This is a genomic window from Caldimonas taiwanensis NBRC 104434, assembly GCF_001592165.1.
In the GTDB taxonomy this organism is placed as follows: Bacteria; Pseudomonadota; Gammaproteobacteria; order Burkholderiales; family Burkholderiaceae_C; genus Caldimonas; species Caldimonas manganoxidans.
Genome location: NZ_BCWK01000001.1, coordinates 54,907 through 108,303 on the forward strand (window position 1 = coordinate 54,907; position 53,397 = coordinate 108,303).

A 53,397-nucleotide genomic window follows, 5' to 3' on the forward strand; every position below is an offset into this window, starting at 1 on the left:
GTCCAAGCAGCCGGTGATGCATCTGCTGCCGCAAGTGGGGGCGGCGCTGGCGCTGGGGCTGGCCATTCCGTTTGCCCTGTATCCCGTGCTGCGGGTGCTGCGGCTGAGCATGGCCGATGCGGCCTCGGTGGCGGCGCACTACGGGTCGGTCAGTGTGGTGACGTTTGCCGTGGCCAGCGCGGCATTGACCCGCCAGGGCATTCCTTACGAAAGCCATGCCTCGCTGTGGGTGGCGGTGATGGAGGCGCCGGGCATCGTCTCGGGCATTTTGTTGGCGCGCTTGTCGCGGCTGCGTGAGGTGCGTTGGGGCACGCTGGCCCATGAGGTGGCCTTTGGCAAGAGCGTGTTGTTGCTGGTGGGCGGTTTGCTCATCGGCGCCATCGCCGGGGAGGCGGGTACGGCGCCGATTCATGCGGTGTTCGTCGAGCCCTTCAAGGGTGTGCTTGCGCTGTTCCTGTTGGAGTTGGGCTTGGTGGCCGGTGGCCGGCTGGCCGAGGTGCGTCGCTATGGCCTGGCGGTCATTGGTGTGGGCTTGATCGCCCCGCCGCTGCTGTCCTTGGCCGGGGCGGCCGTGGGCCTGATGCTCGGTCTGTCCACGGGCGGGGTGGCCTTGTTGGCCACGTTGGCGGCCAGTGCGAGCTACATTGCCGCGCCCACGGCCATGCGCATCGCCGTGCCCGAGGCCAATGCCGGTTTGTCGATCACCGCGGCGCTGGGCGTGACGTTCCCCTTCAATGTCTTGGTGGGCATTCCTTTGTACATTGCATTGGCAAAAGCCCTCACCGGAGCTTGAGCATGGCCCTGACCAAACACCCCCGTACCTTGTTGGTGATCATCGCCGAGGCGGCCTTGGAAAAGCAGCTCGTGGCCGACGTCAAGCGCCTGGGCGCGCATGGCTATACCGTCTATGACGTGCGCGGCGAAGGCAGCATGGGCGTGCGCGAAGGTGCCTGGGAAGCGGACCGCACGATCGAGATGAAGGTGATTTGCGAGACGGCCGTGGCCGATCAGATCGCTGAGCACGTGCTGACGCGGTATGCACCGCATTTCGGGCTGACGATGTTCTTCGCCGACGTGCAGGTCTTGCGCCCCCACAAGTTCTGAGCCCGGCGGCCGCACCAAACAAAACGGCGAAGCCGAAGCTTCGCCGTTGGGGGGAACAGACGGATACCTGGGGCTCAGTACTGACCGCGACCGCCACCGCTGCCGTAGCCGCCCCGACCCCCGCCGCCACCGTAACCGCCGCGGCTGCCGCCTGCACCGCCGCCAAAGCCCCGGTGACCGCCCCCGAAGCCGCCGGGCCGCGGTTCGCGGGGCCGGGCTTCATTGACGACGATGGCGCGGCCGGACAGGGACTGGCCGTTCAAGCCATTGATGGCCGATTGGGCCTCGGCATCCGACCCCATTTCCACGAAGCCGAAGCCCTTGGAGCGGCCGGTATCGCGGTCCATCATGACCTTGGCCGAGGTGACCGCGCCGAATTGGCTGAAGGCCTGGTTCAGGTCTTCGTCGCGGATGGAATAGGCGAGATTGCCCACGTACAGCTTGTTGCCCATCGAGAGAGCTCCTTTCTATCGCTCATCGTTCAGTTGGAGCTTCTACCCGTCGAGAACCACTCAAGCCTAGGCGCCGCATCCACACAGAGACCCATCCATTATGGGCGAGTCGCCTGACAATGGGAAATCCAGGTGTGAAAAACTGTTGTTTTCCCGGGGAGGGTTTTTCCGGGTCGCCCTGCTTTGGTGCGCCGCGCCCCGGGGCTTGGATTGGAGGCAAGATCGGCGCATGCGCGCACCGCCCCTCGACCCCCCTCGCATCGCCAGCTTGGTGCCCTCGATCACCGAGCTGCTCTTCGCCTTGGGTCTGGCGCCGTGGATCGTGGCGCGCACGGGTTTTTGCATTCATCCGCGCCACGCCGTGGCGGCCGTGCCCAAGGTGGGCGGCACCAAGGACGTGAAGCTCGATGCTCTGCGCAAGCTGGCGCCCACGCATGTGATCGTCAATGTCGACGAAAACGAGTGGCCCACGGTGCAGGCCTTGCGGGAGTTCGTGCCCGAGGTCATCGTGACCCACCCGTGCGCGCCGCAGGACAACCTCGCGTTGTACGGGCAGATGGTGCAGGCCTTTGGTCGGTTGCCGGGGGTGCGCGCGCGGGCCGAAGCCTTGTCCGAGCGGCTGCGCCAGGGTTTGGGGGCGCTGCAGCGCGCCGGGCCGTGGCCGCCGCGCCGGGTGTTGTACGTCATCTGGCGCGAGCCCTGGATGACCGTGGCGCGCGACACCTATATTTCCCGGCTGTTGGCCACGGTGAATTGGCAGACCTGGCCCGACGTGCATGGCGGCCCCAGCGGGGCGGCCCGCTATCCGGTGTTCGACTGGGCGCAGGTGCGGCACGCAGGGCTGGATGCGGTGTTGCTGGCCAGCGAGCCCTACCGCTTCGGCGCGCGGCATGTGGAGGAAGTCCGGCGGCATCTGCCCGACGTGCCGGTGCAGTTAGTCGATGGCGAGTTGCTCAGTTGGTATGGCAGCCGGGCGATCGACGGCTTGAGCTATGTGCTGGCATTGGCGCGGCCGACGGCGCCGGGGGGCGGGCCATGCAAGGCGTGCAACTCCAGGCCTTGAGCATCCTGTTCACCTTGTGGGCGAATGTGACGCTCACGGGGCTGGCCTTGTTTGCCGTGGTGGGCCGCAGTGCCCATGCGGGCTTGCGCTGCTGGATTCGTGCGCTGTTGTTGCAATCGCTGGGTTGGGCGGCCTTGATCGTGGCGCCGCTGGCCGGCGTCGGCCGGCCTTGGGTCTCCAGTGCCGGGGTGTGGGCCTTGAGCCTGTCATTTGCACTGGGGTGGCGGGCCTTGGGCCTGTATCTGGACCGCCCCGTGGGCTGGCGTTGGATCGTGCTGTGGCCCCTGGGCCTGGCGATGCTCAATGGGCTGATCTATGAGCATGTGCAGTGGCGGGTGAGCCTGGTCAATGTGCTGCTGGCCGTGCAGCTGGCGGCGGTGGTGCATCTGGCGCTGCGGCCGGCACCGCAAGGGCGCGCTTGGCGTTGGTTGCTGGCAGGGGCGGCTTTGGCGTCTGCGGCGATGTTGCTGGCGCGCGCGGCCCTGATGGCCGGCTGGCCCGAGGACTATCCCTCGTTTGGCGCCAATCATCCGCTGAGCATTGCCGGACTGATCATCGACAATGCCACGGTGAGCCTGGCCACCCTGGCGTTCCTGCTGGCGCATCGCGACGAAGCCGAGCGGCGCTTGCGTCAATTGGCCACCTATGACGACCTCAGCGGTGTGCTCAACCGCCGCGCGGTGCTGGAGCAGGCCCAGCGGCTGGTGCGGCTGGCGCGCCGCCATGAGGTGCCGGTCACGGTGATGATGATCGACATCGACCACTTCAAACGCATCAATGACGAACGCGGGCACCCCGCCGGCGACCAGGTGATCGCCGGCTTTGCCGCCGTGCTGCAAGAAAGTTTGCGTGAGGGCGATGTGGTCGGCCGCTACGGGGGCGAAGAGTTCATGGCCGTGCTGTACGATGCCGACGCCGCCGCCGCCCAACGGGTCGATGCGCGCTTGCGTCAGCGGCTGCGGCTGCGGCCCTGGCCGACACCGGACGGCAGCGTGGACTTCAGTGCCGGGGCCTTCACGATGAACCGGGCCGACGGTGATCTCGACGCCGCCATTGCGCGGGCCGACGCGGCCTTGTACCAGGCCAAGGCAAGCGGCCGGGGCCGCTTGGTGTGGGTGGCTGGGGCCTGAGCGCCGGCTGCGCAAGCCCATGCCGGCGCCATGTGGAACCTGCCCTGCCTACAATGTCGGCATGATCTCGCGCGAACCCACCCTCGAACGCTTGGCCGTGGCCCGCTCGCTGTTGCTGGAGCCTTTCGGCCTGGACGAAACCGTGCTGGCGCGGGCCTTGCGCACCATCGGCGAGCATCGCATCGATGACGCCGATCTGTATTTCCAGTACACCCGCAGCGAGGGGTGGAGCCTGGAGGAGGGCATCGTCAAATCCGGCAGCTTCAGCATCGACCAAGGCGTGGGCGTGCGGGCAGTGTCGGGCGAAAAGACGGCGTTTGCCTATTCCGACGACATTTCCGAGGCGGCGCTGCTCGATGCGGCGCGCACGGTGCGCACCATTGCGGCGGCCGGTCAGAGCCGGCGGGTCAAAGTGGGCCCGCCGCAAGTGGCCAGCAGCCGCACGCTGTATGCGCCGACCGATCCGATCGCCACCTTGGACAGTGCGCGCAAGGTCGAATTGCTCGAGAAGGTCGAGCGCCTGGCGCGCGCGCGCGATCCGCGCATCGTGCAGGTGATGGCCGGCCTGGCCGCCGAATACGACGTGGTGCTGGTGGCGCGCGCCGATGGCACGGTGGCCGCCGATGTGCGCCCGCTCGTGCGCCTGAGCGTGACCGTGATCGCCGAACAGAACGGCCGGCGCGAAATCGGCACCGGCGGCGGTGGTGGGCGGTTCGGACTGGGGTATTTCCACGACGGCGTGATCGCCGGCTATGTGGACGATGCGGTCAAGGCGGCATTGACCAATCTGGAGTCACGCCCGGCGCCGGCCGGCGAGATGACCGTGGTGCTGGGCCCGGGCTGGCCCGGGGTGCTGCTGCACGAGGCCGTCGGTCACGGCCTGGAGGGGGATTTCAACCGCAAGGGCTCGAGCGCGTTTTCGGGGCGCATCGGCCAGCGCGTGGCCGCCAAAGGCGTGACCGTGCTCGACGACGGCACCTTGCCGGATCGGCGCGGCTCGCTCAACATCGATGACGAAGGCCACGTCACCCAGTGCAATGTGCTGATCGAAGACGGCATCCTGCGCGGCTACATCCAAGACAGCCTGAACGCGCGGCTGATGAAGGTCAAGCCCACGGGCAACGGCCGGCGTGAAAGCTATGCCCATGTGCCCATGCCGCGCATGACCAACACCTACATGCTCGGCGGGGACAAATCGCCCGAGGAAATCGTCGCCTCCATCAAGAAAGGGCTGTATGCCGTGAACTTCGGTGGCGGCCAGGTGGACATCACCAGCGGCAAATTCGTGTTTTCCGCCAGCGAGGCCTACTGGGTCGAAAACGGTCGCATCCAGTACCCGGTCAAGGGCGCCACGCTGATCGGCAACGGCCCCGACGCGCTCACCCGGGTGAGTCTGATCGGCAATGACATGCGTCTGGACTCCGGCGTGGGCACCTGCGGCAAAGAGGGCCAGAGCGTGCCGGTGGGCGTGGGTCAGCCGACCTTGCGCATCGATGGTCTGACCGTCGGCGGGACGGCCTGACCGGCTGTGACCCGACCGGCCTGCGGTCGCGGGTGTGAAGATTTGCCGAGAGCTTTTGCACGCGGAGGCCGATGGCGTGCCCGGCAGGCTTGATGGAGCGCGGCGCAGGCACTACGCTCAAGGGTCCCGGTCCCTCCTGCATGGGGCCGGGTTGCCATGTCCGACCCCGACGCCCCTGCGCCCGAGCCCCCACGCTCGCAGCCCGACCCCGAGCTGATCGAGCGGGTCGAGCGCGTCAACACCGACCTGATGAAGTTCGTGCGGCAGGTGCGCACGGCCAGTCCGCCGGTGCGCACACGGCTGCAGCTGGACTTGCGCGAGCGCCTGGAGCGCCAGCGACGCGACCTGTTGGGGCGTCACAGCGTCTTGCCCGTGGAGCTGCGGCACTATGCCGTGACCTTCACCGAGGTGCAATGGATGCTCGATGTGTGGATCGACGCCTGCGCCCGGGAGGTGGACGAGCCCTTGCTGCGCCGCGAGTTCATGGACGTGGCCTCGCGCCTGCTGGGCGAACTGGAGGTGCTGCGTGCCCCGGACCCCGCGCTGGACCCGCCGGCGCGTCGGCCGCTGTGGTGGTCGGCCCTCACGCGGGGTCTGCACACCGAGGGCGACGAGCCGCCGCGCTCGGGCGAGCCCGACATCCTGCTTTGACGTGGCGCCGTTGCCACACCCGATCTTGACGCAGCGCCGCAAAGCCGTGCTACATTAGGCGCCTATGGCTCGCGCAACGACCTTCTTTTTTGCCTACTTTTGGTTCTCGCACCGCACCGGCGGAGGAGAGGTCAGCGCGTAACCGTACAAACCCGCAACCGAATCCCAGAAAACCGCCGGAAGACCTCCGGCGGTTTTTTTTCGTCCCTCTGGGAGGCGGTGGCGGCAGACAGTCCGTCACCCCCTGATGATCGAGCAAGGAGAACGCACCCCATGAACGCCAAGTCCGCCAGCGCCATCGAGGGTTGGTATGCGCCCGTCGACCGTACCTCTCAAACCGATGATGAAAGGATCAAGGACGTGACGCCGCTGCCGCCACCGGAGCATCTGATCCGCTTCTTTCCGATCCGCGGCACGGCAGTGGAGACCTTGGTGTCCGAGACCCGTCAGCGCATCCGACGCATCATGCAGGGCAAGGACGACCGCTTGCTGCTGGTCATCGGTCCGTGCTCGATCCACGACCCGGCGGCCGCCGTCGATTACGCCCGCCGCCTGCTGGCGCAGCGCCAGAAGTACGCCGACACGCTGGAGATCGTGATGCGTGTGTACTTCGAGAAGCCCCGCACCACCGTGGGCTGGAAGGGCCTGATCAACGACCCGTACCTGGACGAGAGCTTCCGCATCGACGAGGGGTTGCGCATCGCGCGCCAGTTGCTGCTGGAAATCAACCGCCTGGGCATGCCCGCCGGCAGCGAGTTCCTCGACGTGATCTCGCCGCAATACATCGGCGACCTCATCAGCTGGGGCGCCATTGGCGCACGCACCACCGAAAGCCAGGTGCACCGGGAGTTGGCCTCCGGCCTGTCGGCGCCCATTGGCTTCAAGAACGGCACCGATGGCAACATCCGCATCGCCACCGATGCGATCTTGGCCGCCAGCCGGGCGCATCACTTCCTGTCGGTGCACAAAAATGGCCAGGTCGCCATCGTCGAAACCAAGGGCAACAAGGACTGCCACGTGATCCTGCGCGGTGGCAAAACCCCCAACTATGACGCGGCCCATGTCGAAGCCGCCTGCAAGGACCTGGAGGCGGCCAAGCTGACCCCATCGCTGATGGTGGACTGCTCACATGCCAATTCCAACAAGCAGCACGAGCGCCAGCTCGAGGTGGCGCGCGACATCGCGGCGCAGGTGGGCGGCGGCTCCCGCCGCATCTTCGGCGTGATGGTGGAAAGCCATCTGCAAGCCGGCAATCAGAAGTTCAACCCGGGCAAGGACGATCCGTCCAAGCTCGAATACGGCAAGAGCATCACCGACGCCTGCCTGGGCTGGGACGACTCGCTGGAAGTGCTGCACGTGCTGTCGGAGGCCGTCAAGCGCCGGCGGGGTTGAGAGGGGGGAACTTCTGGGGCGCCGTGCGGGCCCAAGCGGCATGGTCTCGTTGGAGCCAGCGATGTCCTCGTCGAACCGTCGCGCCTGGCCGCCGCGCCGGCGCCAGCTGATTGCCGGTCTGGGCTGGGCCGCGGCCTGCCTGGCGTGGCCGGCGTTGGCCTCGTCGCGCCGTGCGCTGCCCGCCATGACCGAAGGCCCGTTTTACCCCCTGCATCGGCCGCTCGATGACGATGCCGACCTCACACGGGTGCGTGGCCAGGCGCAGGCCGCCCGCGGCGAGTGGCTCGACATCGCTGGCGTGGTGGTCGATACCCAGGGGCGTGTGGTCGACGGCGCGGCGATCGAGATTTGGCAGTGCGATGTCTACGGCAGCTATCGCCACCCGCATGGCACTGGGCCGCGGGTGGATGCGGGCTTTCAAGGCTTTGGCGCCACGGTCAGCGACGCGCAGGGCGCCTTCCGCTTCCGTAGCATCCGCCCCGTGGTCTATCCTGGGCGCGCGCCCCATATTCACGTGAAGGTCTTGCATCCGAGCTTTGGGCAACGGGTGTCGCAATGGTTCGTCGCCGGCGAGGCTGCCAATGAGCAAGACGTGCTGTTCCGGCGCCTTGGCCCGGCCGATCGGGCCGAGGTGGAGATGCGCCTGCAAGCAGCGCCTGCTGGCGCTGCGGTGCGCTGGATCACCCGCCGTGACCTCGTGGTGCCGGCCTGAGGCCGGCATCGCCGCCGGCGCGTCCAGTTGTAAGCAAGGTAAGGGCTGGCAAGAACGCTGGCGCACGCCCGGGTTTGGGGGTGAAATGTCGGCAAGCTGCTCCTCAGCGGCTGCGTTTTCCCTCAGCAGACCACCTTCGGGTGGATCCGCCCGCCATGCCCGTTCGGCTTGGCGGGCTTCTTTTTGATGATGGGGCTGAGGCAGCCCAGGAGAGCGCGATGCGTGCAGAAGTGGTGGTGAAGTTCGGCGATGGTCAGGAAGTCCGAGTGCCGCTGGAGGGCGGCGCACCGATGGGGCATGAGGAAGCCCGCCAGTGGCTGGATGCCGAATTCGTGGCCCATGAATGTGAGCCCTTGCGCGCCAGCGGCAAGGTGCTGATCGTGGACAAGTTGTTGTCCATTGCCCAGGCCGTGGGGCCGGCGCAGTTCCGGCAGGCAGACTGGGCCCAGGCCTACGCCCGCGCCGCCTTGGGCGCCACCGGCCGCCCGCATCTCAGGGTGGACGTGGCGGCGCTGCAGGTGAGTTAAGCGCCGTCGTCCTCGCGCTGGAGGCGTTCGCTGCGCCAGTAGACGTCATCGCCGCCCAGGCCGTCGAGCCGCGCGCGGTTGAGCACGCGTGCGAGCACGAACATCAGGTCGGACAGACGGTTGAGGTATTGCCGCGCTGCGGCGCGGATGGGCTCGCGCGCGCCCAGTGCCACCACGGAGCGTTCGGCGCGTCGCGCCACCGTGCGGCACACATGGGCCAGGCTGGCCGCGCGCGTGCCGGCCGGCAGGATGAATTCCTTCAGGCGGGGCAGGGCGGCGTTGTGCTCGGCCAGCGCGGCATCCAGCGCCAACACGGCCTCGTCTTTGATCAGGGCGTGGCCCGGCATCGACAGCTCGCCGCCAAGGTTGAACAGTTCGTGCTGGATGCTCACCAGCAGCTCGCGCACCGCCGGCGGCAGCGGCTCGGCCAGCAGCACGCCGATGTGCGAATTGAGTTCGTCCACGTCGCCCATGGCCTGCACCCGCAGGTGGTCCTTGGCCACGCGGCTGCCATCGCCCAGCCCGGTGGTGCCATCGTCGCCGGTACGCGTGGCGATTTGTGTGAGTCGGTTGCCCATGGGCGCATCGTACTGCACGGAGCCGCTTCAGGGCAGGCGTTGGCCGGCAAGGCGGCATTCGGGGCAGACCATGTGGATTTCCTGGCCGTCGTCCATCCGCAACCAACCTTTGCGGCTCAGGTTGACGGACCAGTGGCCTGTTCGCCCATCGACGAAGCCGACACGACCGGAGGCGCGGCAGGGCGTCCAGTTCAGCACATGCATGGCATCCTGGGCTGAAACTGCCTGGGCGCGGCGCAGAAATGTGGCGATCTCGCGCTGCGTCACCGCAAATCGGTCGCAGCGCAGGTCCGTATCGACATCGGGCGCGATGCGTTGGGCGTTTTCTGTGATGACCACCCAGCGGACATCCGGCAAGTTCAATGCAAACGTGGTCGGCTCGATGCCCTCATCGGCCGGAGCCTTCTGAGAATTGGAGGCCGTTGCACCTGCCGCGACGAGAAACGCAGCAGCCATGAGGGCCTTGCCAGTTGCGGTTACTCCCATACGGCGGTTTGCGCTTCTGTTGGGTTCTTTCTGGACACCACAGGGTGGCGGAACACCTCGGTCAGGGCCACTCCGAGAGAGACCGAGAGCCCGGAGATGAGCCATTTCAAAGAGGCGTTCTGAGCGGCCGTGACGGGTTCATAGACGCGTTCTTCCGGCGGGACGTCCTTGGGCAGAGCCTGCCCGACGATTTCGATCCCGATGGCATCCTGATTGGATGGGTAGCGGTCCGGGTGGGCCTTTTCCCGCTCCCGCTCATGTTCCCCTTTGGGGTCGAAGCGGCGCAGGGCTTGAAGCTCCGTGGGGGCACAACGATGTTCGGCCAGGCATCGGGCTCGCAGGGGGCCGACGTGCCACGTCATCTTCAGGATGGAAGCCGTCTGATAGATCGTCCCATCGCGGTCTATCAGGAAGTGCGCTCCTTTGGCGTCGGGCGAGCGATAGCTGTTGAGTGTGGAGGTGGCCGTGGGGCTGTCGGTCTGGTGGACCACGATGCCACGCACCAGCGTCATGGGGCCGCGTTCGATGTTCGGGCTGATGGCCAGGCGCACGCGTGGGTCCTGAACCCGGCCTTGGCTGTCGATGTTCATGTCTTCTCCCTATGAGGCTTCAAGGAGCCGACGAGCAGTTTGCCGTGTGGAGGACCCGGATGCACCCCGGATTGAGGCGGCTTAAAGTAAACGCTTGTAATGTGTGCAAGCCCCGGTTCCATAGCCGCAGAGGAGACAAACCATGAACGCCCCCTTGCCCGGCCACGTGCTGCCCGCGTATGAACCCCGCCCGGTGCCGGCGGCGATGATCGAGGCGCTGAAGGGGCGGTTTGGCGCTCGGTGCTCGACCGCCCAGGCGGTGCGTGAGCAGCACGGCCGTGATGAATCGCCTTTCGACGTGCCGCCGCCCGAGGTGGTGGTGTTTGCGGAAAGCACCGAGGAGGTGGCCGAGGTGGTGAAGCTGGCCGCCGCGCATGCGGTGCCGGTGATCCCCTATGGCGTGGGCTCGTCGCTGGAAGGCCACCTGCTGGCGGTGCAAGGGGGGGTGAGCCTCGACCTGTCGCGCATGAACCGTGTGCTGGCGGTCCATGCCGAGGACCTGACCGTGACCGTGCAGGCCGGGGTGACACGCACGCAGCTCAACAACGAGATCCGCCACACGGGGCTGTTCTTCCCGATCGACCCGGGTGCCGATGCGTCGATTGGCGGCATGTGCGCCACGCGGGCTTCGGGCACGAATGCGGTGCGTTACGGCACGATGCGCGAAAACGTGCTGGGGCTGACGGTGGTGACCGCCGCAGGCGAGGTGGTGCGCACCGGCACGCGCGCGCGCAAGTCCAGCGCAGGCTACGACCTGACTCGGTTGTTCGTGGGCAGCGAGGGCACCTTGGGGGTGATGACGGAGATCACGCTGCGCCTGTATCCGCAACCCGAGGCGGTGTCGGCGGCCGTGTGTTCTTTCCCCTCGCTGGAGGCCGCGGTGAACACGACCATCCAGATCATCCAAATGGGCGTGCCGATTGCGCGCTGTGAGCTGCTCGATACCAACGCGGTGCGCGCGGTGAACCGTCATGACAAGCTCACGCTGCGCGAGGGGCCGATGCTGTTGATGGAGTTCCATGGCAGCCCGGCGGGCGTGCAGGAGCAGGCGCAGACCGTGCAGGAGATCGCCAGCGAACACGGTGGCGAAGATTTTCAATGGGCCACCACGCCGGAGGCGCGCAGCAAGCTGTGGACCGCGCGCCATCATGCGTATTTCGCGGCGCTGCAAATGAAGCCGGGCTGCCGGGCCGTGACCACCGATGCTTGTGTGCCGATCTCGCGGCTGGCCGAATGCCTGCTGCAGACCGCGGCCGAGGCCGACGAGGCAGGCTTGCCCTATTTCATCGTGGGTCATGTGGGCGACGGCAATTTCCACGTGGGCTATCTGATCGACCCCCACAAGCCCGCGGAACGCGAGCTGGCCGAGCGACTGAACCATCAGCTGGTGGCGCGAGCGCTGCGTCTGGAGGGCACCTGCACCGGGGAGCATGGCATCGGTTTGCACAAGATGGGCTTCTTGCGCGAGGAAGCCGGCGAGGGCGCGCTTGCCTTGATGCGTGCGATCAAGCACGCGCTGGATCCCCAGAACATTTTGAACCCAGGCAAGATCTTTCCATGGTAAGCCTTGGTTTCCAGCCCTTGCGGATGGCCGCGGCTGGCCCTACAGTGGTCGGGTTGCGATGACGCGGTTCGGTCGATCCTTATGCGAGCAGTCACCGCCTTCATGATGCTGGCTTTTACCCGGCCGACCATGGTGGGGGCGATTTGGCCGTCCTCGTGTTACTTGGCGCAGGCGATGGCGCGTGGAGCCGACGGCGCGCAGCAGATCATCGAATTGGGCGCTGGCACCGGAGCGATCACCGAAGCCTTGTATGAGCGCCATCCTCGGGTGCCCACCACCGTGGTGGAATTGCAGCCCGAGTGGGCCGGGCGGCTGCGGCAGCGGTTTCCCGGCATGACCGTGCTGCAAGCGCCTGCGCACGAGGTGTTGGAGGCCTGGTGCGGCGGCGACGAGCCCGTGGTGCTGGTGTCCTCGCTGCCGTTCCGTTCGTTGCCGGCGCGCTGGCGTGACGGCACGAGCCGTGCGATCGAGCGTTTCTTGTGGGCCCACCCCCAGCGCCGCCTGATTCAATACACCTACCAGCCGCGTGCGCCGTTCGATTTGCAATTGGGCCGTGGCTTGGTGTGGCGCCGGCGTGCCGTGGTGTGGCGCAATGTGCCGCCGGCTTGGGTGTGGGAGCTGGGCTGGGCCTGAACCGGGCCTCGAGCGCGTCCGTCAGTGTCGGGGCGCCACCGCCGTCCACTGCTTGGTGATGCGCCCCTGATCGTCCACGCTGTCCAGATGCACGTCGAAGCCCCAGAGCCGGGCCACATGCTTGAGCACTTCCTGGGCGCTGTCGTGCAGCGGGCGGTTGTGGTGTTGGATGTGGCGCAGGGTGAGCGAGCGATCACCGCGCAGGTTGACGTTCCACACTTGGATGTTGGGCTCGCGGTGGTTCAGGTCGTACTGGCGTGACAGCGATTCGCGCAAGGCGCGGTAGCCGCTGTCATCGTGAATGGCCGAGACCTCCAGCTCGGGCTCGTCCTCGTCGTCGCGGATGGCGAACAGCCGGAAGTCGCGCATCACCTTGGGGCTGAGGAACTGGCCGATGAAGCTTTCGTCCTTGAAGTTGCGCATCGCGTAGTCCAGCGTCTGTTGCCACGGACTGCCGGCGATGTCGGGGAACCAGCGACGGTCTTCCTCGGTGGGCTGTTCGCAGATGCGCTTGATGTCGCTGAACATCGCAAAGCCCAGCGCGTAGGGATTGATGCCGCTGTAGGCCGGGTGTCCTACCGGCGGCTGGAAGATCACGTTGGTGTGCGATTGCAGCCACTCCATCATGAAGCCGTCGCTCAGCAGGCCTTCGTCGTACAGGGTGTTGAGCAAGGTGTAGTGCCAGAAGGTGGCCCAGCCCTCGTTCATCACCTGGGTTTGGCGCTGCGGATAGAAGTACTGCGCGATCTTGCGCACGATGCGCACGATCTCGCGTTGCCACGGCTCCAGCAGGGGAGCGTTCTTTTCGATGAAGTACAGCAGGTTTTCCTGCGGCTCGCTGGGGAAGCGGCGCGACTGGGCGTCTTCGTCATCGCTGCGTTCGTTGCGCCTCGGCAGGGTGCGCCACAGATCGTTGACTTGCTGCTGCAAATAGCGTTCGCGCTCTTGCCGCCGCGCTTGTTCTTGGGCCAAAGACAGTTTCTGTGGGCGGCGGTAGCGATCCACGCCGTGGTTCATCAAGGCATGGCAGGAGTCGAGCAGGTCTTCCACGGCGTCCAGGCCGTAGCGCTCTTCGCATTCGGCCACGTAGTTCTTCGCGTAGACCAGGTAGTCGATGATGGACGAGGCATCGGTCCACATGCGAAAGAGGTAGTTGCCTTTGAAGAAGCTGTTGTGCCCGTAAGCCGCATGGGCAATCACCAGGGCCTGCATGGCCATGGTGTTTTCTTCCATCAGGTAGGCGATGCAGGGGTCGGAATTGATGACGATTTCATAGGCCAGCCCCATGTGGCCGCGCCGGTAGCTCTTTTCCGTGGCGATGAACTGCTTGCCATAGGACCAGTGGCGGTAGATGACCGGCATGCCCACCGAGGCGTAGGCATCCATCATCTGCTCGGCGGTGATGATTTCGAGCTGGTTGGGGTAGGTGTCGAGTCGGTACTTCTGTTGCGCCACGCGCGCGATCTCGGCGTGATATTGCTCGATCAGCTCGAAGGTCCAGTCCGGCGGGCTGGGCAGGCGTTCGCGGGGGTGATCGACGGCATTCATGCGGGGGCGCCCTCCTTGCGGAACAGCTCACGGAACACCGGGTAGATGTCAGCCGCGTCGGCCACCTTGCGCATGGCAAAGTGAGGATGGGTCTCGAGCAGTTGGGAGTATTCTTCCCAGAGGTTTTGCTCGGCCTCGGCCACTTGCACGTAGGCGTAATAGCGCACCAACGGCAGGATGTGTTCGTCCAGGATCTGGCGGCAGCGGCCGCTGTCATGGTGCCAGTTGTCGCCATCACTGGCCTGGGCGCCGTAGATGTTCCATTCGCTGCTGGGGTAGCGCGCGCGGATGATCTCGTGCATCAAATTCAGCGCGCTGGAGACGACGGTGCCGCCGGTCTCGGTGGCGTGGAAGAACTCGTCTTCGGTGACTTCGGCGGCCTGGGTGTGGTGGCGGATGAAGACCAGGTCGATTTTCTCGTAGTGCCGCGTCAGGAAAAGGTAGAGCAGCATGAAGAAGCGCTTGGACATGTCTTTGCGCTGCTCGTCCATCGAGCCCGAGACGTCCATCAAGCAGAACATCACGGCCTTGGCGCTGGGTACGGGCACCCGGACCCGGTTGCGGTAGCGCAGGTCGATCGGGTCGAGGTAGGGGATGCGGCGGACCTTGGCGCGCAGCTCCTCCAGCTGGGCCTCGGTGTCGCGGATTTCTTTCTGAATCAGCGGTTCGCCCGCATGCGGATGCGACCGCAGGTGCAGCAGCCGGGCTTCGAGCTGGCGGATTTCGCGGCGGGTCTGTCCGCCCAGGGCGATGCGCCGGGCCAGCGCCCCGCGCATGGAGCGCACCACGTGCAGGTTGGCCGGCGTGCCATCGGTGGTGAAGCCGGCACGGTGGCTTTTCCACTCCGGCACCTCGGCCAGCTGGGTGCGGATCAGATGGGGCAGGGCCAGGTCTTCGAAGAAGACCTGCATGAACTCCTCTTTGGTGAGGTGGAAGACGAAGTCGTCTTCGCCCTCGCCGGAGTCGCTGGCTTGTGAGCCGCCCCCGCTGCCACCGCCGCCGCGTGGCCGCTCGATGCGGTCGCCTTTGACGTACTCGCGGTTGCCCGGGTGCACGTATTCACGTTGGCCCCCTGGGGCGTGGCCGAAGACCGGCTCGGAGACGTCGCGCCGCGGCAAGATGATGTCTTCGCCTTGTTCGAGGTTGCGGATGCCCCGGCCTGAGACGGCTTTGCGCACCGCCTCGCGGATTTGCGCACGGTAGCGGCGCAGAAAACGCTCGCGGTTGCCGATGGACTTGTTCTTGCCCGACAGGCGTCGATCGATGATCTGCTGCAGGGTGGGCATGAAACTGTCCTCGTGTGATGCTGAGGGTTGGACCCTGGTTCAGGCGATCCGGTTCACGAACTCTTGCGCACGCGCAGGTACCACTCGCACAGCAGACGCACTTGCTTGGGCGTGTAGCCCTTTTGGACCATGCGGTTGACGAAGTCTTCGTGTTTTTTCTGCTCGTCGGCGCTGGACTTGGCGTTGAAGCTGATGACCGGCAGCAGCTCCTCGGTGTTGGAGAACATCTTTTTCTCGATCACCGTGCGCAGCTTCTCGTAGCTGGTCCAGTTCGGGTTCTTGCCGTTGTTGTTGGCGCGTGCGCGCAGCACGAAGTTGACGATTTCGTTGCGGAAGTCCTTGGGGTTGCTGATGCCTGCGGGCTTCTCGATTTTTTCCAGCTCGGCATTGAGCGAGGCGCGGTCGAAAATCTCGCCGGTGTCGGGGTCGCGATACTCCTGGTCCTGAATCCAGTAGTCGGCGTAGGTGACGTAGCGGTCGAAGATGTTCTGGCCGTACTCGGAGTAGCTCTCCAGATAGGCGGTCTGGATTTCCTTGCCGATGAACTCGGCATAGCGTGGCGCCAGCAGTTCTTTGATGAAGGCGATGTACTTTTCCTCGACTTCCTTGGGGAATTGCTCGCGTTCGATTTGTTGTTCGAGCACGTACATCAGGTGCACCGGGTTGGCGGCCACTTCGGCAGGGTCGAAGTTGAACACCTTGGACAAGATCTTGAAGGCAAAGCGGGTGGAGATGCCGCTCATGCCTTCGTCCACCCCGGCGTAGTCGCGGTATTCCTGGATGGACTTGGCCTTGGGATCGGTGTCCTTGAGGCTTTCGCCGTCATAGACCTGCATCTTGCTGAAGATGCTGGAGTTTTCCGGCTCTTTCAAGCGGGTGAGCACCGAGAACTGCGCCATCATCTTCAGCGTGCCCGGCGCGCACGGGGCGTTGGCCAGCGAGGAGTTGCGGATCAGCTTCTCGTAGATCTTCATCTCCTCGCTGACACGCAGGCAGTACGGCACCTTGACGATGTAGATGCGGTCGAGGAAGGCTTCGTTGTTTTTGTTGTTGCGGAACGCCTTCCACTCGCTTTCATTGCTGTGCGCCAGGATGATGCCGTCGAAGGGGATGGCGCCGAAGCCTTCGGTGCCTTTGAAATTGCCCTCTTGGGTGGCGGTCAGCAGCGGGTGCAGCACCTTGATGGGTGCCTTGAACATCTCGACGAATTCCAGCAAGCCTTGGTTGGCCAGGCACAGGCCGCCGGAGAAGGCGTAGGCGTCGGGGTCGTCCTGCGCGAAGGTTTCGAGCTTGCGGATATCGACCTTGCCCACCAGGGAGGAGATGTCCTGGTTGTTTTCATCGCCCGGCTCGGTCTTGGCGATGGCGATCTGTTTGAGCACGCTGGGGTAGCGTTTGACGACCTTGAACTGGCGGATGTCGCCGCCGAACTCCTCCAGGCGCTTGACCGCCCACGGCGACAGGATGCGCTGCAGGTAGCGCCGCGGGATGCCGTATTCCTTCTCGAGGATGGGGCCGTCCTCGTCGGGGTCGAACAAGCCCAGGGGCGACTCGTTCACCGGCGAGCCCTTGATCGCGTAGAAGGGCACGCGCTCCATCAGCTGCTTGAGCCGCTCGGCGATCGAGCTCTTGCCGCCACCGACGGGACCGAGCAAGTAGAGGATTTGCTTCTTTTCCTCCAAGCCTTGCGCGGCATGGCGGAAGTAGCTCACCACCTGCTCGATGGCGTCTTCCATGCCATAGAACTCTTGGAAGGCGGGGTAGATCTTGATGACTTTGTTGGCGAAGATGCGCGACAAGCGTGGATCGTTGCGCGTGTCCACCAGTTGCGGCTCGCCGATGGCCGCAAGCATGCGCTCGGCGGCCGTGGCATAGGCCATGGGATCACGCCGGCAGATGTCCAGGTATTCCTGGAGGGTGTATTCCTCTTCCCGGGTGCGCTCGTAGCGCGCGGCGAAGTTGCTGATGACGTCCATCGACACCTCCTTGGGTTCAACGCTTGGCGCCTGCGGCGCTGCAGCGGGGCTTGCGTTTGGCGTCTAGGTGTTGAGCATGAAACCACGAGCGGCAAATGCAAGCCTCGAACAGGGGGGCAAAGCGGGCGTAGTTCGATCGCTTGCAAACAGTGTGCCCTCATTTCGCGTGTCCTGCCACCGGTGAGGGTCGCAAGACCCGATTGCAGTGTGGGCAGAACCGCACAAACCCTGGGAAGTTCCTTCGGGTCTGTACCAGGCGATCGAAGCCATCACGGCCGGATGTGGAAAGCTTGGCGGTTTGGCCGCGGCGGGGTGTCGGTGCTGGGGCGGGCGGCCTGCAGGGGCGCCGTGGTCTGGACGCTGGTGAAGCCGGCGGCTTCGAGGTCCGCGGGGCCGCGTGCGGCCGTGTTGGATCACGCCGAGGGCAGCCCCAGCTTCTCCAGCAAGCCGTTGAGCTCGTCCAGCGAGCCGAAGGCAATGGCGATTTCGCCTTGTTCGCCGCGCTTGGTGCGCTTTTTCACGCGGATCTCCACCGCCGCGGTGAGGTGGTCGGACAGCTGCTCTTCGATGCGCAGCAGGTCGCGCGGCTTGTCGCCAGAGGGCCCGCGCGCGGCCGGTTTGCGGGCTTGCATCGCCCGTGCCACGAGTTTTTCGGCTTCGCGCACGCTGAGCTTCTTGGCGGCGATCTCGTGAGCGCTGAGGATTTGTTGCGCTGGCGCCAAGGGCAGCAGCGCGCGGGCGTGGCCCATGTCGATGTCGCCGGCCATCAGCATGTGCTGCACGGGTTCGGCCAGCTGGAGCAGGCGCAGCAGGTTGGAGGCCGCGCTGCGCGAGCGGCCCACGGCCTGGGCGGCTTGCTCGTGGGTGAGGCCGAATTCGGTGATCAGGCGTTGCAGGCCTTGGGCTTCTTCCAGCGGATTGAGGTCTTCGCGCTGGATGTTTTCGATCAGCGCCATTGCGGCGGCGGCTTCGTCGGGCACTTCTTTGACCAGCACCGGCACGGTGTCGAGTCCGGCCAGTTGGGCCGCGCGGAAGCGTCGTTCACCGGCGATGATCTCGTAGCGTTGGGGGCCGATGGGCCGAACCAGAATGGGCTGCATGATGCCCTGGGCCTTGATGCTTTCGGCCAGCTCGTACAAGGAGCCTTCGTCCATGCGGGTGCGCGGCTGGTATTTGCCGGGCTGGAGCTGGGCCAAGGGAAGGCTGGAGGGGGTGTCGGCGCCGGGGGCCGCCGCGGGGGCGTCGCTGACCTTGGGGCCCAGCAGGGCTTCCAGGCCGAGGCCCAGACCTTTGGGTTTTTTCGTGACCATGGGGGTGGGTTCAGGAATCGGAAGTCGGCGCCGGGCGCAAGGCATCGAGCCAGGCGCGGCCCTCGGGCCAGTCGCCCAGGCCGCTGGCGTGATTGAGGTGGCCTTTGGGGCCCAGGCTGACGAGCCGGGCGCCCCATTGGTGGGCCATCTCGGCGGCGCGTTCGGCGCGGCAATAGGGGTCGTCGGTGCTGATGAGTGCGATGGCTGGAAAGGGCAGGCGCTGGCGCACGATGGGCCGCCAGTGGTGCAGTTGCGGAGGGGTGTCGTCGCGCTCGGTGTCGGGCGGGGCCACCAGCAGCGCGCCCAGCACGCGATGCGCGTGGCGCGTGTGGGCGGCCCAGGCGGCCACGAGCTGGCAGCCCAGACTGTGCGCCACCAGCAGCGCGGGGGTCGGCTCGGCGCGCACCACGTCTTCGAGGCGGGCCATCCAGTCGCCGCGACGGGGCCATTCCCAATCGGCCTGCTCCACGCGTGTGTCGCCATAGAGGGCTTGCCAGCGGCTTTGCCAGTGGTCCGGGCCGGAATCGAGCCAACCGGGCAGCAACAAGATGCGTGGGTTCATGGACGGCATGGGGGTGGGGCCTTACATCGTGGCCACGCGCGAGACCATTTCGCGCGCGAATTCGACATAGGCCTGCGCGCCGCGCGAGCTCGGGTCGAACACCACGCCGGGCTGTCCGTAGCTGGGCGCTTCGGCCAAGCGCACGTTGCGCGGGATGACCGTGTTGAAGACTTTGTCGGCGAAGTGCTGCTTGAGCTGTTCGCTGACCTGGCTTTGCAAGGTGATGCGCGGATCGTACATCACGCGCAGCAGGCCGATGATCTTCAGGTCGGCGTTGAGGTTGGCATGCACTTGCTTGATGGTGTTGACCAGGTCGGTCAAGCCTTCGAGCGCGAAGTATTCGCACTGCATCGGCACGATCACGCCATGGGCGCTGACCAGGCCGTTGAGGGTCAGCATGGACAGCGAGGGCGGGCAGTCGATCAGGACGAAGTCGTACTCGGCCTCGGCGGCGGCCAGCGCGCTTTTGAGCCGGCGGTCGCGGCGCTCCAGGTCGACGAGTTCGACCTCGGCGCCGGCCAGTTCACGGTTGGCCCCCAGCACGTCGTAGCCGCCCAGTTCGGACCGCGCACGGGCTTCGGCCACCGTGGCGGATTCGAGCAGCACATCGTAGACGGACAAGGGCAGGGTGCGCTTGTCCACGCCCGAGCCCATCGTGGCATTGCCCTGGGGGTCGAGGTCGACCAGCAGCACACGTTGGCCGACTTTGGCCAGGCCGGCCGCAAGGTTGACGGCGGTGGTCGTCTTGCCGACGCCACCTTTTTGGTTGGCAATGCAGAAGATCTTGGCCATGGGCTGCTTCGGTGGGGGGCTCAGAGTTCGATCAGTTCGACGCCCACGGCGCGGGCGGCGCGTTGCAGGGCGGTGTCTCGCGTGGCCAGGGGCAGGCGGCGGCGCATGGCCAGGTCGAGGTAGCAGGCGTCGTAGACCGAGAGGCGGTGTTCGCGGGCGAGGCGCAAGGTGTCGGCGCGGGCCCGTTCGGGCGGGGCGGCATCGGTGTCGATGCGCAGCTGCCTGAGCAGGTCGAGGTAGCTCTCGACCTCGGTTTGCGTCAGGCGTCGGCGGCGTTCGGCGCTGAGCACGATGTGGGCGATCTCCAGGTGCCACAGCGGGGGCACGACCGCGCCGCGGTCCTGCACACGGCAGAACAGACGGTCACCGGCCTCGCTGGCTTCGTCCTCGAAGCACCAGGTGAGGGCGCTGGAGGCGTCGAGCACCACGGGACTCATCCCTTGCGGCCCTCGTCTCGTAGCACGCGCCAATCCATGCCCAGGCGGCGTCCGGCACGTTGTTCGCGCATGCGCTCCAGCAGATCCTGGCCGCCCGAGGCCGCATGGGGCGCGGGCCGGACGGGCAGCAGGCGCGCCACGGGGCGGCCGTGTTTGGTGATGACGACCTCTTCGCCGTGCTCGACCCGGTCCAGCAGGGCCGACAGGTGCGTCTTGGCTTCGAAGGCGCCGATGGTGACGGACATCAATTCAACTGGTTGAATAATCTGGTTGAATTATCCTTGGGCTGCCTGTGCGTGTCAAGCTCAGTTCGTGCTGAGGCGGATGCCAAAGCCGATCAGGAAGACGCCGGCCAAGCGCTCCAGCCATTTCGCGGCCCGCCGGTGGGCGCGTATTTTGGCGGCGATGGCATGGGCGAAGGTGCACAGGGTCAGGCAGTAAAGGGCGGTGAGTGCGGCAATCGTGATGGCCATCGCGGCGAAGGTGAGCATGCCCTGGTGACGGGCCGGGTCGATGAACAGCGGGAAGAAGGCCATGTAGAAGACGACCGCCTTGGGGTTGAGCACGGTGATGATGGTGGCCTGGCGGAAGTAGCGGCCGGCTTCCATCGACACGACCGGTGTCGCGCCGTCCCGGGCGCGCAAGAGCCTGAGGCCGATCCAGCCCAGGTAGGCCGCGCCGGCGTACTGCACCGCCTGGAAGAGGGCGGGATGGGTGGCCAGCAGGGCGGCCACGCCGGCCACCGCCAGCCAGAGCAGGATCTGGTCGCCCACGATCAGCCCGGCGGTCGCGGCCGCGCCGGCGCGCAAGCCGCCCTTGCCGGTGGCCGTGAGCAAGGCCAAGGTGCCGGGGCCGGGCAAGGCCAAGAAAACCAGGATCGCGGCGCAGTAGGCGCCGAAGTCGGTGATGCCGAACATCAGGGGGCTCCGGGGGAAGAAGAAGTATCGCTGAAGCGGGGGCGCATCCAGACCAGGCAGCGTTCGGCATCCAGGCCCGGCACGGTCAATGGTTCCACGTGAAACAGGGCCACGTCGGGCGGCAGCTCAGCGGCTTCGGCGTCGGGGCGTTTGCCTTTCATGGCCATCCAGACCCCTTGGGGCCCCAAGTGGGCGCGGGTGAGGGTGACGAAGTCGGACAGGGACGCGAAGGCGCGCGAGGTGACGATGTCGGCCTGCTGGGGCGGCAACGCTTCGACCCGCGCGTGCTGAGCGTGCAGCCGGCTCAGGCCGAGCTCGGCGGCCACCTGCTGGATGAAGCTGGCCTTCTTGGCGACCGTGTCCACGCAAATGACTTCGGTCGAAGGGCGGGCGATGGCGATGACCACGCCAGGCAGGCCGGCGCCCGCGCCGACATCCAGCACTCGAAGCGCTTGCTCGCCATGGCGGGCCTGCAACGGGGGGATGATGCTGAGGCAGTCGAGGAGGTGGTGGGTGACCATCTGAGCCGGATCGCGCACCGCCGTGAGGTTGTAGACCCGGTTCCACTTGCCCAGGAGCGTGAGATAGGCGAGGAGCTGGTCGATTTGCTCAGGACGCAAACGCAGCCCAAGGTGGTTCAGGCCGGATTCGAGGAGATGCTTCATGGGTGAGGAGAGTGTGCCCGATCTGCAAGGGTCTGCCATCCTGGTGGGGGCTTGGCGGTGGGGCTTGGCGGTGGGGCCGCCCGCGTGGGCTGGGGTGCCTGGGGGGGGGCGGGCGCCGGCCGCAGGGCGGCCGGCAGGGCCGGGTGGCCGCGCTCGTCGGGCGGCTCAGGCCGCGCGCTCTGGCGCGGGGGTGTCGCCGCCGAATCCCTTGAACCGCCCCTTCTTCAAGTGGATGAGCAGCAGGGAGATGGCCGCTGGCGTCACGCCGGAGATGCGCGAGGCCTGGCCCAGGGTTTCCGGGCGGTATTTGTTCAGCTTTTGGCGCACCTCGTGGCTCAAGGCCGTGACTTGGGAATAGTCCAGATCGGCGGGCAGCTTGAGGTGCTCGTAGGCCAGGGCGCGCTGCACTTCTTCGTTCTGCTTGTCGATGTAGCCGGCGTACTTGATGCTGATCTCGACCTGCTCGATCACGGCATCGGCCAGCGTGGCGCCCAGTTCGGCGCGCAGCGTTTCACGTGAAACACCGGCCTCGGGCTTGGCGAGGGCGGCCACCGCGGCCACGGTGTCGAAGTTCACGCCAGGGCGGCGCAGCAGGTCGGCCAGGCTGTACTCATGCTCCAGGGCCTTGCCGATGAGCCGCTCGGCCTCGGCTGCGGGCAGGATGTGAGGATGCACCCAGGTGGACTTCAGGCGCTCTGTTTCACGTGAAACCGCGTCGCGCTTGCGGTTGAAGGCGTCCCAACGGGCATCGTCCACCAAGCCCAACTGGCGGCCGATCTCGGTCAAGCGCAGGTCAGCATTGTCCTCGCGCAGCTGCAGGCGAAACTCGGCCCGGCTGGTGAACATGCGGTAGGGTTCGGAGACGCCTTTGGTGATGAGGTCGTCCACCAGCACGCCGAGGTAGGCCTGGTCTCGCCGGGGCACCCAGGGCTCGCGGTCTTGGGCTTGCAATGCGGCATTGACCCCAGCGAACAGGCCCTGAGCGGCGGCTTCTTCGTAGCCGGTGGTGCCGTTGATTTGGCCGGCGAAGAACAGCCCGCGGATGGCCCGGGTTTCGAAGTTGGGTTTCAACTCCCGCGGGTCGAAGTAGTCGTACTCGATGGCATAGCCCGGCCGCAGGATGTGGGCCTGCTCCAGGCCCGGCATCGAGCGCACCGCGGCGAGCTGGATGTCGAACGGCAGCGAGGTGGAAATGCCGTTGGGGTAAAACTCGTTGGTCGTGAGCCCTTCGGGTTCCAGGAAGATCTGGTGCGAGCTTTTGTCGGCGAAGCGGTTGATCTTGTCCTCGATGCTGGGGCAATAGCGTGGCCCCACGCCTTCGATGCGGCCGGTGAACATCGGACTGCGGTCGAAGCCCGAACGGATGATCTCGTGGGTGCGCTCGTTGGTGTGGGTGATCCAGCAAGACACCTGGCGCGGATGCTGCGACGCGTCACCCATGAAGCTGAACACCGGCACGGGGTCGAGGTCCCCGGGCTGCTCGGTGAGCTTGGAAAAATCGATGCTGCGGCCGTCGATGCGCGGCGGGGTGCCGGTCTTCAGGCGTCCCTGCGGCAGCTTCAACTCCTTGAGGCGGGCCGACAGCGACACCGCGGGCGGATCCCCCGCACGACCGGCGGCATAGTGTTGCAAACCCACGTGAATGCGGCCGTCCAGGAAGGTGCCGGCCGTCAGCACGACCGTGCGCCCGCGAAAGCGAATGCCCACTTGCGTGACCGCGCCGACCACGCGGTCACCTTCGAGCATGAGGTCATCGACCGCTTGTTGGAAGAGCCACAAACGGGGCTGGTTCTCCAAACGGCGGCGAATGGCGGCTTTGTACAGCACACGGTCGGCCTGGGCGCGCGTGGCGCGCACGGCCGGCCCCTTGGAGCTGTTGAGGATGCGGAACTGGATGCCCGCCTCATCGGTGGCTGCGGCCATCGCGCCGCCCAGGGCGTCGATTTCCTTGACCAGATGGCCTTTGCCAATGCCCCCGATGGACGGGTTGCAGCTCATCTGGCCCAGCGTCTCGATGTTGTGGGTGAGCAGCAGCGTGGCGCAGCCCATGCGGGCGGCCGCCAATGCCGCTTCGGTGCCGGCGTGGCCGCCACCGACGACGATGACGTCGAATTCCTGGGGGTAGAGCATGGGAGGTCTCCGCGGCATGGCCTGCGTCGGGCCTGCATCACAGAGCGCAATGCCGATCGCGCAGGCAAACCCTTCATTGTAGGCGGCGCGATACATCCTTGCCCCGCGCAGGGTCGAATTCCTGGGGGGCTCCCGGGGAGGCCGCAGGCGGCCTTTCCCCCTGAAGGGGGATTCCCGGGAAAACCCGGGTGACCGTGGAGCGGGGACGCCGAGAATGTAGCGCTTTACGGTGCTGCGGGCCCGCAGGCCCGAAGAATCATGACATCGCCACCGTCGAGTGCGACACCGTCGCTGAACCGGCACACCCTGGCGCAATGGCCGGTGGAGGCGGCCGAGTTGGCACGGGCTTGGCGTCTGTTGTACGACACGCAGGCGCCGCGTTTGCCCTGGAGCCAGCGTTGGCTGGCGTTGTCGTCCTTGTTCCCGGCGCGGCCGTCGGCCTGGCTGCTGGCCTTGGACGCGCGGCTGAGCGCCCTGGACCAGCAAGTACGCCGCCTGGGCCTGGTGCTGAACGAAGCCGCGTTTGCGGCCGCGGCGCGGGCCCCGTTGCTGCTGCAAGAAGACGCCTATTCGTTCCCGGCCGACACCCGATGGTGAAACCGCCGCGCGGCCGACCATGAGCCGCCCGCGGAGCGGCGGCTCGCTTCAGCGCTGGGCCGTGCCGAGCACGCGCGCTTGCACCGGGAAGGCCGGGGCGCTGCCGTCCTTGGCCTGCCCGGCGTAGATCGTCAGGTGCGGGTAGGGGATTTCGATGCCGGCCTCATCGAAGGCCTTCTTCAGCCGACGCAGATACTCCCGGCGCACCGACCACTGCTCGATCGGCACGCAACGCAGGCGGCAGCGGATCACCACGGCCGAATCGGCCCATTGATCCACCCCGGCCATTTCCAAGTCACCCAGGATGCGCGGGCCATAGGTGTCGTCGCGCCGCATTTGTTGGGCCACTTCGTGCATCAGGGCCATCACTTGATCGACGTCTTCCCGATAGGCCACGCCGATGTCCATCACGGCATTGGCGTAGCCGAAGGTCATGTTGGTGACGACCGAGATGCTGCCATTGGGGATGAAATGCACATTGCCCGCATAGTCGCGCAGTTGCACGAAGCGCAGCGTCACCTGTTCGACCACGCCGGAGTGGTCGCCGAGTTGGACCACGTCCCCTTGGCGGATCTGGTTCTCCAAGAGAATGAAAAAGCCGGAGAAATAGTCCTTGACCAGCGTTTGTGCGCCAAAGCCGACGGCCAGACCGACCACGCCGGCAGCACCGAGGATGGGGGCCACGGAAATGCCCAACTCGGACAGGATGACCATGCTGGCCACCAGGGTGACCACCACGCTGACGATGTAGCGGAAGACGCGCCCCAGGGTTTCGGCGCGTTTGACCGCTTCGCGATCGTCGGTGCGCGCGGTCAGCCGCTGCCGAAACAGCCGGATGGTGCGGTGAAGCACTTTGACGACGATCCAAGCGACGAGGGCGATCAGGGTGACACGCACGGCGGTCATGGCAAAACCGCCAAGGCCATGCCAGAGGGCGAGGGCCTCGCTGATCCAATCGTCTTTCATGCGGGAGGACTCCTTTGTCGAAGCGTCGAAGCTCAGTCCCCGGCTTGCGCCAGGGTGTCGAGAAAGCGCCGCCGCCACCAGTGCACGTCGTGCTCGCGGATGCGCGCCAGCAGCGCCCGATGGCGGCGCTGGCGCTCTTCCAATGGCATGCGCAGGGCCTGTTGAATGGTTTCGGCCGTGCCATGCACGTCATAGGGGTTGACCAGCAGCGCTTCCTTCAATTGCTCGGCCGCGCCGGCAAAGCGTGAGAGCACGAGCACGCCGGGGTCGTCGGGGTTTTGCGCGGCGACGTATTCCTTGGCCACCAGGTTCATGCCGTCGCGCAGCGGCGTGACCAGGCCGACGTCGGCCGCGCGGCACAGGCCGGGTATGCGCTTGCGCGCCACGGTGCGGTGGATGTAGCGCACCGGCATCCAATCGAGGTCGCCGAAGTCGCCATTGATCGCTCCGCACAGGGCTTCGAGTTCGCGGCGGATGTCGGCGTAGGCATCGACGCTTTCGCGCGTGGGCGAGGCGATCTGGATCAGCGTGGCACTGTGCCGATTTTCGGGGTAATGCTGGAGAAGTTCGCGAAACGCGCGCACCCGATGAGGAATGCCTTTGGAGTAGTCGAGCCGGTCCACGCCGATGAGCAGGCGGCGGCGCGAATACTGCTCACGCATGGTCTGGTAGGTCTCGACCGCTTCGCGGCACTGGGCCAGTTGGGCGAACTCGTCCACATCGATGCCGATCGGAAAGGCCTGCGCGATCGTCGTGCGGCCGAAGGCGCGGTAACGATCGGCACCCAGCGCCTGGGCGTCGGCTTCGTTGCGCACGTAGCGCGCGAAGTGCTGCAGATCGATGTTGGACTGAAAGCCCACCACATCGTAGGCAAACAGTGCGCGAATCAGCCACTCATGCTGCGGGATGGCCGCCAGAATTTGCGGCGGCGGCAGCGGGATGTGCAGAAAAAAGCCGATCCGTTGGCTGCAGCCCATCGCGCGCAGCTCGGCCGCCAGCGGGATGAGATGGTAGTCGTGCACCCAGATCAGATCGTCGGGGCGCAGCAAGGTCATCAGCTTTTGAGCAAACAGCCGGTTGACGCGGCGGTAGCCGGCGATATGGCCGGCCTCGAAGTCGGCCAGATCGAGCCGGTAGTGGAAGACCGGCCAGAGCACACCGTTGCTATAGCCGAGGTAATAGCTGTCGTGATCGTCGGCAGACAGGTCGATCGTGGCCAAGGTGACGTTGCCGCTGCGCACCACGCGCACGGCGCCCAGCTCGGATTCGCCCGGCTCGACGACCTTGCCGCTCCAGCCGAACCACAGCCCGCCGGTGTCGTTGAGCGCTTCGCCCAAAGCCACCGCCAAGCCCCCGGCGGCGGGTTTGCGCGGGTCGGCCACGCGGTTGGACACCACGACCAGCCGGCTCATACCACGCTGTCCCAGGGCGCCGACAGCCGCACCGCGCCGTTGATGATGCCCACCATCGAATACGTCTGCGGGAAATTGCCCCACAACTCGCCGGTGCGCGCATCGGTGTCTTCCGACAGCAGCCCCAAGGGGTTGCGCGTGGCCAGCATCGCTTCGAAGATCTCGCGTGCCTGCGCGGTGCGGCCGATGCGCGCCAGCGCATCGATGCGCCAGAAGCTGCAAATGTTGAAGGCGGTTTCGGGCTTGCCGAAGTCGTCGGCGGCCTCGTAGCGGCGCATGTAGGGGCCATCGCACAGATGGCGCTCCAGGGCATCGACGGTGGCGATGAAGCGCGGGTCCCTGGGGTCGATGAAGTTGACCTCGGCCATCAGCAGCACGCTGGCGTCCAGATCGCGTCCGCCGAAGCTCTCGACGAAGGCTTGGCGCTGGTCGCTCCAGCTTTCGGCCAGGATGCGCTCGCGCAAGCGCTGGGCCTGTTGGGCCCAGTGGGCGGCGCGGTCGCCGAGCTGCAGTCGCCGCGCGATCTTGGCCAAGCGGTCGCAGGCCGCCCAGCACATCAGCGCCGAGGAGGTGTGGACGCGTGCACGGGTGCGCAGCTCCCACATGCCGGCATCGGGCTGGTCGAACACACGCACGGCTTGCTCGCCCACGGCTTGCAGATGATCGAATTCGGCCAGGCCGGGGCGATGCAGCAGGCGCTCGTCATGAAAGGCTTGTGCGGCCGCCAGCACCACGTTGCCATAGACATCGTGCTGGACATGCTCGGCCGCTTGGTTGCCCACGCGCACCGGACCCATGCCGCGATAGCCCGGCAGATGCTCCATCACGAACTCGGGCAGCTCGCGTTCCAGGCCCACGCCGAACAAGGGCTGGATGTGCCCGCCGCGCGCCTGCGCCACGACGTTGGACAGCCAGCGCAGGTAGTCTTCCAGCGTGCCCATCTCCGACAGGCTGTTGAGTGCGCGCACCACGAAAAAGGCATCGCGCAGCCAGCAATAGCGGTAGTCCCAGTTGCGGCCGCTGTGCGCAGCCTCGGGAATGCTGGTGGTCATCGCCGCGACGATGGCGCCGGTGTCTTCGAACAGCGACAGCTTCAGCGTGATGGCCGCGCGAATGACCGCATCCTGCCATTGCAGCGGGATGTGCAGCCGTTGGCTCCAGTGGCGCCAGTAGGCGGCCGTCTCTTGCTCGAAATGGCGCGCGGTGTCGCCGATGCCTTCGGCCAGGGTCTCGTCTGGGCCGAGCAGGAAGTTGTATTCACGGCTGACGACGAAGGGCTGCTGCGACAGCACGTAAGACAGGGGCGCGTCGGTGTTCAGCCGCAGCGTCAACGCATCGCCCACGAAGCGCAGATGATTGCTGCCCTGGGTGAGCGTGGGCGCGCGTCGGCCCCAATCGAAGCGCGGGTTCAGGCGGACGCGCAGGCGCGGCGCGCCGCTCAAGGGGCGCACGCGGCGCACCATGGTCATCGGCCGGAAAAAGCGGGAGCGCGAATGGAAGCGCGGCGCAAAGTCGATGATTTCCAGGCGCTGGCCCCGGGTGTCGGTGAGCACGGTGCGCAAAATCGCCGTGTTGGGCACATAGGCTTGTTCGGCCGAGGCGAAGTCCTCGAGCTCGAAGGCCCAGTCGCTGCCGCGCTCGGAGGGGTCGAGCAAGGCGTTGAACACCGGATCGCCATCGAAGCGCGGCAGGCAGCACCACACCACGCGGGCGCGTTCGTCGATCAGCGCGCTGTAGGTGCAGTTGCCGATGACGCCCAGGCGCAGCGACGGCGGGGCTGGTGGGGCAAAGCCTGTCATGCGGCGCTCCTTTCAACGCAGGAGGACAGCTGCTGCGACCACGCTGCCAGGGCACGATGGAGCTCGGCCGGGCTGGCCAGACGCTGGGGCGCGCAGCTCGGGCCCGCGCCGACCTTGCAGGCCTGGCCCCCCAGGCGCAGCACGGTGGCAAAGCCCGCCTCGTCGGTGACATCGTCACCCGCAAAGGCCGGCTCGCGCCCAGCAAAAGGCTTGTCGGACAAGAAGCGCTCGATCGCCAGCCCCTTGTGCACCCCAGCGGGCTTGACCTCGATCACGCACTTGCCGTGCAGCAACTCCAGCCCCGTGTCGGAGGCGATCGCCTCGGCCAGGCGCTGCCGGCAGGCCTCGGCCGCCTCGGGCGCATGGCGGTAGTGCACGGCCAGTGCCGCGGCCTTGTGTTCGAGCTGCAGGCCGGGGTGCTCGGCTTGCAAGGCGCGTGCGACCGCCTCGACCGCGCTCAAGTCGGGCGCCGCCAGCCGCCAACCGCGGCCGTCGGCTCCCCGGCCTTCGGCGCCATGCAGGCCGGCCACCGGCAGCAGCAAGGGGTGCAAGAAGGCATCGATGTCCTGCACGGGCCGGCCGGTGACGATGGCCAAGGCCCCCTCGAGCTGTCTGCGCAAGCGGTCCAGCAGCTCGATGAGCGCCGGCTCGACATGCACATCCTGCGGGCGCGAGGCCAGTTCGGCCAAGGTGCCGTCGAAATCCAGAAACAGGGCGAGCGGCCGCCCATTACATTGAGGCCAATGCATATCGGCCTCACGATAGCAGACTTTGCGGACGCGGTCCGTCAGTCGGGCGCCGACAAGGCGGCCGAGGGCGGCGGCTCAGGCGGTGCCGCGCAGCCGGGGGCGAACCGCCAGCATCGGGCCGTCGGGGCGCCGTGGCCGCTGGGCCTGCAGGTGGCAGTGCACGCATCCGAGCCAGTGACGGGCAGGGGCATTGGCCGATGAAGACGGCTGGGTCGGGGGCTCCAAGGGGTCCAAGCCAAAGTGAGCCCTGACTTTATTGGCCAGGCGGCGCCACAGAGGATGTCCCCAGTAGCGGTCGAAGAAATAAAAGGCCACGGTATTGGCCAAGGGCTCCAGCAAGCTGATCGCGCCGGCGATGGCCACGTCACCGGTGAGTGCATAGCCAATGCCAAAGGCGATGGACAAATGCATCAGTCCGAAACAGACGGTCTTGACCATGAGGAACTCCGTTGCGAATGCGTCTTATGAATAGTCTGGCGCTTTCGGAGTTCAAATTCCAATTGATCGAATCAATTTTGAGCATAGGGCGCGGCCCGCAGCTCCAAGGTGAAGGTGCTGCCTTGGCCGGGCTGGCTGTCCACGTGGATCTGCCCGCCCATCAGCCGGGCCAGCCCTTGGGACAGGGCCAGGCCCACGCCGGCGCCGTCGATGCGGCCGTGTTCGCGGCCCAGGCGATTGAAGGGCGTGAAGAGTTCGTCACGCCGCTCGGGCGGGATGCCCGGGCCGCTGTCGCGCACCGAGATGGCCACTCGCTCCCCTTGGTGGCCGGTGTGCACCCAGACCTCGCTGCCGGACGGGCTGTACTTGATGGCATTGCCCACCAGGTTGAGCAAGATCTGGCGCAAGCGTTGGCGGTCGCCTTGGACGCTCAGGCCGCTGGGGGCCGGCGCATGCAGGCCGATCTGAGCGGCGTCGGCCTGGGGGCGCAGCATGCTCAGGCATTCTTCGAGTACTTCGTCCAGCGGGATGGTGTCCTGGCGCACCAGCAGCGCGCCGGCCTCGATGCGGGTGAGGTCGAGCAAGTCGGTGATCATGCCCAGCAGATGCTGGCCGGCCGCATGGATGTGCTCCACCCATTGGCGCCGCGACGGCGGCAGGCTCAGGCTGGGGTCGTCACGCAGCAGCTGTGCAAAGCCCAGCACCGCATTGAGCGGGGTGCGCAGCTCATGGCTCATGTGCGACAAAAAGACCGTCTTGGCCCGGTTGGCCGCTTCGGCGGCGGCGCGGGCGCGGCGCATTTCTTCCATGCGCGCCAGTTCGTCCTGCAGGTGCTTGCGCTCGGTGATGTCGGTCAGAAAGCCGTGAAAGAGCACGCAGCCGTCGTCTTCCCGCTCGGGGCTGGAATGCCCCATGATCCAACGCACCGCGCCATCGGGACGCACGAAGCGGAACTCGTGCATCCACGGGGTGACGTTGCGGCTGGCTTCGAAGATCGAGGCCAGCAGGCCGGCTCGGTCGGCATCGTGCACGCGCGCGATGAGCCGCATGACATCGTCTTGGACCTCGGCCAGCGGCACGCCGAACAAGGATTCGAAGTTCTCGCTGGCGTAAGGAAAGCTCATGCGAGCATCGGGATGGAAGCGGAACTGGTAGAGCACCCCCGGGGCTTGGCGCGCCAGCTTGCGCAGCGTGGCCATGGCTTCTTCGGCGGCGGCTTGTTGTGCCAGCGTTGCGCTCATGTCGGTGACCACCCCCACGGCCCGGCGGGCGCGGCCGTCGGGATGGCGGTCGATCACTTTGCCGCGCATGAGCACCCAGCGGTAGCGACCATCGGCCGCGCGCAAGCGGTGCTGGCTGCGCATCATGGGGGTCCGTCCTTGCAGGTGGGCCACGATGGCCTGGTGGCAGGCGGCGCGGTCGTCGGGATGCACCAATGCCACCCAGTCACTCATGCGGGGCCCAACCTGGCCTTCGGCATACCCCAAGGCGGCCAAGCCCAGCGGGGAATAGGCCAGCCGATCGGCATCGAGGTCCCAATCCCACACGCCGTCGCCAGCGCTTTCCAAGGCGAATTGCCAGCGTGCCTCGCTCAGGCGCAAGGCCGCTTCGGCCTGCCGGCGGCCGGCTTCGGCGCGGGCGGCCGTCGTCAGTGCCGCGCAGGTGGTCAGCAGCGGCTGCAGGGCCTGGATCAGGCTCGGATCGTAGCCGCCAGGCCGGTTGGCCACGCCGACCATGCCCAGCAGCTCATCGCCGCGGAAGAAGGGCAGCCCCAGGAAGTTGTCCATCACGCGGTGCCCCGGCGGCAGCCCACCCGAGCGCGGATCGTGCCGCGGGTCGTTGGACAGCACCGGCTGGCCGCTTTGGATCACGCGCCCGAACAAGGAGTCGAGCGAGCGAAACACCAAGCGGCCCTGGCGATGCAGGGCCATCATCTGGCGCGAGGCTTCGTCCCAGGCGATGTCGGAGATGGCCAACATGCGCAAAGCCGGCGCGGTGCGGCCCGGCTCCTGCCAGACCTCGCCGATGAAGCCATATTCGCTGCCGGTGACGCGCAGCAACACACTCAGCAAGCCATCGAAGGCCCTGGGCAGATTGGCTTCTTCAATGAACTGCCGCTGCACCTGTCCAATGGCCGCCAGCAAGGCTTCGGCCGGCATCGGAGGGGTGGGGCAAGCGGGGGTGGAGCTCAAGGTGCGATGCGACGACAGCCAGCAGATCCAAAATGTAAAGCCGGCGCGCCGTCCTGGGGGCAGGGGCCGCCCTAGTCCCCCGCGGGGCGGGGGCGCTCGAGGTCCGGCGCATCGTGGGGTTGAGGCAGATCAAGCCCGGCGGCGGTGCTGCGCGCACACTGTGGCCCTGTGTGCATGCCACACCGCCAGCGGTGGGGCAAGGAGTTGCGAACATGAAAGCCAATGTGGGCGGGATCGACCGCATCGCGCGCATCGTTCTGGGGCTGGTGTTGGTCGCGCTGGCGGCCACCGGCACCGTGGGCCTTTGGGGCTACATCGGCGTGGTGCCGCTGCTGACCGGGCTGTTCCGGATGTGCCCGTTGTACAGCTTGCTGGGCCTGAGCACTTGCCCCTTGGACCGGCGCTGAAGCGCGCAGCCTGCGTGCCGGAGGCGGCCGCAGACAGGGTGACGTTGGCGCGGTGCTTGCTTGAGGGCGGGGGCAGTCTCTCGTTGCAGGAGTTTTCGCGTGAGCGCAAGCCCATCGGAAAGTGATCGTCTGGCCATCGCGGCGCACCTGCATGTGCTGTTGCGCCGCAAAGTGGGGCGGGTGACCGACCCCGAATGGATGGCGGCGAATTGGGACTATGCCCAGGAGATCATCCGTGTGTGCCGCCGGCAGCCCGATGAGGAGCTGCAGTCCTGGGCCGACAAGCTCGAGCGGGCGATGCAGCCACAGCGGCCGCGCGCCCTTGCCATGCCACCGCGGCCGGCCTGGGAGCGCCAGCCCGATGAGCCCTTGGCGCGATCGGCCCCCGAGGTCGTGCAGCAGCGCTACGTGGGCCGTCTGCGCTGAGGCGCTGCGGCCGGAGGCGATCGGCTTACACTGCGGCCCAGCACAGCCCTGCTGAGCGCCGTCCAGGCGGGGCTGCGTCAGAAGCGCGACCCTGTGCATGGCCGATTCCTTCGATCCCCGCCCCCGCGTGGGCCCTGTGATGCCGCGATGGCCCTGGCTGCATCGTCGGGCCGGCCTGTCCTTGGGGCAGGGGCTGGCGATGCTGTGGGTGTCGATCGCGGTGGTGGCCTTGACGTTGGCCTGGACCGTGTGGTCCTTGAGCCGTCAAGGGGCCGAGGCCTTGGTGCGCACCGCAGTGGTGCGTGTCGGCGCGGCCTGCGCGGAGATGGTGGCCGCGCAGGCGCGAGCTGCCCAGCTGTCGGTGGCCGACGCTCCTGCCGCCATGGAGGCGGCCATCGATCTGGCGCTGCGCGACATGCCCGGGGTGGAAGGGGGGCTGTGGCAGCGAGGGCGCGGGGTGGTGGCCTATGCGTTCCCCACGTATGACGGCTCGGGCATCAAGCGAGACGTGCCCGAGGCCGAGCGCGAGCGCATCGAGGCGTTGGCCGCACGGGCGCATGCCGCGGCGCAGGCCTTGACGGAGGTGCGTCCGGGCCTGCGCGAGACGGTGGTGTTGCATGCATGCCCAGATCAAGCGCCGCAGCCGACCATGGTGGGCTGGACGCTCAAGCGGGTGCCCACGGTGGCTGCCGAGGCCTTGGAGCATTTGACGTTCGCGCTGGGGTTGTTGCTCGGCTTCGTGGTGCTCAGCGGCGGCTGGCTGGGTTGGACGCTGACACGCTGGGGGCGCGGTTTGCAGACTTTGGAGCGCGCCTTGTCCACGCCGCCGCCGGCCGCGCCGCAGCCGTGGGTGCCGCCCACCGGGGTGCCGGAGCTGGATCGACTGGGGGCGGCGCTCAACGACCATGCCGTGCGTGCGCAGCGGGCCCGCGAGCAGGCCGAGCGGCTCAGCGCCGAGCTGGCCCAAGCCGCCCGGCTGGCGGCTTTGGGGCGCTTGTCGGCCGGGCTGGCCCATGAGATCCGCAACCCGCTGGCCACCATACGGCTGAAGGCGGAGAACGCGCTGTCGGCCCCCGCGCCGCTGGAGCGTGAACGCGCGCGCGGGGCCTTGCAGGCGGTCTTGGAGCAATCGGCCCGCATCGCATCCTTGGTGGACAGTTTGTTGACCCTGACGCAGCCGTTTCGGGTGCAACCGGAGCCGGTGGTCTTGCACGACTGGTTGCCCGCCCAGCTGCATCGTCATGCCGAGGCCGCGCAGCAGCGTGGCGTGAGTTTGACCTGCCGGCTAGAGCCGCCCTGGGATGGCGCCTCGGCGCCGCCCGTGTGCATCGATCCGGCGGCGCTGTCGCGCGCGCTGGACAATCTGTTGCTCAATGCCTTGGCGCACACGCCGGCCGGCGGGCATGTCGTGCTGCAGGCCCGCGGCGAGTCGGCCTGGCTGCATCTGTGCGTCCGCGATGACGGCCCGGGGGTGCCGGCGGACTTGCTGCCGCATTTGTTCGAGCCGTTTGCCACCGGGCGCGCCGGCGGCACCGGGCTGGGATTGGCCTTGGTGCGGGAGATCGCGCAGGCGCATGGCGGACGGGTCACTCACCAGCCGGTGCAGCCGCATGGGGCTTGTTTTTGCATCGAATTGCCATGGCGCGCATCCTGATCCTGGACGATGACGCGGGGTTTCGTGCTGGCTTGGCCGAGGCCTTGGGCGACTTGGGGCACGAGGCCGTGCCGGCGGCCACCGTGGCGCAGGCGCTGGCGCATCTGGCCGCGCAGGACGAGCTGGCCTTGGCTTTCGTGGATTTGCGCTTGCCCGATGAGGACGGCTTGAGCTTCTTGCGCCGCGCCGGTGAACTGGCTCCGCAGCTGCCTTGCGTGGTCTTGACCGCCCATGCCAGCGGTGCCAACACCATCGAGGCCATGCGATTGGGCGCTTTCGATCACCTGACCAAGCCTTTGGGGCGCCAAGATTTGCAGGAGGTGGTGCGTCGTGCCCTGGCGCAGCGCGCGGCCTTGGCGCAGACGCCGGCGACGGCCTTGCCGCCGGATGCCACGGCGCACGAGCTGGTGGGCAGCAGCGAGGCGATGCGTCGCGTGCTCAAGCGCATCGGCCAAGCCGCCGCCAGCGATGTCACCGTGCTGGTGCTGGGCGAGACCGGCACCGGCAAGGAGCTGGTGGCCCGCGCGCTGCATCGTCACAGCGAGCGCCGTGACGGGCCCTTCGTGGCCATCAATTGCGCGGCGGTGCCGGCCGAGCTGCTCGAAAGCGAGCTGTTCGGTCATGTCAAAGGGGCCTTCACCGGCGCCACGCAAGACCGCCTGGGGTGCTTCCGGCAGGCCGACGGCGGCACCTTGTTCCTCGACGAGATCGGCGACATGACGCTGGCCATGCAGGCCAAGATGCTGCGGGTGCTGCAGCAGCGGGAGGTCACGCCCGTGGGCGCGCACCACAGCCACCCGGTGGACGTGCGCGTGGTGGCCGCCACCCACCGTCCGTTGCACGAGATGGTCGCGCAGGGCCGGTTTCGCAGCGATTTGTGGTACCGGCTCAATGTGCTGAGCATCGAGTTGCCTCCGCTGCGCGAGCGCTTGGCCGATGTGGTGCTGCTGGCCGAGCATTTCTTGCGCGCCAGCGGCTCGGGCAAGCGGCTGTCGCCTGCGGCGGCGCGTGCCTTGCTGGGCCACCGTTGGCCAGGCAACGTGCGCGAGCTGCGCAATGCCATCGAGCGGGCCGTGGCGTTGACCAGTGGGCCGGTGATCGAACCGGCGGCCCTGGGGCTGGAGGCCGCGGCCGCCGCCGCGGGCGGCCCCAGCCTCGACATCGATTGGGACGGCCCGTTGGAGCCGGCGCTGGCCACCGTCGAGCGCATGATGCTGCAACGGGCCTTGGCCGCCGCCGGCGGCAACCGGGCCGAAGCCGCGCGTCGCCTGGGCCTGCACCGCCAACAGCTCTACCGCAAGCTGCAAGCCCACGGCTTGGACTGAGCCGCGCAGCGCGCCACTGTCACCACAGCGGACGCCGCAGGCGTCACATGGTGTGACGCTTGGCCCCGGAGGGTTGTAGCAAGTCTTTGATTTTCAAGAGAAAAATTTCTGGCACGGGGCTTGCCCAGGGTTTGACACCTCAGTTTCGCAACCCACTCATCGGAGGTGTCTTCCATGAAGTCTGCTCGACGAGTTCCTGCTTGGTTCTGTGGCCTGCTTGCGGTTGTGGGCGGCAGCTTGGCGGCCGGAGCGGCGGTGGCACGGCCGCCGCACCATGGGCCGGCGCCGCATCAGGCGGCCTGGCCGCCTGCCGGCGCGCCAGTGGCCGAGGCGGCAGTGCAGCGTTTGCTGGTCAACCCCTATGGCGATGTGGACGGCTTGCTGCTGACCGACGGTCGGGTGGTGCGCTTCCCGCCGCATTTGGGCCCACAGCTGGCCGAGGTGGCCGCGCCAGGACGCACGGTGCGCGTGTTCGGCCGGCCCCAGGCGCTGGGGCAGATCAAAGCCTATGCGGTCATCGATGCGGCCAGCGGGGCCAGCGTCATCGACCAGCCGCCGGCGTGGAACGAACGCCCCTTGCCGCGCCACCTGCGCGCCGCGCAGCTGCAGCCCTTGCAGACGGCCGGGCAAGTGACCACCGTGCTGACCGGAGCGCGTGGCGAAATCAACGGGGCCATCCTCGACAACGGCGACATCGTGCGTTTTCCGCCGCATGGACTGCTGCAGCCGCTGGCCGTGGGGCAGCGCTTGGCGGCTTCGGGTCTGGGCACGCGCAGCGCGCATGGCACGGCCTTGGAGGCGGTCCAGCTCGGCCCCAGCCTCGACGCGTTGCAACCTCTGTACGGGGGGCGCTGATGGTCGCCGCAACGCTGAGGCGTGGGCTGGGGTTGGCGCCGCTGCTGGCGCTGAGCGCGTGCGCCGGCCCCGCCGGCCTGTTCCCACCGCATGTGTGGGATTTGCTGGGCGGCTTGGTCGTGATCCTGGGCCTGCTGGCCGTGGGCTTGTGGTGGATGTCCAGCGATCAGCCGCTGAGCAGGCGTGGTGATCGACGCCGCCGGTTGGCGCTGGAGGAGCTGGATCGCCGCTATGCCGCCGGCGACATCGGGCGCGAGGAGTACCTGCAGCGCAAGCTGGACCTGCTCGACACCGACCTGCGCTGAGGCGCCAGGGCGGTCGCCCCAGGGTGTCGCTCGGGCATCGCCGCTGCGCGGACCGAATGCGTCGCGGGTGTGGTCAGACGCGACCAAGGCCCGGGCGTGCCCGGGCGCACGCGGCGCTGGGCTGCTCCACCGAAGCGCAAGCGGCCCTGGAGGCCGCTGCCCCGCGCCGCGCCGGTTGAAGTAAGCTGTGGCCACCATGCTCACTCCCGAACAATTCTTCGGCTTTCTGCTGGCCGCCGTCCTCATCACCGTGTCGCCGGGTCCGGACAATCTCATGGTGCTTGGCATGGGCATCAGCAAGGGGCGGCGCCACGGGGTGGCGTTTGGGCTGGGGTGTGCGCTGGGCTGCCTGAGTCACACGGCGCTGGCCGTCGTTGGCGTCAGCGCGGTGATCGCGGCCTCGCCCATGGCGTTTTCGGTGTTGAAGATCGTCGGCGGGCTGTATCTGATCTGGCTGGGCGTGCAGGCCTTGCGCAGTCGCGGCAGCGCGCAGGTCGTGCGCGATGGCCTGGGGGAGGCGTCGCTGCGGCGCTTGTTTTTCAAGGGCGTGTTCGCCAACGCCATCAATCCCAAGGTGGTGCTGTTCTTCCTGTCTTTCCTGCCGCAGTTCGTGCTGCCCGCGCGTGGCCACGTGGGCTGGCAAATGGCGCAGCTGGGGGTGGTCTTCACACTGCAGGCCGCGATTCTGTTTTCGCTGCTGGGACTGTTTTCGGGCGTCATCGGCCAGTGGCTGCACAAGACGCCGCGCATCGGTCTGTGGCTGGACCGCGTGGCCGGCGCCGTCTTCGTGGGCCTGGGGTTGCGGCTGATCGTCTCCCGCTGAGGGGGGGAGCCGTCGTCACCGAACGGACACATGGGCCGTTTATAATTCGATAATCATAGAAATATCGATGGGTTGCAGACCATGAGCATGTTTGCCCAGCGTGTGGGGATGCCCATCGAAGCGGTGGACGAAACGGTGGCGCTGCGCGCCCTGGGCGCCCTGGCCCAAGGTGCGCGGCTGCGCATCTTCCGCACCTTGGTGGGGGCCGGCCCCTCGGGCATGACCCCGGGTGATTTGGGCGCCGTGCTGGGCGTGACCGCCTCGACGCTGTCTTTTCACCTGAAGGAGCTGATGCACGCCGGCCTGGTCAGCCAGGAGCGCGACGGCCGCCATCTCATCTATCGCCCGCAGATCGCGCGCATGAACGGGCTGCTGGCTTACCTCACCCAGCATTGCTGTCAGGGCGCGGACTGCGGACTTGCGTCCGTGATGGCGCCGTCGGGCCGCGGCGGCGCTTCTTGTTGAGGCTTACCCGCACACATTCACACCATGAACGCATCCAGTCACAAGGTCTATCACGTGCTGTTCCTGTGCACCCACAATTCGGCCCGCTCGATCATGGCCGAGGGCTTGCTCAATCACCTGGGGGGCGGGCGCTTTCGCGCCTACTCGGCGGGCAGCCATCCGGCGGGCGCCATCCAACCCCTGGCGCTGCAGACGCTGGCCAAGATGCAGGTGGCTGTCGAGGGGTTTCGCAGCAAGGACTGGTCGGAATTCGCCCAGCCCGGCGCGCCGGTCATGGACTTCGTGATCACCGTGTGTGACCAGGCCGCCGGCGAGGTGTGTCCGGTGTGGCCGGGCCAGCCGATGACGGCTCACTGGGGCGTGCCCGATCCGTCGCGGGTGCAAGGCAGCGACGAGGACAAGGCGCGTGCCTATTGGGACGTCGCCACCGTCTTGAAGCGCCGTATCGAGTTGATGCTGGCCCTGCCGCTGGCCTCGCTCGACCGACTCGCCCTGCAGCGCGAGATCACCGACATCGGCCAGCGTTGAGTCTCACCATGGGAGTGTTCGAGCGTTACCTCACCGTGTGGGTCGGACTGGGCATCTTGGCCGGCGTGGGCCTGGGCTCGTTGGTGCCCGGCGTCTTCCAGCTCATCGCCGCGATGGAGTTCGCGCATGTCAATGGGGTGGTGGCCCTGTTCATCTGGATGATGATCTACCCGATGATGATCCAGATCGATTGGTCGGCGGTGCGTCAGGTCGGGCAGCGGCCCGGGGGCTTGGCGCTCACGCTGGTGGTGAACTGGCTCATCAAGCCGTTCACGATGGCAGGGCTGGCGGTGCTGTTCTTCGAGCATGTCTTCGCCCCCTGGGTCGATCCGTCATCGGCGCACCAGTACATCGCCGGAATGATCTTGCTGGGCGTAGCACCCTGCACGGCCATGGTGTTCGTCTGGAGCCAGCTGGTCAAAGGCGATGCCGCCTACACGCTGGTGCAGGTGTCGGTGAACGACCTCATCATGGTGGTGGCCTATGCCCCCATCGCGGCGTTCTTGCTCGGTGTGACCGAGCTGGCCGTGCCGTGGGAAACGCTGCTGCTGTCCACCGTGCTGTACGTGGTGCTGCCTTTGTTGGCCGGCATGGCCACGCGGCGTGTGTTGCAGCGCCGCTCGCCGCGGGCCGTCAGCGACTTCATGGAGCGGCTCAAGCCGGCCTCGATGGCCGGGCTGGTGGCCACCGTGGTGTTGTTGTTCGGCTTGCAGGCCGACACGCTGGTGTCGCAGCCCTTGGTGATCGCGATGATCGCGTTGCCGCTGGTGCTGCAGACCTATGGCATCTTCGCCGTGGCCTGGGTTGGCGCTCGACTGTTGCGCCTGCCGCATGCGATCGCCGGCCCGGCCTGCCTGATCGGCACCAGCAACTTCTTCGAGCTGGCCGTGGCCGTGGCCGTCTCGCTGTTCGGCCTGCATTCCGGCGCGGCCTTGGCCACGGTGGTGGGCGTGCTGGTCGAGGTGCCGGTGATGCTGTCGCTGGTCTGGTGGGTCAATCGCCGTCGCCGCGCATCGTTCGCGCCGGCGCATTGATCGGTCGGCTCTGCGGCGGGCGGTGAGCCCGGCGGCATGGCGCGCGCCGGCGGCATGCGGCGCGCCGGTGGCCTCGCGGCCGTTGCGCGTGTTCGGCAGACAATGCGGCCATGACAGCCTCGTCCTCACCTCCTGCGCAGGTGCCCTTCGGCGAAGCCTTGCGCTTTTGGCTCAAGCTGGGCTTCATCAGCTTTGGCGGACCGGCAGGGCAGATTGCCATCATGCACGGCGAGCTGGTCGAGCGCCGTCGCTGGATCAGCGAGAAGCGCTTCTTGCATGCATTGAACTATTGCATGCTGCTGCCCGGCCCCGAAGCTCAGCAGCTGGCTACCTACATCGGCTGGCTGATGCACCGCACCTGGGGCGGCCTCGTGGCGGGCACGCTGTTCGTGCTGCCCTCGCTGTTCATGTTGATCGCACTCGGCTGGGTCTCCCTGCGCTGGGGCCACCTGCCGGTGGTGGCGGGCCTGTTCTACGGCATCAAGCCGGCGGTGACGGCCATCGTGCTGCATGCGGCCTACCGCATCGGCAGCCGGGTGTTGAAGAACGGTTGGATGTGGGGGCTTGCGGCAGCGGCCTTCTTGGCCAGCTTCGCCGTTGGGGTGCCGTTTCCGGCCATCGTGATGGCCGCCGCCTTGGTCGGCTGGCTAGGCGCGCGGCGCTGGCCGGCGGTGTTCGTCCTGGGGGGCGGGCACGGCTTGGCCTCGCAGGACGAGCGGCCGGCCATGATCGATGACCACACGCCGGCGCCGCCGCATGTGCGCTTCTCGCGTGCCCGGTTGCTGAAGGTGCTGGCCGTCGGCGTGGGCCTGTGGGCGGCCGTGCTGGCCGTGCTCGTGGCCGCGCAGGGCTGGGACGGCATGCTCGTGCAGATGGGCTGGTTCTTCACCAAGGCCGCGCTGCTGACTTTCGGCGGCGCCTATGCCGTGCTGCCTTATGTGTACCAGGGGGCGGTGGAGCACTACCAATGGCTCAGCGGGCCGCAGATGATCGATGGGCTGGCCCTGGGCGAAAGCACGCCGGGTCCGCTCATCATGGTGGTGGCTTTCGTCGGTTTCGTGGGGGGCTGGCTGCAGCCGGCATGGGCGGGGCAGTCGCCTTTCTGGGGCGGGGTGGTGGCGGCCTCGGTGGCCACCTTCTTCACCTTCTTGCCGTCCTTTTTGTTCATTCTGGCCGGCGGGCCCATGGTGGAGGCCACGCATGGCAAGCTGGGGTTCACCGCGCCGTTGTCGGCCGTCACCGCCGCGGTGGTCGGCGTGATCCTGCAGCTGGCGCTGTTTTTCGCTTATCACGTGTTGTGGCCCCAGGGGTTCGAGGGCCGCTTCGATGTCGTCTCGGCGGTGATGACCGCGGGCGCGGCCGTGGCGCTGTTTCGCTTCGGGCTGGGGGTGATGCCGCTGCTGGGGGGCTGCGCCCTGGTCGGCCTTGCCGTCACGCTGGGGTGAGCGGGCCCGGCGACCCGAGCCTCAGGACCCAGAGGGCCGCGGATGTTCGAGCCCTTGCACGAGCGGCGCAGGCGGCGCCGTCGAGGGCACTGCGCGCGTGACCATCAGGTCGCGCAACGAGGCCAAGGCCAGGGCCAGGAAGGCCGCCGCGCAAAGCCGGTACGTGAGGCGCGCCCAGGCCGGCCCGGCGCGACGGAACAGACGGTCCACGATGGCTGCGCAGACGAAGCACCACAGCACCGACGAGGCCATGAAGCCGGCCAGGAACAGGCCATAGTCGGCCGCGGTCGGGTGTTCCACGCCGACGGCGCCCAGCGCGCTGCCCAGTGCGGCCCAGAAGGCGATGTTGTGGGGGTTGGTCAGTGAGAGAGTCATGCCCGAGCGCAGCGCGCGCGACGAGGGCGTGGGGGCGGCCGCTGCGGCGTCGAGCTGGAACTCCTGGCTGGCCGCGCGCCAGGCGTCCCAAGACAGCCAGACCAGATAGGCCACGCCGGCCACGCCGACGGGCCAGCGCAGGGCATCCACTTGCAGCAGCACACCGATGCCGGCCAGGCCCAGCACGGCCCAGGTGGCATCGCCCACCAGCGAGCCCACCTGCACGGCCAAGGCCGGGCGGAAGCCCCCGCGCACGCCTTGGCGCACGGTTTCGGCAAAAACGGCGCCGGGCGCGGCATTGAAGATCAGGCCCAGCACGAAGGCGGCAGTGAACAGGGCAAGCATCGTGCGATCTTAGCGGTGCGCCTCGGCGATCCACTGCGCGGCCCGCTCGGCGATCATCAACGTGGGCGCATTGGTGTTGCCGCTGGTGATGGTGGGCATCACGCTGGCATCCACCACGCGCAGGCCGTCCACGCCGCGCACGCGCAGCCGCGTATCGACCACGGCGCCGGGGTCGTCGGCCGCGCCCATGCGGCACGTGCCCACCGGGTGAAAGATGGTGGTGGCGATGTCGCCGGCCAGACGGGCGAGTTCCTCGTCGCTTTGGTACTGCATGCCAGGCTTGACTTCTTGGGGCTGGTACTTCGCCAGGGCCGGCTGCGCGACGATGCGCCGTGTCAGGCGCAGCGAGTCGGCGGCCACTTGGCGGTCTTCAGGCGTGGAGAGGTAATTCGGCATGATGCGGGGGGCGTCCTCGAAGCGCGGGGAGCGGATGCGCACCTGCCCGCGGCTGGTGGGGTTGAGGTTGCAGACACTGGCCGTGAAGGCATCGAAGCGGTGCAGCGGCTCGCCGAAGGCCTCCAGCGACAGCGGCTGCACGTGGTATTCCACATTGGGCCAGGTGTGCGCTGGCGACGAGCGGGTAAAGGCGCCCAGCTGCGAAGGCGCCATGCTCATCGGCCCGCTGCGCTTGAGGGCGTATTCCAGGCCGATGCGCAGGCGCCCCCTCAGTGAGTGGGCAAGCGTGTTCAACGTGGGCACGCCCCGCACCGCGTACACCGCGCGGATCTGCAAATGGTCTTGCAGGTTCTCGCCCACCCCTGGCAGCTCATGGCGCAACTCGATGCCGTGCTCGTGCAGCCAAGGCCCCGGGCCGATGCCCGACAGCTGCAGCAGTTGCGGCGAGCCGATGGCCCCGGCCGCCAGCAGCACCTCGCGCAAGGCCCGCACATGGTGCACGCCGTGGCGGGTGTGCACCTCCACGCCGCTGGCGCGCCACCGGCCGTCGTCGGCACGCGTGAGCAGCAGCCGGCTGGCCTGGGCATGCGTCCACACCGTCAGATTGGGACGGTCGAGCACCGGTCGCAGAAAAGCTTTGGTCGCGTTCCAGCGCCAGCCGCGGCGTTGGTTCACCTCGAAGTAGCCCACGCCTTCGTTGGTGCCGCGATTGAAATCGTCCGTGGCCGGAATGCCCGCCTGTTGCGCAGCCTGCGCGAAGGCGTCGAGCACCTCCCAGCGCAGGCGTTGCTTTTCCACCCGCCATTCGCCGCCGTGGCCGTGCAGCTGGCGAAAACCCGGGTTGCTGGGGTCGGGCTCGTCCAGGCGCCAATGGTCTTCATGCAGTTTGAAGAAGGGCAGGCAGACCTCCCAGCGCCAGGCCGGGTCGCCCGTGAGGCGGGCCCATCCGTCATAGTCGCGCGATTGACCGCGCATGTAGATCATGCCGTTGATGCTGGAGCAGCCGCCCAGCACCTTGCCGCGCGGGTAGCGCAGCCGGCGGCCATTGAGCCCGGCGTCGGGCTCGGTGTGGTACAGCCAATCGGTGCGCGGGTTGCCGATGCAATAGAGATAACCCACCGGAATGTGGATCCAGGGGTAGGTGTCGCGCCCGCCGGCTTCCAGGAGCAGGACCCGCTTGGAGGCATCGGCACTGAGCCGGTTGGCCAACAAGCAGCCGGCCGTGCCCGCGCCGACGATGACGTAGTCGAACGGCTGACTGTGCATCGCTTGCGACATCTCTTGCGCCCTCCACCTTCAAGTGCCAGTCTAGTGCCAGCCCCCGCCCGGGGAGCATCGGCCCGGCGGCGGAATCCTGACCTCATTGTTCACCATGCAGAACAATGAGCGCCCTCCTGGCGGAACGCCGCGGTGCGCGAGACAATGCGCCCTGCCATGTCCATGATTCCAGAGCTTCGCGTCTTGTGGCGCCCCCTCCTTGCGATGGCCGGCGTGATCGTGCTGTCCAACGTGCTGGTCCAGTTCGTCATCAACGACTGGCTCACCTGGGGCGCATTCACCTATCCGCTCATCTTCCTGGTCACCGATCTCACCAACCGGGCCGTGGGCCCCTCGGCGGCGCGCCGCGTGGTGGCCGTGGGCTTCGTGGTGGCCGTGGTCGTCTCGCTGTGGTTGGCCCCGTGGCGCATCGCGGTGGCCTCCGGGGCGGCCTTTTTGGTCTCGCAGGGCCTGGACATCGCCGTCTTCAACCGCTTGCGTCAGGCGAGCTGGTGGAAGGCACCGCTCATCGGCTCGCTGCTGGCCTCGGTGATCGACACGGCGATCTTCTTCTACATCGCCTTTGCCGGCAGCGAGTTCGATTGGTTGGCGCTTGGCGCGGGCGACCTCGCGATCAAGTGGCTCATGGCCGTGGTGCTGCTGGCCCCGTACCGCGCCATGCTGCCCCGCTTGCAGGCTTGGGTGCCGACGGCGCGTTGATCAGGCGGCGCCGAGCGTGTTCGAAGGCCTCGTGCGTGCTCAGGAAAATCTGGCCTTCCAGGGCGTGCCCCAGGGGCGTGTGTCGCAGACGGTCCATCACCGGGCCCTTCACTTCGGACAAGGCCAGCGTGATCCCACGCCGCGCCAGGCTGCGCTGCAATTCGGTGAGCATGCCCAGGCCGGTGGTGTCGATCTGATTGACCGCCGGGCACACCAGCAATACCTGGCGGATCTCGGGCTGGGCCGCCAGATGGGCCTCGATGCGGTCCTCGATCACTGCGGCATTGGCGAAGTACAGGCTTTCATCCACCCGCAGCGCCAGCAGGCCCGGCACCGTCTCCACCTGGTGGCGCTCGACATTGCGGAAGTGCTGCGTGCCAGGCACGCGGCCCACGACCGCGATGTGCGGATGGCTGCTGCGCCACACCAGCACCCCCAGCGAGCAGGCCACGCCGATGGCGATGCCGGCCTCCACACCGAGCGCGATCACGCCGAAGGCCGTGGCCAGCAGGGACAGTGCGTCGCCGCGGTCGTAACGCCAGGCATCGCGCAGCGTGCGCGTGTCGATCAAGGCGGTCACGGCCACGATGATGGTGGCGGCCAGAACGGCCTTGGGCAAGTGATAGAACACGTCGGTGAAGGCGGCCACCACCACGGCCATCAGCACGGCGGAAATCACGCCGGCCAAGGGCGTGCGGGCGCCGGCGGCAAAGTTCACGACCGAACGTGCAAAGCCGCCCGTGACCGGATAGCCGCCGGACAAGGCGCTGGCCACATTGGCCGCGCCCAGGCCCAGCAGCTCGCGATTGGGGTGGATGCGCTCTTGCCGCTTCAGCGCCAGCGACTGCGCGACCGAGACGCTTTCGACGAATCCGACCAAGGCAATCAACAAGGCCGGCAGCAGCAGCGCACCCACCGTGTCCAGGTTGGGCAGCGGCAGCGTCAGCGACGGCAGCCCCTGGGGCACGGCCCCCACGATGCGCACCCCGGCCGTGCGGGACAGATCCAGCAGGGCGACCAAGGCCGTGGAGATCAATACCGCCGCCATCGGGGCGAGTTTGCTCAGCAGCTCGGCCACCGCCGGCGGCACGCCCAGCCGCGTCAAGGCGGGCGCGAGATGGCGGCGCGCCAGCCAGAGACACAGCACACTGCCGGCGCCCAGCGCCAGGGTGACCGGTTGGGTCTGGGGCAGGGCCGTGAGCAGGCCATGCAAGGTGTCCCACACGCCATGGGCCGGGACATTCAAACCCAGCAGAGACGGCAGCTGACCGACGCTGATCACGATGGCCGAACCGCTGATGAAGCCGCTGATGACCGGGTGGCTGAGCAGATGCGCGACGAAGCCCAGGCGCAGCGCGCCAAAGACCAGCAGCATCACCCCGGACAGCAGGGCCAGCTGCATGGCCAGCGACACATACTCGGGCGAGCCGGCAGTGGCCAGCGGTTGCAAGGCACTGGCCGTCATCAGCGAGGCCACGGCCACCGGGCCGACGGCCAGCGTCATGCTCGAGCCGATCAGGGCGTAGGCCACCAGCGGCAACAAGCTGGCGTACAGACCCACTTGCGGCGGCAGGCCGGCGAGCATGGCATAGGCCAGGCTCTGCGGAATCAGCATCACCGTGACGATCAGGCCGGCCGTCAGATCGCCAGCCAGCCATGGGCGGCGATAGTGTCGCAGCCACTGCGGCAGCACGTGCATTGCCATCTCGCTTGTCTCAGCGGGAGCCGGCCTGCTTGTCCTGCGCGGCCTCGAGGTATTCGTAGATCGCCATGCCGGCCAACATCGCCAACACGAACACCAACGCCTTCGGTTGCAGCGCGCCCAGCGACACCAGCGCCGGGCCCGGGCAGAAGCCGGCCAAGCCCCAGCCCACGCCGAAGGTCAGGCTGCCCCACACCAGCCGGCGGTCGATGTCACGCCGCTGCGGCAGGTGCATGGCGCCGCCCAGGAAACTGGTGGTGCGGCGCCGGGCCACGGCGAAAGCGCCCACGCCCACCGCGATGGCCCCCCCCATCACGAAGGCCAGCGAAGGGTCCCAGGCGCCGAACACATCCAGAAAACCGAGCACCTTGCCCGGATCGGTCATGCCCGAGAGGATGAGGCCCAACCCGAAGATCAGGCCCACGGCGAATTCCGTCAAACGTTGCATGGTGGCGCTCCTACTCCGATGTCCGTATGTCGAGACAGGCGAACTTCAGGCGAACCCATGGCGCACCAGGTACACCGTGAGGAAGCCCGCGCCCATGAAGGCCAACGTGGCCACCAGCGAGCGTGGCGACAGGCGCGACAGCCCGCACACGCCGTGACCGCTGGTGCAGCCTGCGCCGTAGCGCGTGCCCAGGCCCACGAGCAGGCCGGCGATCACCAGCACCCCCCAATCGGCGTCGATGCGCGCCTGCGGCAGCGGCGCCAGCACGGCATACACCGCCGGTGCGGCCAGCAAGCCCAGCACGAAGGCCAGCCGCCAGCCGGCATCTCCGCGGCGCGGACGCAGCAAGCCGGCCACGATGCCGCTGATGCCCAGCACCCGGCCGTTGAGCAAGATGAACAAGGCGGCGGCCACGCCCAGCAGCAGCCCGCCGGCCAAGGACAGTCCAGGAGTGAAATGGGTCCAATCGATCGTGATCATGTGCAGCCTCACTGACAAAACTGTTCGTACAACACCCGCATCACTGCCAAGGCTTGGGGGCTGTCGATGCGGTAATAGATGTGCTTGCCCTCACGCCGGGTGGCCACCAAGCCTTCCTCGCGCAGCACGCCCAGCTGCTGCGACAGCGTGGGCTGGGCGATGCCGCACAGGCTTTCGAGCTCGCCCACGCGGCGCTCGCCTTGTGTGAGCTCGCACAACAGCAACAAGCGGTCTGGGTTGGACAGCACCTTCAACAGCCGACAGGCGGCGTCGGCGGCCGAGCGCACTCGGCTGGGCTCCAGGTCGAAATCGGTCTGCATCTTCTGGGGGCCGGAGGAGATCAATGATTAAGATGAAGATAGTATATTGACAAACAAACTATCAGTCAATATATTGTTCTCATCCTGACCTTTGCCGATTGACGACCATGAACCCCAATGTGCAAGCCTTCTTCGACCCGGCCACCTGGACGGTCAGCTATGTGGTCTATGACCGCCCCGGTGGGGATGCGGCGGTGATCGACTCGGTGTTGGACTTCGACCCCAAATCGGGCCGCACCCGCACCACCTCGGCCGACAAAATCATCGACTTCGTGCAAGCCCAGGGCTTGACGGTGCAGTGGATCCTCGAAACCCACGCCCATGCCGATCACCTCTCGGCCGCGCATTACTTGCGGGGCCGCCTGGGCGGGCGCATCGCCATTGGGGCGGCCATCACACGGGTGCAAGACGTCTTCAAGCGCATCTTCCATTTGGAGCCGGAGTTCCGCACCGACGGGGCGCAGTTCGACCACTTGCTGCACGATGAGGAAGTCTTCTCCATCGGTCAGCTGCAGGCGCGGGCCATGTCGGTGCCGGGGCACACCCCGGCCTGCATGGCCTATCAGGTGGGCGATGCGGTTTTCGTGGGCGATACCTTGTTCATGCCCGACGTGGGAACGGCCCGATGCGACTTTCCCGGCGGCGACGCGCACGCGCTGTACCGCTCGGTGCGCAAGCTGCTGAGCTTGCCGCCGCAGACGCGGCTGTTCATGTGCCACGACTACCCGCCCGCGGGGCGGGCGCCGGCCTGGGAATCGACCGTGGCCGAGCAGCGTGCGCACAACATCCACATCCGTGATGGCATCAGCGAAGAGGAATTCGTGCGCATGCGCACCCAACGCGATGCCACGCTGGAGATGCCCACGCTGATCCTGCCTTCGGTGCAGGTGAACATTCGCGCTGGTGAGATGCCGCCACCCGATGCCAACGGTGTGTCCTACCTGAAGATCCCCGTCAACGCCTTGTGAGGCCCCCCATGAGCGATTCCCAGGTCACCGTGCGCCTGCAACAGCAGCAGGACTACCGATTCGAGATCGTCTTCGGCGGTACCGTGCCTGCGCTCATCGGCGACGAACCCCCGCCGCTGGGTGGCGGCACCGGGCCGTCGCCGGTGCAGCTCCTGGCCGCCGCCGTGGGCAACTGTTTGAGCGATTCCCTGCTGTTCGCCTTGCGCAAGTACCGCCAGACCCCTGAGCCACTGAACGCTCAGGTGACGGCGGCGGTAGGCCGCAACGCCGAAGGCCGGCTGCGTGTGCTGAAGATAGAGGCGGTGCTGCGCCTGGGCGTGCCTGCGGCGCAGCTCGAGCACCTGGACCGCGTGCTGTCGCAGTTCGAGGCCTTCTGCACCGTTACGCAAAGCGTGGGCGCTGGCATCCCCATGGAGGTGCAGGTCTTCGACGCCGAGGGCGCGCGCCTCAAGTAGCCCCGCCCAGTGCCGGAAAGAGCTTGAGCAGCCCCTCGGCCATGATTTCCACGGCCAGGGCCGCCAGAATCAAGCCCATCAGCCGGGTCATCACATTGATGCCCGTGCGCCCCAGCAGCCGCGCAATGCGCCCGGCGGCCGACAGCGCCAGGAAAGCGGCCGCACCGATGACCACGCCATAGCCGACCAACACGGCCAGCTGCCACCAGTGGCGCGTCTGCTGGGCGTAGATCACCATCGTCGAGATCGTCGCCGGGCCGGTGAGCAGCGGAATCGTCAGCGGCACCACCGCGATGCTGGCGCCCGCGTCGGCCTTCGATTCGCCTTCGTCCACATCCTCCTTGCGCGTTTCGGCCTGCTGCGCCTGCAGCATCTGCAGCGCGCTGATGAGCAGCAGCATGCCGCCGCCCACCTGGAACGACGCGATCGAAATGCCGAAGAACTCGATGATGCGCAAGCCCGCCAGCGCGCTGATGGACACCACCAAAAACGCGGTGAAGGCGCTGACGCGGATCGTGCGGCGGCGTTGCGCCTCACTGAAGCCTTGCGTGAAGTGAATGAAGAACGGCACCACGCCGATGGGGTTCACGATGGCTAGCAGCGCAATGAGGGGCTTGAGGAGATCCATGGGCGGGGGGGCATGGCAGGTGGGCTTCGATTTTGCCGTGCGCTCGCCGCGGCCGCACAGGGCTGTCGGGGCAAGCACGTACAGCCGCTGGCCTGCACTGGCATTACAGTGGTTTGGATCGATACTTTCGATCTCAACGATCGACCCACAGGAGACAAGCCATGAAGCGTCGTCACTTCCTCTCTGCCTGTGCTGCTGCCGCCGGTGCGCTGGCCGCACCCATGCCGCTTCGTGCCCAAGCGCTGGAAAAACCCAAGCTCACGATCGCCGTGGGCGGCAAGAACCTGCTGTATTACCTGCCACTGACCGTGGCCGAGACGCTGGGCTATTTCAAAGACGAGGGATTGGACCTGACGATTGCCGACTTCGCCGGCGGCTCGCGCGCGCTGCAGGCCGTGGTCGGCGGCAGCGCCGACGTGGTCTCGGGCGCCTTCGAGCACACCCTCAACATGCAGGCCAAGGGCCAGCGCATGCGCGCCTTCGTGCTGCAGGGGCGTGCGCCGCAAATCGTGCTCGGCGTCAATCCCAAGACCCTGCCCAACTTCAAATCGGTGGCCGATCTCAAAGGCAAGAAGATCGGCGTGACCGCCCCGGGTTCGTCCACCAACGTGATGGTCAACTTCGTGCTGGCCAAGGCGGGCTTGAAGCCCAGCGACGTGTCCATCATCGGCGTGGGGGCGTCCAGCGGTGCGGTTGCCGCCATGCGCGCCGGCCAAATCGATGCGATTTCCAACCTCGACCCGGTGATCACGTTGCTGCAGCGTTCGGGCGACCTGAAGATCGTCTCCGACACCCGTGTGGTCAAAGAAGCCGACCGTGTGTTTGGCGGCCCGATGCCAGCCGGGTGCCTGTATGCGCCGCAGGCCTTCATCGACAAAAACCCCCATACCGTGCAAGCGCTGGCCAATGCGATCGTGCGCGCCAACAAATGGATCCAGCAGGCCGGCCCGTCCGACATCGTCAAAGCCGTGCCCGAGAGCTACTTGCTTGGTGACCGTGCGGTCTACATCGACGCCTTCCTGGCGGCCAAGGGGGCCTTGTCTGCCGACGGCATGATCCCCGAGGCCGGCCCCGAGACGGCCTTGCGCGCCCTGCGCAGCATCGACGAGTCGCTCCACAACGTGAAGTTCGACCTGCAAGCCGTCTACACCAACGACTTCGTGAAGAAGGCCAACGCCAAGTACCCCAAAGCATGACGGCACCAGCGCTTTCGCTGCAGGGCATCACCTGCACCTTCGTCAGCCGCGAGGACAAAACCCAACGCTACACCGCCGTGCGCGATGTCCACCTCGACATCGCGCCGGGCGAGTTCGTCTCGGTGGTGGGCCCCACCGGCTGCGGCAAGAGCACCTTGCTCAACGTGGCGGCGGGCTTGCTGGCGCCCAGCAGCGGGCGCGTCGAAGTCTTCGGCCAGCCGCTGGTGGGCATCAATACCCGTGCCGGCTACATGTTCCAGGCCGACTCGCTGATGCCCTGGCGCACCGCGATCGACAACGTGATGGCCGGGCTGCAGTTCCGCGGCGTGCCTGATGCGCGCGCGCAGGCCGAGCACTGGCTCAAGCGCGTGGGCCTGGGCGGCTTTGGCGACCGCTACCCGCACCAACTCTCCGGCGGCATGCGCAAGCGCACCAGCCTGGCGCAGACCCTGGTGCTCGACCCCGACATCATCCTGATGGACGAGCCGTTTTCGGCGCTGGACATCCAGACCCGCCAACTGATGGAAAACGAAGTGCTGCAGCTGTGGGCCGAGAAGAAGAAGGCGGTGCTGTTCATCACCCATGACCTGGATGAAGCCATCGCGATGAGCGATCGCGTGGTGGTGCTCAGCGCCGGCCCGGGCTCGCGTCCCATCGGCGAATTCACGATCGACATCGAACGCCCGCGCGACGTGGCCGAAGTGCGCATGACCCCGCGCTTCATCGAGCTGCACCAGGCCATCTGGGACGTGCTGCGCGAGGAAGTGCTCAAAGGCTACCGGCAGCAACTGGCCGCCTGACTCGCTGAATCGATATGTGGCAACGCATCAAACCCAACCCTCGGAACCTGCGGGTCTGGCAGGCGGGTGTGCTGGTCGTGGTCTTCGCGTTCTGGCACGTGATGACCCAGCCGGGCCTGCTGCCGCCTTTCATCTTCGACAACGACCAGCAAGCCGCCTTCTTCTTCGGCGAGCCGTTGAAGATCTTCGGCCGCATCTGGGATTGGTTCTTCGTCTCGGCCGACATCTACCAGCACCTGTGGATCACGCTGATCGAGACCTTGCTGGCCTTTGGCATTGGCACCGTCTTCGGCCTGGCCATGGGCCTGTGGCTGGCGCTCAGCCCGATGGCCGCGGCCATCCTCGACCCCTACATCAAGGCGGCCAACTCCATGCCGCGCGTGATCCTCGCGCCCATCTTCGCAGTGTGGTTCGGGCTAGGGATCGCCTCCAAGGTGGCGCTGGGCGTGACGCTCGTCTTCTTCATCGTCTTTTTCAATGTCTACCAAGGCGTCAAAGAGGTCAGCCCGGTGGTGCTGGCCAATGCCCGCATGCTGGGTGCCAGCCAGAAGCAGTTGTTGCGCCATGTCTATCTGCCCAGTGCGACGAGCTGGGTCTTCAGCTCGCTGCACACCTCGGTGGGGCTGGCCTTCGTCGGCGCCGTGGTGGGTGAATACCTCGGCTCGGCCCGCGGCGTGGGCTACCTCATCCTGCAAGCCGAAGGCAGCTTCGACATCAACACCGTGATGGCCGGCATCCTGGTGCTCACCGCCTTTGCGCTGGTGCTCGACGCCCTGGTGGGTGTGATCGAAAAGAAGCTGATGAAGTGGCAGCCCAAGAGCGGGGAGACCGAGAAGCTCTAGCCGTCCCGGGGGGCAATTCAAGGTGAATTAGCGAATTTATGTTTTGAACATAAACTTGCTAATTCATGTATATTTCCGCAATGGACCCCATCCGCAACCCCTTTGCGCCCGGGGCGGGCGCTCCCCCACCCGAACTGGCGGGCCGTGATGACTTGCGCCGGGAGGTGCACATTGCGATGGAGCGTGTGCGCCGGGGGCGGCCTGCCAAGAGCATGATGCTCGTGGGCCTGCGCGGTGTGGGCAAGACCGTGCTGCTCGACCGCATGCGCGAGGATGCCGAGGCCGCGGGCATCCACACCATCCGCGTCGAAGCACCCGAGGAGCGGTCCTTGCCGGCCCTGCTGGCGCCGCAGTTGCGCCAGGCTCTGCTGCGCCTGAGTATGCTGGACAACGCCAAGGACCTGGCCATCCGCGGCCTGCGCGCCTTGGCGGGTTTTGCCCGCAAGCTGAAGGTCACCTACAAGGACATCGAGGTGGGCCTGGACTACGAGCCCGAGCCCGGCCTGGCCGACAACGGCGACCTCGAGCTCGACCTGCTGGCCCTCATGGAGCAGGCCGGCCTGGCGGCGAAGGCTGCGGGCACTGCGTTGGCTTTGTTCATCGACGAACTGCAGTATGTCGAGGAAGCCCAGCTTGCCGCACTGATCACGGCTCTGCATCGCAGCGCGCAGCGGCAGCTCCCGGTGGTGCTGGTCGGGGCGGGCCTGCCGCAGCTGCGTGGCCGCATGGGCAACGCGAAGTCTTATGCCGAGCGGATGTTCGACTTCACCGAGATCGGGGCCTTGCCCCCCGATGCCGCGCGCGTGGCCATCGTCAAGCCCATCGAGGACGAAGGGGCCGCCATCATGCCCGACGCGGTGCAGCGCATCCTGGACGTGACCCAGCGCTACGCGTACTTCTTGCAGACCTGGGGCAGTCACGCCTGGAATGCCGCCGCGCAGTCGCCCATCACCCTGGCCGACGTGGAGCGGGCCTCCACCACGGCGCGCGCGGAACTGGACGAGGGCTTTTTCCGCGT

Annotated in this window: 58 protein-coding genes (2 of these 58 cut by a window edge); 30 read left to right on the top strand and 28 right to left on the bottom strand. The window is 67.1% G+C overall.

The features are described 5' to 3' along the window. Together CTA01S_RS00300 and CTA01S_RS00305 are read left to right on the top strand one after the other, a co-directional pair. Positions 1-793, top strand: the 3' portion of a protein-coding gene (locus tag CTA01S_RS00300; protein WP_062190923.1) for a sodium-dependent bicarbonate transport family permease. 143 nt of this gene lie to the left of the window's left edge; only the last 793 of its 936 coding nucleotides appear in the window; the start codon falls outside the window, past its left edge; its stop codon occupies positions 791-793. 2 nt (positions 794-795) lie between these two features. Further along, the gene (locus CTA01S_RS00305) at positions 796-1,104 is read left to right on the top strand and encodes a P-II family nitrogen regulator (RefSeq protein WP_019561257.1); all 309 of its coding nucleotides are present in this window, start codon (positions 796-798) and stop codon (positions 1,102-1,104) included. A 74-nt stretch (positions 1,105-1,178) separates the two neighbouring features. On the opposite strand, the gene rbp is transcribed toward CTA01S_RS00305, so the two are convergent. Beyond that, the gene (gene rbp / locus CTA01S_RS00310) at positions 1,179-1,556 is read right to left on the bottom strand and encodes an RNA-binding regulator (protein WP_062190926.1); all 378 of its coding nucleotides are present in this window, start codon (positions 1,554-1,556) and stop codon (positions 1,179-1,181) included. A gap of 229 nt (positions 1,557-1,785) precedes the next feature. On the opposite strand from rbp, the gene CTA01S_RS00315 reads away from it, so the two are divergent. From CTA01S_RS00315 to CTA01S_RS00345, 7 genes are all read left to right on the top strand, one after another. Then, positions 1,786-2,619: a helical backbone metal receptor gene (locus CTA01S_RS00315; RefSeq protein ID WP_062190929.1), complete on the top strand. Its 834-nt coding sequence runs from the start codon at positions 1,786-1,788 to the stop codon at positions 2,617-2,619. Continuing rightward, positions 2,592-3,749: a GGDEF domain-containing protein gene (locus CTA01S_RS00320; protein WP_062190932.1), complete on the top strand. Its 1,158-nt coding sequence runs from the start codon at positions 2,592-2,594 to the stop codon at positions 3,747-3,749. Before CTA01S_RS00315 ends, CTA01S_RS00320 begins: the two co-directional genes overlap by 28 nt. 61 nt (positions 3,750-3,810) lie before the next feature. Beyond that, on the top strand, positions 3,811-5,271 hold the full coding sequence (gene tldD, locus CTA01S_RS00325; RefSeq protein ID WP_062190935.1) for a metalloprotease TldD: 1,461 nt from the start codon (positions 3,811-3,813) through the stop codon (positions 5,269-5,271). 156 nt (positions 5,272-5,427) lie between these two features. After that, positions 5,428-5,922: a hypothetical protein gene (locus CTA01S_RS00330; protein WP_019561262.1), complete on the top strand. Its 495-nt coding sequence runs from the start codon at positions 5,428-5,430 to the stop codon at positions 5,920-5,922. Positions 5,923-6,195: 273 nt separating this feature from the next. Further along, complete coding sequence (locus CTA01S_RS00335) at positions 6,196-7,314, top strand: 3-deoxy-7-phosphoheptulonate synthase (RefSeq protein WP_062190938.1); 1,119 nt, start codon at positions 6,196-6,198, stop codon at positions 7,312-7,314. A 61-nt stretch (positions 7,315-7,375) separates the two neighbouring features. After that, entirely contained in the window at positions 7,376-8,026 is a 651-nt protein-coding gene (locus CTA01S_RS00340) for a dioxygenase family protein (protein WP_062190941.1), read from the top strand. Positions 8,027-8,244: 218 nt separating this feature from the next. Continuing rightward, positions 8,245-8,553, top strand: coding sequence for a hypothetical protein (locus tag CTA01S_RS00345; RefSeq protein ID WP_062190945.1), 309 nt, complete (start codon positions 8,245-8,247; stop codon positions 8,551-8,553). Here the strand turns inward: CTA01S_RS00345 and CTA01S_RS00350 are convergent. Genes CTA01S_RS00350 through CTA01S_RS00360 form a run of 3 tightly spaced genes read right to left on the bottom strand, consistent with a single transcriptional unit; the run spans position 8,550 to position 10,207 of the window. After that, positions 8,550-9,131: a cob(I)yrinic acid a,c-diamide adenosyltransferase gene (locus CTA01S_RS00350; protein ID WP_062190948.1), complete on the bottom strand. Its 582-nt coding sequence runs from the start codon at positions 9,129-9,131 to the stop codon at positions 8,550-8,552. The genes CTA01S_RS00345 and CTA01S_RS00350 overlap by 4 nt on opposite strands. A gap of 27 nt (positions 9,132-9,158) precedes the next feature. After that, positions 9,159-9,587 (bottom strand): hypothetical protein, encoded by a 429-nt coding sequence (locus CTA01S_RS00355; RefSeq protein WP_062190950.1) that lies wholly within the window; start codon positions 9,585-9,587, stop codon positions 9,159-9,161. Between the two features lie 20 nt (positions 9,588-9,607). After that, positions 9,608-10,207, bottom strand: coding sequence for a peptidoglycan recognition protein family protein (locus CTA01S_RS00360; protein ID WP_062190953.1), 600 nt, complete (start codon positions 10,205-10,207; stop codon positions 9,608-9,610). 142 nt (positions 10,208-10,349) lie between these two features. Here CTA01S_RS00360 and CTA01S_RS00365 point away from each other — a divergent pair, with 142 nt between their 5' ends. Then, on the top strand, positions 10,350-11,771 hold the full coding sequence (locus CTA01S_RS00365) for an FAD-binding oxidoreductase (protein WP_062190956.1): 1,422 nt from the start codon (positions 10,350-10,352) through the stop codon (positions 11,769-11,771). A gap of 81 nt (positions 11,772-11,852) precedes the next feature. Then, positions 11,853-12,404, top strand: a complete 552-nt coding sequence (locus tag CTA01S_RS00370; RefSeq protein WP_198150732.1) for a class I SAM-dependent methyltransferase — start codon at positions 11,853-11,855, stop codon at positions 12,402-12,404. A gap of 21 nt (positions 12,405-12,425) precedes the next feature. Here CTA01S_RS00370 and CTA01S_RS00375 read toward each other — a convergent pair whose 3' ends face one another. The 11 genes from CTA01S_RS00375 to mnmG all read right to left on the bottom strand — a co-directional run bounded on the left by CTA01S_RS00375 (position 12,426) and on the right by mnmG (position 24,027). Next, positions 12,426-13,952: a SpoVR family protein gene (locus CTA01S_RS00375; RefSeq protein WP_062190959.1), complete on the bottom strand. Its 1,527-nt coding sequence runs from the start codon at positions 13,950-13,952 to the stop codon at positions 12,426-12,428. Further along, entirely contained in the window at positions 13,949-15,238 is a 1,290-nt protein-coding gene (locus CTA01S_RS00380; RefSeq protein WP_019561272.1) for a YeaH/YhbH family protein, read from the bottom strand. The genes CTA01S_RS00375 and CTA01S_RS00380 overlap by 4 nt, the downstream gene beginning before the upstream one ends. 53 nt (positions 15,239-15,291) lie before the next feature. Beyond that, on the bottom strand, positions 15,292-17,214 hold the full coding sequence (locus tag CTA01S_RS00385; RefSeq protein ID WP_019561273.1) for a PrkA family serine protein kinase: 1,923 nt from the start codon (positions 17,212-17,214) through the stop codon (positions 15,292-15,294). A 413-nt stretch (positions 17,215-17,627) separates the two neighbouring features. Beyond that, positions 17,628-18,524, bottom strand: a complete 897-nt coding sequence (locus tag CTA01S_RS00390) for a ParB/RepB/Spo0J family partition protein (RefSeq protein ID WP_062190962.1) — start codon at positions 18,522-18,524, stop codon at positions 17,628-17,630. A gap of 10 nt (positions 18,525-18,534) precedes the next feature. Then, a complete protein-coding gene (locus CTA01S_RS00395; protein WP_084362237.1) occupies positions 18,535-19,086 on the bottom strand; it encodes an RBBP9/YdeN family alpha/beta hydrolase in 552 nt (183 codons plus the stop codon). A 21-nt stretch (positions 19,087-19,107) separates the two neighbouring features. Beyond that, a complete protein-coding gene (locus CTA01S_RS00400; protein ID WP_019561277.1) occupies positions 19,108-19,878 on the bottom strand; it encodes a ParA family protein in 771 nt (256 codons plus the stop codon). Positions 19,879-19,898: 20 nt separating this feature from the next. Continuing rightward, a complete protein-coding gene (locus CTA01S_RS00405) occupies positions 19,899-20,315 on the bottom strand; it encodes a type II toxin-antitoxin system VapC family toxin (protein ID WP_019561278.1) in 417 nt (138 codons plus the stop codon). Beyond that, positions 20,312-20,560 (bottom strand): type II toxin-antitoxin system Phd/YefM family antitoxin, encoded by a 249-nt coding sequence (locus CTA01S_RS00410; protein ID WP_019561279.1) that lies wholly within the window; start codon positions 20,558-20,560, stop codon positions 20,312-20,314. The genes CTA01S_RS00405 and CTA01S_RS00410 overlap by 4 nt, the downstream gene beginning before the upstream one ends. Before the next feature lie 60 nt (positions 20,561-20,620). After that, positions 20,621-21,232, bottom strand: coding sequence for a LysE family transporter (locus CTA01S_RS00415; RefSeq protein ID WP_062190968.1), 612 nt, complete (start codon positions 21,230-21,232; stop codon positions 20,621-20,623). Then, positions 21,232-21,936, bottom strand: a complete 705-nt coding sequence (gene rsmG / locus CTA01S_RS00420) for a 16S rRNA (guanine(527)-N(7))-methyltransferase RsmG (RefSeq protein WP_062190971.1) — start codon at positions 21,934-21,936, stop codon at positions 21,232-21,234. Before rsmG ends, CTA01S_RS00415 begins: the two co-directional genes overlap by 1 nt. A 126-nt stretch (positions 21,937-22,062) precedes the next feature. Continuing rightward, positions 22,063-24,027 (bottom strand): tRNA uridine-5-carboxymethylaminomethyl(34) synthesis enzyme MnmG, encoded by a 1,965-nt coding sequence (mnmG, locus tag CTA01S_RS00425; protein WP_019561282.1) that lies wholly within the window; start codon positions 24,025-24,027, stop codon positions 22,063-22,065. Between the two features lie 258 nt (positions 24,028-24,285). Between mnmG and CTA01S_RS00430 the strand changes: the two genes are divergently transcribed. Then, complete coding sequence (locus CTA01S_RS00430; protein WP_157451260.1) at positions 24,286-24,624, top strand: hypothetical protein; 339 nt, start codon at positions 24,286-24,288, stop codon at positions 24,622-24,624. Between the two features lie 48 nt (positions 24,625-24,672). On the opposite strand, the gene CTA01S_RS00435 is transcribed toward CTA01S_RS00430, so the two are convergent. The 6 genes from CTA01S_RS00435 to CTA01S_RS00460 form a co-directional block, all read right to left on the bottom strand. Beyond that, on the bottom strand, positions 24,673-25,590 hold the full coding sequence (locus tag CTA01S_RS00435; protein WP_062190977.1) for a mechanosensitive ion channel family protein: 918 nt from the start codon (positions 25,588-25,590) through the stop codon (positions 24,673-24,675). A 32-nt stretch (positions 25,591-25,622) separates the two neighbouring features. Continuing rightward, positions 25,623-27,002 (bottom strand): alpha,alpha-trehalose-phosphate synthase (UDP-forming), encoded by a 1,380-nt coding sequence (otsA, locus tag CTA01S_RS00440; protein WP_062190980.1) that lies wholly within the window; start codon positions 27,000-27,002, stop codon positions 25,623-25,625. Then, positions 26,999-28,801, bottom strand: a complete 1,803-nt coding sequence (locus CTA01S_RS00445; RefSeq protein ID WP_062190983.1) for a glycoside hydrolase family 15 protein — start codon at positions 28,799-28,801, stop codon at positions 26,999-27,001. Before CTA01S_RS00445 ends, otsA begins: the two co-directional genes overlap by 4 nt. Continuing rightward, positions 28,798-29,550: a trehalose-phosphatase gene (otsB, locus tag CTA01S_RS00450; RefSeq protein ID WP_019561287.1), complete on the bottom strand. Its 753-nt coding sequence runs from the start codon at positions 29,548-29,550 to the stop codon at positions 28,798-28,800. The genes CTA01S_RS00445 and otsB overlap by 4 nt, the downstream gene beginning before the upstream one ends. 75 nt (positions 29,551-29,625) lie before the next feature. Next, a complete protein-coding gene (locus tag CTA01S_RS16995; protein WP_062190985.1) occupies positions 29,626-29,988 on the bottom strand; it encodes a DUF2061 domain-containing protein in 363 nt (120 codons plus the stop codon). 71 nt (positions 29,989-30,059) lie between these two features. Further along, positions 30,060-32,180, bottom strand: coding sequence for a sensor histidine kinase (locus CTA01S_RS00460; protein ID WP_157451261.1), 2,121 nt, complete (start codon positions 32,178-32,180; stop codon positions 30,060-30,062). A gap of 212 nt (positions 32,181-32,392) precedes the next feature. Here CTA01S_RS00460 and CTA01S_RS00465 point away from each other — a divergent pair, with 212 nt between their 5' ends. The 11 genes from CTA01S_RS00465 to chrA all read left to right on the top strand — a co-directional run bounded on the left by CTA01S_RS00465 (position 32,393) and on the right by chrA (position 41,447). Further along, positions 32,393-32,587 (top strand): YgaP family membrane protein, encoded by a 195-nt coding sequence (locus CTA01S_RS00465; protein WP_062190992.1) that lies wholly within the window; start codon positions 32,393-32,395, stop codon positions 32,585-32,587. Between the two features lie 99 nt (positions 32,588-32,686). Then, positions 32,687-33,013: a hypothetical protein gene (locus tag CTA01S_RS00470; protein ID WP_019561516.1), complete on the top strand. Its 327-nt coding sequence runs from the start codon at positions 32,687-32,689 to the stop codon at positions 33,011-33,013. 97 nt (positions 33,014-33,110) lie between these two features. Beyond that, the gene (locus CTA01S_RS00475) at positions 33,111-34,667 is read left to right on the top strand and encodes a sensor histidine kinase (protein ID WP_157451262.1); all 1,557 of its coding nucleotides are present in this window, start codon (positions 33,111-33,113) and stop codon (positions 34,665-34,667) included. After that, positions 34,652-35,992 (top strand): sigma-54-dependent transcriptional regulator, encoded by a 1,341-nt coding sequence (locus CTA01S_RS00480; protein WP_062190995.1) that lies wholly within the window; start codon positions 34,652-34,654, stop codon positions 35,990-35,992. The genes CTA01S_RS00475 and CTA01S_RS00480 overlap by 16 nt, the downstream gene beginning before the upstream one ends. Before the next feature lie 174 nt (positions 35,993-36,166). After that, a complete protein-coding gene (locus tag CTA01S_RS00485; protein WP_062190997.1) occupies positions 36,167-36,847 on the top strand; it encodes a hypothetical protein in 681 nt (226 codons plus the stop codon). After that, positions 36,847-37,152: an SHOCT domain-containing protein gene (locus tag CTA01S_RS16700; RefSeq protein WP_019561512.1), complete on the top strand. Its 306-nt coding sequence runs from the start codon at positions 36,847-36,849 to the stop codon at positions 37,150-37,152. Before CTA01S_RS00485 ends, CTA01S_RS16700 begins: the two co-directional genes overlap by 1 nt. Before the next feature lie 196 nt (positions 37,153-37,348). After that, positions 37,349-37,975 carry a LysE family translocator gene (locus tag CTA01S_RS00495; RefSeq protein ID WP_062191435.1) on the top strand — a complete coding sequence of 209 codons (627 nt, stop codon included), beginning with the start codon at positions 37,349-37,351 and terminating at the stop codon, positions 37,973-37,975. Between the two features lie 87 nt (positions 37,976-38,062). Beyond that, positions 38,063-38,440, top strand: coding sequence for an ArsR/SmtB family transcription factor (locus CTA01S_RS00500; protein WP_019561510.1), 378 nt, complete (start codon positions 38,063-38,065; stop codon positions 38,438-38,440). A gap of 24 nt (positions 38,441-38,464) precedes the next feature. Then, positions 38,465-38,968, top strand: a complete 504-nt coding sequence (locus tag CTA01S_RS00505; protein WP_062191000.1) for an arsenate reductase ArsC — start codon at positions 38,465-38,467, stop codon at positions 38,966-38,968. Positions 38,969-38,976: 8 nt separating this feature from the next. After that, on the top strand, positions 38,977-40,002 hold the full coding sequence (arsB, locus tag CTA01S_RS00510) for an ACR3 family arsenite efflux transporter (RefSeq protein WP_062191003.1): 1,026 nt from the start codon (positions 38,977-38,979) through the stop codon (positions 40,000-40,002). A gap of 110 nt (positions 40,003-40,112) precedes the next feature. Then, complete coding sequence (gene chrA / locus CTA01S_RS00515; RefSeq protein ID WP_019561507.1) at positions 40,113-41,447, top strand: chromate efflux transporter; 1,335 nt, start codon at positions 40,113-40,115, stop codon at positions 41,445-41,447. Between the two features lie 21 nt (positions 41,448-41,468). On the opposite strand, the gene CTA01S_RS00520 is transcribed toward chrA, so the two are convergent. Continuing rightward, positions 41,469-42,167 (bottom strand): LysE family transporter, encoded by a 699-nt coding sequence (locus tag CTA01S_RS00520; protein WP_062191007.1) that lies wholly within the window; start codon positions 42,165-42,167, stop codon positions 41,469-41,471. A gap of 9 nt (positions 42,168-42,176) precedes the next feature. Continuing rightward, complete coding sequence (locus tag CTA01S_RS00525; protein WP_062191437.1) at positions 42,177-43,829, bottom strand: GMC family oxidoreductase; 1,653 nt, start codon at positions 43,827-43,829, stop codon at positions 42,177-42,179. Positions 43,830-43,997: 168 nt separating this feature from the next. Between CTA01S_RS00525 and CTA01S_RS00530 the strand changes: the two genes are divergently transcribed. Next, complete coding sequence (locus CTA01S_RS00530; RefSeq protein WP_062191010.1) at positions 43,998-44,540, top strand: queuosine precursor transporter; 543 nt, start codon at positions 43,998-44,000, stop codon at positions 44,538-44,540. Here the strand turns inward: CTA01S_RS00530 and CTA01S_RS00535 are convergent. From CTA01S_RS00535 to CTA01S_RS00550, 4 genes are read right to left on the bottom strand one after another with little or no spacing between them, the layout of a single operon-like run. Next, positions 44,464-46,245: a SulP family inorganic anion transporter gene (locus tag CTA01S_RS00535; RefSeq protein ID WP_062191013.1), complete on the bottom strand. Its 1,782-nt coding sequence runs from the start codon at positions 46,243-46,245 to the stop codon at positions 44,464-44,466. The genes CTA01S_RS00530 and CTA01S_RS00535 overlap by 77 nt on opposite strands. Positions 46,246-46,255: 10 nt before the next feature. Beyond that, complete coding sequence (locus tag CTA01S_RS00540) at positions 46,256-46,690, bottom strand: YeeE/YedE family protein (RefSeq protein WP_019561502.1); 435 nt, start codon at positions 46,688-46,690, stop codon at positions 46,256-46,258. Positions 46,691-46,735: 45 nt separating this feature from the next. Continuing rightward, entirely contained in the window at positions 46,736-47,167 is a 432-nt protein-coding gene (locus CTA01S_RS00545) for a YeeE/YedE family protein (RefSeq protein WP_062191440.1), read from the bottom strand. An 11-nt stretch (positions 47,168-47,178) separates the two neighbouring features. Then, on the bottom strand, positions 47,179-47,490 hold the full coding sequence (locus tag CTA01S_RS00550; protein WP_019561500.1) for an ArsR/SmtB family transcription factor: 312 nt from the start codon (positions 47,488-47,490) through the stop codon (positions 47,179-47,181). 107 nt (positions 47,491-47,597) lie between these two features. Here CTA01S_RS00550 and CTA01S_RS00555 point away from each other — a divergent pair, with 107 nt between their 5' ends. Then, a complete protein-coding gene (locus tag CTA01S_RS00555) occupies positions 47,598-48,458 on the top strand; it encodes an MBL fold metallo-hydrolase (RefSeq protein ID WP_062191016.1) in 861 nt (286 codons plus the stop codon). Positions 48,459-48,466: 8 nt separating this feature from the next. After that, on the top strand, positions 48,467-48,913 hold the full coding sequence (locus CTA01S_RS00560; RefSeq protein WP_019561498.1) for an OsmC family protein: 447 nt from the start codon (positions 48,467-48,469) through the stop codon (positions 48,911-48,913). Here CTA01S_RS00560 and CTA01S_RS00565 read toward each other — a convergent pair. Next, complete coding sequence (locus tag CTA01S_RS00565; protein WP_019561497.1) at positions 48,906-49,541, bottom strand: MarC family protein; 636 nt, start codon at positions 49,539-49,541, stop codon at positions 48,906-48,908. The genes CTA01S_RS00560 and CTA01S_RS00565 overlap by 8 nt on opposite strands. A gap of 161 nt (positions 49,542-49,702) precedes the next feature. On the opposite strand from CTA01S_RS00565, the gene CTA01S_RS00570 reads away from it, so the two are divergent. The 4 genes from CTA01S_RS00570 to CTA01S_RS00585 form a co-directional block, all read left to right on the top strand. Then, entirely contained in the window at positions 49,703-50,737 is a 1,035-nt protein-coding gene (locus CTA01S_RS00570) for an ABC transporter substrate-binding protein (RefSeq protein ID WP_084362241.1), read from the top strand. Next, positions 50,734-51,537 carry an ABC transporter ATP-binding protein gene (locus CTA01S_RS00575; protein ID WP_019561495.1) on the top strand — a complete coding sequence of 268 codons (804 nt, stop codon included), beginning with the start codon at positions 50,734-50,736 and terminating at the stop codon, positions 51,535-51,537. Before CTA01S_RS00570 ends, CTA01S_RS00575 begins: the two co-directional genes overlap by 4 nt. A 14-nt stretch (positions 51,538-51,551) precedes the next feature. Further along, a complete protein-coding gene (locus CTA01S_RS00580; protein ID WP_062191019.1) occupies positions 51,552-52,379 on the top strand; it encodes an ABC transporter permease in 828 nt (275 codons plus the stop codon). An 80-nt stretch (positions 52,380-52,459) separates the two neighbouring features. Then, positions 52,460-53,397 carry the 5' portion of an ATP-binding protein gene (locus tag CTA01S_RS00585; protein ID WP_019561493.1) on the top strand. The gene runs 250 nt beyond the window's last position, so the window shows 938 of its 1,188 coding nt (coding positions 1-938); it begins with the start codon at positions 52,460-52,462; the stop codon falls past the right edge of the window.

What these genes read in the sequence shown, in the direction of transcription:
- CTA01S_RS00435 (WP_062190977.1), bottom strand. Translation starts at nt 25,590, where the DNA reads ATGAAAGACGATTGGATCAGCGAGGCCCTCGCCCTCTGGCATGGCCTT.
- tldD (WP_062190935.1), top strand. Translation starts at nt 3,811, where the DNA reads ATGATCTCGCGCGAACCCACCCTCGAACGCTTGGCCGTGGCCCGCTCG.
- CTA01S_RS00570 (WP_084362241.1), top strand. Translation starts at nt 49,703, where the DNA reads ATGAAGCGTCGTCACTTCCTCTCTGCCTGTGCTGCTGCCGCCGGTGCG.
- arsB (WP_062191003.1), top strand. Translation starts at nt 38,977, where the DNA reads ATGGGAGTGTTCGAGCGTTACCTCACCGTGTGGGTCGGACTGGGCATC.
- CTA01S_RS00380 (WP_019561272.1), bottom strand. Translation starts at nt 15,238, where the DNA reads ATGCCCACCCTGCAGCAGATCATCGATCGACGCCTGTCGGGCAAGAAC.
- CTA01S_RS00335 (WP_062190938.1), top strand. Translation starts at nt 6,196, where the DNA reads ATGAACGCCAAGTCCGCCAGCGCCATCGAGGGTTGGTATGCGCCCGTC.
- CTA01S_RS00340 (WP_062190941.1), top strand. Translation starts at nt 7,376, where the DNA reads ATGTCCTCGTCGAACCGTCGCGCCTGGCCGCCGCGCCGGCGCCAGCTG.
- CTA01S_RS00505 (WP_062191000.1), top strand. Translation starts at nt 38,465, where the DNA reads ATGAACGCATCCAGTCACAAGGTCTATCACGTGCTGTTCCTGTGCACC.
- CTA01S_RS00360 (WP_062190953.1), bottom strand. Translation starts at nt 10,207, where the DNA reads ATGAACATCGACAGCCAAGGCCGGGTTCAGGACCCACGCGTGCGCCTG.
- CTA01S_RS00550 (WP_019561500.1), bottom strand. Translation starts at nt 47,490, where the DNA reads ATGCAGACCGATTTCGACCTGGAGCCCAGCCGAGTGCGCTCGGCCGCC.
- mnmG (WP_019561282.1), bottom strand. Translation starts at nt 24,027, where the DNA reads ATGCTCTACCCCCAGGAATTCGACGTCATCGTCGTCGGTGGCGGCCAC.
- chrA (WP_019561507.1), top strand. Translation starts at nt 40,113, where the DNA reads ATGACAGCCTCGTCCTCACCTCCTGCGCAGGTGCCCTTCGGCGAAGCC.
- CTA01S_RS00355 (WP_062190950.1), bottom strand. Translation starts at nt 9,587, where the DNA reads ATGGCTGCTGCGTTTCTCGTCGCGGCAGGTGCAACGGCCTCCAATTCT.
- CTA01S_RS00480 (WP_062190995.1), top strand. Translation starts at nt 34,652, where the DNA reads ATGGCGCGCATCCTGATCCTGGACGATGACGCGGGGTTTCGTGCTGGC.
- CTA01S_RS00475 (WP_157451262.1), top strand. Translation starts at nt 33,111, where the DNA reads ATGGCCGATTCCTTCGATCCCCGCCCCCGCGTGGGCCCTGTGATGCCG.
- CTA01S_RS00530 (WP_062191010.1), top strand. Translation starts at nt 43,998, where the DNA reads ATGTCCATGATTCCAGAGCTTCGCGTCTTGTGGCGCCCCCTCCTTGCG.
- CTA01S_RS00535 (WP_062191013.1), bottom strand. Translation starts at nt 46,245, where the DNA reads ATGGCAATGCACGTGCTGCCGCAGTGGCTGCGACACTATCGCCGCCCA.
- otsB (WP_019561287.1), bottom strand. Translation starts at nt 29,550, where the DNA reads ATGCATTGGCCTCAATGTAATGGGCGGCCGCTCGCCCTGTTTCTGGAT.
- CTA01S_RS00395 (WP_084362237.1), bottom strand. Translation starts at nt 19,086, where the DNA reads ATGAACCCACGCATCTTGTTGCTGCCCGGTTGGCTCGATTCCGGCCCG.
- CTA01S_RS00500 (WP_019561510.1), top strand. Translation starts at nt 38,063, where the DNA reads ATGTTTGCCCAGCGTGTGGGGATGCCCATCGAAGCGGTGGACGAAACG.
- CTA01S_RS00410 (WP_019561279.1), bottom strand. Translation starts at nt 20,560, where the DNA reads ATGTCCGTCACCATCGGCGCCTTCGAAGCCAAGACGCACCTGTCGGCC.
- CTA01S_RS00350 (WP_062190948.1), bottom strand. Translation starts at nt 9,131, where the DNA reads ATGGGCAACCGACTCACACAAATCGCCACGCGTACCGGCGACGATGGC.
- CTA01S_RS00575 (WP_019561495.1), top strand. Translation starts at nt 50,734, where the DNA reads ATGACGGCACCAGCGCTTTCGCTGCAGGGCATCACCTGCACCTTCGTC.
- CTA01S_RS00540 (WP_019561502.1), bottom strand. Translation starts at nt 46,690, where the DNA reads ATGCAACGTTTGACGGAATTCGCCGTGGGCCTGATCTTCGGGTTGGGC.
- CTA01S_RS00375 (WP_062190959.1), bottom strand. Translation starts at nt 13,952, where the DNA reads ATGAATGCCGTCGATCACCCCCGCGAACGCCTGCCCAGCCCGCCGGAC.
- CTA01S_RS00330 (WP_019561262.1), top strand. Translation starts at nt 5,428, where the DNA reads ATGTCCGACCCCGACGCCCCTGCGCCCGAGCCCCCACGCTCGCAGCCC.
- CTA01S_RS16995 (WP_062190985.1), bottom strand. Translation starts at nt 29,988, where the DNA reads ATGGTCAAGACCGTCTGTTTCGGACTGATGCATTTGTCCATCGCCTTT.
- CTA01S_RS00495 (WP_062191435.1), top strand. Translation starts at nt 37,349, where the DNA reads ATGCTCACTCCCGAACAATTCTTCGGCTTTCTGCTGGCCGCCGTCCTC.
- CTA01S_RS00555 (WP_062191016.1), top strand. Translation starts at nt 47,598, where the DNA reads ATGAACCCCAATGTGCAAGCCTTCTTCGACCCGGCCACCTGGACGGTC.
- CTA01S_RS00320 (WP_062190932.1), top strand. Translation starts at nt 2,592, where the DNA reads ATGCAAGGCGTGCAACTCCAGGCCTTGAGCATCCTGTTCACCTTGTGG.
- CTA01S_RS00390 (WP_062190962.1), bottom strand. Translation starts at nt 18,524, where the DNA reads ATGGTCACGAAAAAACCCAAAGGTCTGGGCCTCGGCCTGGAAGCCCTG.
- CTA01S_RS00345 (WP_062190945.1), top strand. Translation starts at nt 8,245, where the DNA reads ATGCGTGCAGAAGTGGTGGTGAAGTTCGGCGATGGTCAGGAAGTCCGA.
- CTA01S_RS16700 (WP_019561512.1), top strand. Translation starts at nt 36,847, where the DNA reads ATGGTCGCCGCAACGCTGAGGCGTGGGCTGGGGTTGGCGCCGCTGCTG.
- CTA01S_RS00430 (WP_157451260.1), top strand. Translation starts at nt 24,286, where the DNA reads ATGACATCGCCACCGTCGAGTGCGACACCGTCGCTGAACCGGCACACC.
- CTA01S_RS00560 (WP_019561498.1), top strand. Translation starts at nt 48,467, where the DNA reads ATGAGCGATTCCCAGGTCACCGTGCGCCTGCAACAGCAGCAGGACTAC.
- rsmG (WP_062190971.1), bottom strand. Translation starts at nt 21,936, where the DNA reads ATGGCAGACCCTTGCAGATCGGGCACACTCTCCTCACCCATGAAGCAT.
- CTA01S_RS00405 (WP_019561278.1), bottom strand. Translation starts at nt 20,315, where the DNA reads ATGAGTCCCGTGGTGCTCGACGCCTCCAGCGCCCTCACCTGGTGCTTC.
- CTA01S_RS00305 (WP_019561257.1), top strand. Translation starts at nt 796, where the DNA reads ATGGCCCTGACCAAACACCCCCGTACCTTGTTGGTGATCATCGCCGAG.
- otsA (WP_062190980.1), bottom strand. Translation starts at nt 27,002, where the DNA reads ATGAGCCGGCTGGTCGTGGTGTCCAACCGCGTGGCCGACCCGCGCAAA.
- CTA01S_RS00315 (WP_062190929.1), top strand. Translation starts at nt 1,786, where the DNA reads ATGCGCGCACCGCCCCTCGACCCCCCTCGCATCGCCAGCTTGGTGCCC.
- CTA01S_RS00400 (WP_019561277.1), bottom strand. Translation starts at nt 19,878, where the DNA reads ATGGCCAAGATCTTCTGCATTGCCAACCAAAAAGGTGGCGTCGGCAAG.
- CTA01S_RS00565 (WP_019561497.1), bottom strand. Translation starts at nt 49,541, where the DNA reads ATGGATCTCCTCAAGCCCCTCATTGCGCTGCTAGCCATCGTGAACCCC.
- rbp (WP_062190926.1), bottom strand. Translation starts at nt 1,556, where the DNA reads ATGGGCAACAAGCTGTACGTGGGCAATCTCGCCTATTCCATCCGCGAC.
- CTA01S_RS00485 (WP_062190997.1), top strand. Translation starts at nt 36,167, where the DNA reads ATGAAGTCTGCTCGACGAGTTCCTGCTTGGTTCTGTGGCCTGCTTGCG.
- CTA01S_RS00415 (WP_062190968.1), bottom strand. Translation starts at nt 21,232, where the DNA reads ATGTTCGGCATCACCGACTTCGGCGCCTACTGCGCCGCGATCCTGGTT.
- CTA01S_RS00370 (WP_198150732.1), top strand. Translation starts at nt 11,853, where the DNA reads ATGCGAGCAGTCACCGCCTTCATGATGCTGGCTTTTACCCGGCCGACC.
- CTA01S_RS00580 (WP_062191019.1), top strand. Translation starts at nt 51,552, where the DNA reads ATGTGGCAACGCATCAAACCCAACCCTCGGAACCTGCGGGTCTGGCAG.
- CTA01S_RS00465 (WP_062190992.1), top strand. Translation starts at nt 32,393, where the DNA reads ATGAAAGCCAATGTGGGCGGGATCGACCGCATCGCGCGCATCGTTCTG.
- CTA01S_RS00445 (WP_062190983.1), bottom strand. Translation starts at nt 28,801, where the DNA reads ATGACAGGCTTTGCCCCACCAGCCCCGCCGTCGCTGCGCCTGGGCGTC.
- CTA01S_RS00520 (WP_062191007.1), bottom strand. Translation starts at nt 42,167, where the DNA reads ATGCTTGCCCTGTTCACTGCCGCCTTCGTGCTGGGCCTGATCTTCAAT.
- CTA01S_RS00365 (WP_062190956.1), top strand. Translation starts at nt 10,350, where the DNA reads ATGAACGCCCCCTTGCCCGGCCACGTGCTGCCCGCGTATGAACCCCGC.
- CTA01S_RS00525 (WP_062191437.1), bottom strand. Translation starts at nt 43,829, where the DNA reads ATGCACAGTCAGCCGTTCGACTACGTCATCGTCGGCGCGGGCACGGCC.
- CTA01S_RS00385 (WP_019561273.1), bottom strand. Translation starts at nt 17,214, where the DNA reads ATGGACGTCATCAGCAACTTCGCCGCGCGCTACGAGCGCACCCGGGAA.